This window comes from Pseudomonas sp. JV414 (assembly GCF_032424305.1).
Taxonomy (GTDB): domain Bacteria; phylum Pseudomonadota; class Gammaproteobacteria; order Pseudomonadales; family Pseudomonadaceae; genus Aquipseudomonas; species Aquipseudomonas lini.
The window spans coordinates 286,000-343,670 of the sequence record NZ_VYKC01000002.1 but is presented as its reverse complement, the minus strand read 5'-3'; the positions used below and the strand labels follow the sequence as shown (position 1 = coordinate 343,670).

Genomic DNA, 57,671 nt, shown 5'->3' with positions numbered 1-57,671 from the left:
TCAGGTGCAGGGCGTCCTGGTGATAGTCCGGCCGATGCCACAGGCGTGCGGCTTCGAGCAGGGCATAGGCGATCCACAGGTCGGCGTCGGCGGCCGAATTGGCGTCTTGCAGGCGCCACTGACCGTCCGTGCCTTGCCCCCATAACCAGCCCGGCAGGCGTGTGGCGGTGGCGGAGCCTGCGAGGTTGGCTGAGGTCCAGCGCCAGAGTTTGTCAAAGCGTGGCTGATCGTTGCCGATCAGTGCGAAGAGCATGCCGTAGGACTGCCCTTCAGAAGTGCTGTGATTGTTCTCCAGGCTCGATTCCAGAACCCGGCCGTCGGCCTGGACGAAGCGCGTTGCATAGGTTTGCCACAGTGGCCAGGCTGGAAGCTCACAGGGGGTTGCGGCCGCTATCCCAGGCGCCAGCAGCGCCAGCGCAAGCACAGCGCTCAACCTGCGCGTGTTACCGCGCAGGCAATGGCGAAGTGAAACACCCCGGCTGCTCATGGACGACACAGGCATGCGCGGCTCATTGACCAAGACGACGTTTGGCCCGTAAGCGCAGGGCCAGGTAGGCCATCGAAGCAAGCAGCAGGATCCCGAGGAGAGTGAACAGCATGAGCGCCATTACGTTTTGCGAGAGGTACCACTGCAGATAGCGCAATGGGCCCAAGCTCCCGACGTAGTAATCCTGCTCGGCGACCAGCGACTCGACATGCTTGCCCCTGACCACCACCAGACTGCCTTGCAACTCGCGGGCGTTTTCTTCGCTGCTGAGCAGGGCGTTGGTTACGTCGGCCAAGCCGTTTGGCCTTGCGCTGGCGATAAACACCACACTACGCCCACTCTTGAGCGGCGATTCGAATCCAGTCAGATAAGCACTGCCGTCGTCAGCGGTAAACCTGAAGCTGTTGCGCGCTTCACGCAGATTGGTTTTCGTATCCGGGCTGATCCAGTTGCGCAGACGCAAGGGCAGGTCAGACAGTTCAAAGTACTGCGCAGCATCTTCGCCCTTGGCCGGCAGCAGGCTTTGCCATTTCTCCAGCAGCGGCTGATTGTTGCCCGAGGCGAGCACCAGCAAATCCCGGTCGCTTTGCTCGGCTATCTGGTCGGCGTGGACTACCTTCATGCCGGTGGCCGGATAACCGGTGGAGTCGCCGAAGCGGCCCAGCAGGGTCAGGTAGGCGCTCAGATCGGCCGGGCCTGGCTCGTTGGGCAGGATCACCGATGTTTCAGAAAGGTCGGCCATGCGGGTGAACGGGAAGCCACTGTCCTTGAACACCCCAAGGTTGGGCATGGCCATGAAATGTTCGTATTGGCTGAGGTCCAGGGTCGAGTCCGGGTCGATCACACCGCGCATGTTGTCGATGATGATGTCGCGGCATTCACCCTGTTTGATGTAGTCATACATGAAGCGAAATTGCAGGCGCGATTGTAGGGCTACGGAATTGAGCGGCAACAGCATGCGCGATGTGCGGGCCAGGCTGTCGTCGGTTTTGAGCATTGCCAGCAGGCTGTCGCTGTTGCCGAGTTTCTCGATCGAGGGCAGATCGATCGACTTGATGAAGGTATCGTTGAAGTTGACCAGCAACGAGGAATTGGTGGAGACCGGTTGCGGCGTATAGCGGTATTTCAGGTCAAGTTGCGCACCAGGCTCACGCCAGTTGAACAGGTCGGGTGGCAAGCGCAGCGCAACCGTCATTTGCCCCGGGTTATAACCCGACACATTGAGTTCGGCGGGCTTCGCCAGTTCACCCAGGCGAACCGGGCGATCGGAGGGCAGCCAGTTAGGCGCGTCGTACGGTCGGCGTGGCTTGAGCGAGTCGATCCGGTCGATCACTACGCTCTGCCCGGAGAAGGCCGAGCCACCGAGAGCCAGCGCTGTCGCGGCGACCTTGAGATCGGCGCCATCGCGCCCGGAGACGATCAACAGTTTGCCCTGAGCATCATTCGGGTTGCTCACGAGTGTCAATGTCGGCCCCGTGGTCTCTTTGATCGGTAAGCCACTCAAGGCCGTTGATTCGCTGCCGCTGACAAACACCACGGCGTTGCCTTTGGCCGGCAGGCTGGAGAGGCTGGCGGGGAAGGTTGCGCCGCGGTAGCTGGCCAGGGCGCCAAACCAGGACGACAGGATACCGGCGGCCTCAAGCTCAGGGCCGCCCGGGCGCCCGGTGAACACGAAGGGCAGCTTCAAGAGCGAGGCGTCTCGACGATCGAACAGGGGCAGCGGCAGAGCGGACAGGTCGTTGGGCTGTTTAATCGAGGACACCTGGAGGCTCAGCTGACTCTCGTTGCCGATCCGGGCCCACAGGCTGGAGTGCAAAGGGTCTTCACACTGCATTGTGTAGTGACCGATGAACTGCAGGCTGAGCCGGTTGAATTCGGTGATGGTCTGCGGCGGAATCTGCACGGTCCGGGTCTGCAATTTACCGGCCTCTTCCTTCGGGAGGGGCAGGCTGGCGGCCACTTGATCGTTGACCAGCACATTGATCTGCGAAAGGTCAGCCAGCAGCGCCGGTGAGTAGCTGTACTGCAGCGTGACCTGCGCAGCCGTGACGACTTCATCGGCGCGCACATCGAAGTTCACACTGTCGGTAGCCTCCACGCCTTTAAGGGTCATCGAATAGCTTTTGCCCAGGTCCTTGAGGGTGCGGGTATAGCTGTTGCCCGGGGCATCGGTCCCGGGTAACGCGGCGACCGGCATCACCGCCGGCTCTGTGGCGCTGATTTGGGCGGCAGCACTCAATGCCCAGCCGCTCCAGCCCACTAGCGAGCAGGTGATCAGCATGAGTGAGCGACGAGGAAGAAAGGTCCGGCGAGTGGAAGGCTTCAAGATCGTTGCGTATCCGCGGTGGAGTCGATAGGTGATGGAGCGTCCGGGCGTTTGCGCAGCAGCGCCTGGCTGTCCTTTAGGGTTGCAATGAACAAGCGCAGGATGGCGCGCAAGCCAATGCTGCTGACCTCGCGCAACGCCGACATTGGCGCGTCGAGGCGGCCGTTACCCCACGTGTTGGCCCAGGTGTCGGCCCGTGAAAAGGTCAGTCGCACCAGCTCACTTTGCTGGCGCAGGGTCAAAGCCTCGAATTGCACGCCCGCCACGTTGTCGTTGCTGAAGACCGTTTTTGCGGGAAAGAGGCTTGAGGGCGGTGTGCGCAGAATGCACAGCCGCAGCTTCTCATTGACGTTGAGCAGAACCTGCGGTGGCAGTGCCAGACCCACGCCGTTTTGTGAGAAGTCCCGGGTTATGCAATCGAACCAGGTGCCGTCTTCGCGATAGACGCGCACGGGCAGATCCGCGGGCACCCTGGGTTCGTTGCGCACCTGAGAGGATTCAGTGGCCACCGCCACGGCGGTGCTGACGATGACGATGTTGTACACGGTCCAGGCCAGGTTGATCAGCAGGGTAGTGGCCTCGGCCGAATCACTCCCGATCAGTTTCACCACGCCGATCGCCAGACCGATCATATTCAAGGTCAGCAGGACGATATAAGGCCGCGCGAGCTTCCAGTTGAAATAGTCCTTTTCGATGGTGCCGCCCTTGTCGGTCACGTTGAATCTGCCCAGCGAAGGGCTGATCAGGGCCAACAGCACCGGTCGCATGATGTACCAGGCCAATACCGACTCATACACTTCGTTCCAGAAGGAATGGCGGAAGCGCCCCTGGATGCTGGAGTTGGTCAGGCTGGAATGGAAAATATGCGGCAGTACATAGACCGTGACCATCAACGCCGAGGCATGGAAAATCTGCGCGTCGAAAAACAGGTAGGCCAAGGGGGCGGTCAAGAACACCAGGCGGGGCAGGCTGTAGAAAAAGTGCATCATGGCGTTGAGGTAGCAGATGCGCTGCCCCAGGTTCAGTCCTTTGCCAAACAACGGATTGTCGGTCCGAAAAATCTGCGCCATGCCCCGCGCCCAGCGTATGCGCTGGCTGATGTGTCGGGAAAGGCTTTCGGTGGCCAGTCCCGCCGCTTGTGGCACGGCGAGGTAAGCGGTATTGAAACCACGGCGATTGAGCTTGAGTGCGGTGTGCGCATCCTCCGTCACGGTTTCGGTGGCGATGCCGCCGACTTCCAGCAAATGAGTCCGCCGGATGACCGCGCAGGAGCCACAGAAGAAGGCCGCATTCCACAGGTCGTTGCCGTCCTGCACCAGGCCGTAGAACAGCTCACCTTCGTTGGGTACCGAGCGAAAGGTATCGAGGTTTTTTTCGAACGGATCGGGTGAATAGAAAAAGTGCGGCGTTTGCAGCAACGCCAGGTTCGGGTCCTTTAAAAACCAGCCCATGGTGATCTGCAGGAAGGAGCGGGTGGGCACGTGGTCGGCGTCGAATATGGCAATGAACTCGCCATCGGTGACTTTGAGTGCCTCGTTGAGGTTGCCGGCCTTGGCATGTTGATTGTTGTCGCGGGTGATGTAGTTGATACCAATCTGCTGACAGAAAACCTTGAATTCCTCCCGGCGTCCGTCATCGAGCATGTGCACCCGCAGTTTGCCCTCAGGCCAGTCAATGGCCTGAGCAGCGAGCACCACCAGTTTGACGATACCCAATGCTTCGTTATAGGTAGGAATGAAGACGTCTACCGTCGGCCATTCTGCGGGCGGCTGTTGCAGAAACTGCGGTTTGCGATGCAACGGCCAGGCGGTCTGTACATAGCCGAAGACCAGGACGAGCAAGGCATACAGTTCGGCCAGCACCAGCCCGTAGCCAAATACGGCATCCTGCCAGTTGTCGAAATTCAGGGTGTCAGACAGGCGCCAGTACATGTAACGCAACGAAGCGATCAGCGAGAGGGTGATCAGGGTCAGGATCGCCAGACGCCCGGCTTGCTTGCGGATGATCAGGCTGGCGGCAAAACAGACGGCGGCAAACGCGGCCTGGGAATACAGATTCAGCGGCGCAGTGAGGATACCCAGCACCAACGATGCTGCGACCAGCCCGGCTGAGACCTTCAGGCCTTGGCGCCAACGCAGGGGCCATCGACTGACGCGAGCCTGGAAAGTATCCAGTAGCCCCTGCAACCACCACGTCTTTGCGGGTAGCTGATTCAGCTGCGCGGTCATGGCGTGCCCTGCTGGCTGGAAGTATCCGCGAAAAGCAGGGCATGGACCGCGCCGGACAGCGAAAGAATGTCCTGGCAGCCAATGCTCTCAGGTGCGTACTGGAGGGGGTCCCGACCATAGGCCAGCGACTCGTTGAACTGGTGATCGAGGCGAATCGTCCCGATCAGGTCAGCGCCGAGCCGCCGCAGAAACAGCACGCCCATGTCCCTGCTGAACGAGCGCGAGTCATCCCGTTGGTTGAGCACATACCGGTGCCGCTGCGCGCGTCGTCGGGTGGTTTCCAGCCACTGGGTCATGGTGTCCAGTGCCAGGTAGGAGGCCGCGTCGGCCACCGTCATCACCAGCACCAGATCGGCGGCGTCGAGCGCCTGTTGCGAATAGACGGTCGCACCCGAAGGCGTGTCCAGGATCACGGTATCGTTTTCGCTGAGGTCCATTGACGCAAGGTGCTGATTCAACCAGTCAGCATCTTCAAGCATCAACTGCCTGAGCAAGCGGCGATCGTTCATCTCGCCAGTGCCGAAGGGCAGGCACTCACTGTCGCTAAAGCCCGGCAGACGATGAGCGCCCCAGTCTGCGTCTTGCTCTTTGAGCTGGATCAGCCCGGGAACCTGTCTGGTGATACCCAAGTGGCTGGACAGCGCGTTCTGAGGGTCCAGATCAATCGCGATGGTTCGCCCGCCAGGGCGCCGAAATGTTTTCGCGAGGCCAGCGGCGACGGTGCTTTTACCCACCCCACCATTCGCTGAAACGATAGCAATGACCTTCGCCTTGGTCCGCCTGCGAGTCGTTTCTGGCAGACCGTCTCGACGAACCTGGTTGAGTTCACGCAACAGGTCGCTCAATCGCTGACGGTCACCGGTAGCAGAACTCGCAGGTGGCTCGGTCAGGGGAGGGGATTTGGGCGAAGGTAGCGAGAGGACAACATTCTTCACGGGCTCGACCGGCGCGCCAACCAATAAAGAAGGCTGTGGCTCGTTCAGTAGAAACACAGAGGGCGTTGGTGTTGGGGGAGACAAGGCCACCGACGGTCCTGGCTCAGCCAGCGCAGATGTAACCGGATCGTCTTTGAAATCTTTATAGTTCGGTTGTATTTCCTGGTAACTCTGCGCATTGGCGCCAAAACGTGTAAAGAGTTTCGTAATATCGTCTACATATTTCATGCGTTGTACCAGGAATGAAATAACTCAGAAACTCAGCATTCCATTAACTTGACAAAGTTGATGTGTCGTTTTGGCGTTGGCAGAGTGCCATTAATCTAGGGTGGCTGCGTCTGAGTGTCAATGAATGTTATAAAAAGTCAGGGAGGCTTGTTAATGTTAATAGAGTGTTATTAAAGTGTTATGTTATTTGTGGGAAGTGTTAGTGTCGGTGCGTCAAGATAATGACTTTCACAGTCAGGTGCAGTGTGATGATTGGTGATGGGTTTATTTGTTGGGGGGAATAACTTTCGCCGCGATGGAGTGTGAGTATGGATTGCCTTCGATGATTTGATGCTGGGTTATGTATTAAAGAAGTTGACTGATGGGTTTGAAAAAAATGGTGGTGCTTTAAATGATACTTTTTCGTATAAGGCAAGCTATTTCAGAGATGGCAGGCATTACATGCAGACTGGCTCTGGCCGTTGAAAACCTGGTCGCAATATCTGATTGCCGGACCGGATAGGGTGTAAATCAGGTTGTAGCCAACTTCAGACGCTCGAAACGCCTGACCGATCTGGATTTGTCCGTTTTTGCCAGATGTCGAGCTATGGACGCTAGTTTGCGAGAGCAGTAAGGGCAGCTCCGGGTATGCCTGTTTTCAATCAGCGCCGACAGTTGTGAGTTGACCGGCGAGCTCGACTCCATCGCGGCCAGTCCAACGCCATTAATACAGTCAGCCTGATGACTGCTGTTTCGATGGGTTGTAGATAGAACTCGGTAGCGTGGCTTGGAATCACCGAGACTCGTTTCCCGCTAAAAATATGGTGCCTCAGAGTACTATTGAGTTTTGTAAGTGATTGAAATTATGACCTTTTGGTTTTTTTCGTTCCGGTAAATTCCGCCAAAATCATCAAGCAAAAAAAAAGCCGCCTAAAGTGGCAGCAGAAAAAACAGCAGGCGTTGAGCAGCCTGAGTATCGCCTTCGGAAGGTTACAAAACGATGACGAATTTTTATGCATCGAAGACGGCATTTCGTCATCGTGAAGACCAGGCAGCATCCAATGGCGCGGCGCCCCGCTATGCATCATTCTGAGCAGAACTGACTGACGGCCGTTTAAGGTGCCGGTGACGCTGGCTCCTGGATCCAATTAAGGACGGCTCAGCGAACTGCGCTCTCTGCTCTTTCGATATGTGGCAAGTGAAGGCACAATGCGCATCCTTTTTTTGGCTGGCCTTGCCGGAGGCCTCGAAATGATCAAGACGCCGTACTACCTCATCGACAAACAAAAGCTGCTGGCGAACATGCAGAAGATCGCTTACGTGCGCGAACAGTCCGGGGCGAAGGCCCTGCTGGCACTCAAGTGCTTCGCCACCTGGTCGGTATTCGATCTGATGCAGCAATACATGGACGGCACTACGTCGTCGTCGCTCTATGAGCTCAAGCTCGGTCGACAGAAGTTCGCTGGCGAGACCCATGCCTACAGCGTGGCCTGGGCTGACGACGAGATCGAGGAGATGCTCGACAACTGCGACAAGATCATCTTCAACTCCATTGGCCAGTTGCAGCGCTACACTGAAGCTTCAGCAGGCAAGGTGCGTGGTCTGCGGGTCAACCCGCAGGTGAGCAGCTCCGATTACCTGCTAGCCGATCCGGCGCGGCCATTCAGCCGTCTGGGCGAGTGGGATCCGGTGAAGATCGAGCAGGTCATCGAGCAGATCTCGGGCTTCATGTTCCACAACAACTGCGAGAACGCCGACTTCGGCCTGTTCGACCAGATGCTGTGCACCATCGAAGAGCGCTTCGGCCATCTGCTGCACAAGGTCGAGTGGGTCAGCCTGGGCGGCGGTATTCACTTCACCGGTGAAGGCTATGCGATCGACGACTTCTGCGCGCGGCTCAAGGCCTTCTCGCAGAAATACGGCGTGCAGGTCTACCTGGAGCCGGGCGAAGCTGCCATCACTCAGAGTGCGTCGCTGGAAGTCACCGTGCTCGACACCCTCTACAACGGCAAGCACCTGGCCGTAGTGGACAGCTCCATCGAGGCGCACATGCTCGATCTGCTGATCTATCGCCTGAATGCCAAGCTGGCGCCCAGCGAAGGCGAACATACCTACATGGTGTGCGGCAAATCCTGCCTGGCCGGCGACATTTTCGGTGAGTACCAATTTGATCGTCCTCTGGCCATCGGCGATCGGCTGTCGTTCATCGACGCAGCGGGTTACACCATGGTCAAGAAGAACTGGTTCAACGGCCTGAAAATGCCGTCCATCGTAGTGAAACAACTTGACGGTAGTGTCGAGGTGGTTCGTGAGTTTGGTTACAACGACTACATGTCCAGCCTTTCGTAAGCTGGCTGAGAAGGAGAGAGAGAAAAATTGAAGAAGAACGTGCTTATCATTGGTGCAGGAGGTGTCGCCAAGGTGGTGGCCCACAAGTGCGCGCAGCACAACGATGAACTCGGTCGTATTGCTATCGCGTCGCGCAACATCTCCAAATGCCAGGCCATCATCGACAGCGTCAAGGCCAAGGGCAGCCTCAAAGAGCCCGCTGACATCAAAGCCTTCTCGCTGAACGCTATGGATGTCGAGGCGACCAAGGTGCTGATCCGCGAAACCGGATCGCAGATCGTCATCAACGTCGGTTCTGCCTTTCTCAACATGTCGGTGCTGCGTGCCTGCATCGATACCGGCGTGGCCTACCTGGACACCGCCATTCACGAAGAACCGGGCAAAATCTGCGAGACGCCGCCCTGGTACGGCAACTACGAGTGGAAGCACCTCGAGGAATGCAAAGAGAAGAACATCACCGCGATCCTCGGTGTGGGCTTCGACCCGGGTGTGGTCAACGCCTATGCAGCGTTGGCACAACAACAGTATTTCGACCGTATTGATTCGATCGACATTCTCGACGTCAATGCCGGTTCCCATGGCAAGTATTTCGCCACCAATTTCGATCCGGAAATCAACTTCCGCGAATTCACCGGACAAGTGTGGAGCTGGCAGAACAGCCAGTGGACCAGCAACACGATGTTCGAAGTCAAACGCACCGACGACCTGCCGGTTGTAGGGGCGCAGAATCTGTACCTGACCGGCCACGATGAAGTGCACTCCCTGTCGAAGAACCTCGGCGTGCCCAACGTGCGTTTCTGGATGAGCTTTGGCGAGCACTACATCAATGTGTTCACCGTACTCAAGAACCTCGGCCTGCTCTCCGAGCAACCGGTCAAAACCGCTGAAGGCCTGGAAGTCGTGCCGCTGAAAGTGGTCAAGGCCGTGCTTCCTGATCCGAGCTCGCTGGCGCCTGGCTACACCGGCAAGACCTGCATAGGCGACCTGGTAAAAGGCACCAAGGATGGTCAGCCGCGCGAAGTGTTCATCTACAACGTCGCCGACCACGAAGAAGCCTTTGCGGAAACCGACAGCCAGGGCATTTCCTATACCGCTGGCGTGCCACCTGTGGCAGCAGCCCTGCTGGTCGCACGCGGGGAGTGGGATGTGCAGCGCATGGCCAACGTCGAGGAGCTGCCGGCCGAGCCGTTCCTCAAGGCGCTGGATGTGATGGGCCTGCCGACCCGCATCAAGGACGAGAATGGAGACCGTCCCTGGAACTGAGGCGCGCAAGATACAGGTGAATCTTGTATTGCGCGCTAATCGCAAAAACGCCGCTCTTTGAGCGGCGTTTTTGTTTGTGCGTCATTTGCTGGGCTCGCCCTAATGCCAGTCAGTTAAGCGAGTAAGCCGCTTTTTTGTAGGAGCCAGGCTTGCCGGCGAAGGCGTTCTTAAGGACGCCTTCGCCGGCAAGCCTGGCTCCTACAGGTCCGATTTTCCCTTAACTGACTGGCATTAGGGCTTGCCCCGGGTTAATCGCAATCACCCCGTTGCTCAGCCACCAACAGCAACGACTGCGGCACAGGACTTTGCGGGTGCTGCGGCTCCTGCAGGCCGGCCAGCTGAAAACCGGCCATGTCCAGAGCATTGAGCCAACTGGACAACGTGCGGAAGTACCACGGCATGGGTTGCCACTGCCCCTTGAACCCAGTGAAGGTCTCTTCCCGCCAACCATCCTGATAGTCACCCGCCGCCGCGGTCCACGGATGCAGTGTCTGGATCACCAGCGCGCCGCCAGGGGCGAGCAGGGCGTTCATGGCGGCGAGCAGAGGGATGATGTCCTGGTGCAACAGGGCGAAGTTGGCGCAGATCAGGTCGTAGTTGCTGCCGATGTCCACCTTCGCCTCCACCAACTCTTCATAGCTCGCCAAATGCACCGGCGAAGAGCCCGACGACCGCGCCGCGTCGACCAGCGTCGCATCGCCATCCACACCGACCGCCGTGATGGCCCGTTCAGCCAGCGCACGCAACAGCCAGCCCTCGCCGCAGCCCAGGTCGAGCACACGCTCGGGTTGACGGCCTAGCACCGCCAGCAGGATTGCCTGGTCGGTGACCTTGAGGCGGCTTTCGATGGTGCCGGCACGGATGGCCTCGATCCAGGAGTGGGCGTTGTGGTGCCAGCTCTGGAGGAGGGTGGATTCGGGGGCGGGCATTTCGATGTCCAGAGTTGTTGGGTGGATGAAGGATAGGACAAATGCTGGTGTAAAAAATGCAACCTGCCGATACCAGGTGTATCGGCAGATCGGGTTTGCCGCTCAAAAGCCTCAGTAAGGATTACAGTGTTGCGCTATGGCCTTGGCTTGGTCGACGTATGGCCGCTTCGGTTCGAGGTTCCACTCGGGCTTGTTCCTGACAGGCTTGCCGTCGAAGGTTGCCGCCAGATGACAAACCATTTGCCGGCGGATTGACCCACCATTGACGCTGTATTGCCTCCATTGCTCATCGTTTTTGTGCTTGTTGTACAACTCAGCAAACATTCTGTCGGTCTGATCGTCCTTGATAGCGCGGCCGCAAGCGGTGGGCACTACCTCAAGTGACCACGTGTCGGGCCCGAGTTTCGGATCGTCGCGTCGTAACCAGGTGCTTGACTCGATGTACTTGTCACAAAATTGTTGCGTGGGTGGAGGCGTGGTTCTGGCGCAGGAGAAGGTGGCCTTGCTAACCGGCGTTCTTGGAAAATCAATCTTGATGACGTTGCGATCCTTTCCTGTCTTGTTTTTATAGTCCCGCTGATTGGCCAAGGCATCGTTCAAACCACGTTGATCGCTGTAGAAAAAGGCCAGAATCGGTAGTTCGTCATCTTTCGGGTTACCCAGGCGGAATTCTGTCTGGGTTTGAAACTCACGGGTGTTGATGACTTGCCGAGCCCCCATAAAGTTTCGAAAAGCGTCTACCCGATCCTTGCTGCTCATGGGGTTGCGCATATTGAAGCCACATTGCAACTGGTCCTGCTTCCTGTCGTTGTTGAACCTGGTGAAATGCGCGACCCAGGTGTTAGCGCTAGTGATAGGCGGCGCCATGGCCTGGCATACTGCCTCTGTCTGGCTGGTGTTCTTATTGTTGCCACAGCCTCGGTCATCTCGAAAATCGGTCCAGGCGTCGTTAGGAAACGCACAGTAGACATGCACCGGAGTCTCTGGATCGCGTACTTGATCTATCGGGGTAATGAGGTAGCCGTTCTGAGTACTCATGCCAGGATCTTCATAGCTGATGCCATCGGCACGCATCCAGGAAGCGGCAAAAGTACCCAACTCCTTGGCTTTCGGGCTTGGATTCCATACATCCCATTTCTCCCCCTTCGCCGGGTTGGCTCGGTGAGTGCCCCTGACCAACAACCCCGAACAGTCCGACGCCGGATCCTGCCTGCAACTATCGACTGTGTTGTTGTACAACGTTTCAACCCGTTTCAGCGTCTCCTCGCATGATTCGGCGTTGGCCAATGTCGTTTGCAAGAGCAACGGAAATATGAGTAATGGAGTGATCCTGTTCAGACGTTTTTTCATGGCGCTACTTCCTTGTGGTTGGAGCCGATAGCCGGCGCGGGCGTCCATGCCGGTGATACAAAAAACACAATGGTTCGCTGCACGCGCCGGCCTCTTTCGCCGACGACTTGCGCGACCTTGCGCAGACAACGGCAGCGCCCTCGGGCGAGGGCGCCACAGCACTCCGGCCATTCAACGCAGGATTGGGTTGCAACCTGCGGCCCGGGTCTCGCTGTCAGATAACGCAGGCCTGAAAGGCTCGAGATTCCACGGCGTCTTGCTGCGGTAGTTGACCAGCACGCAGTTCAATTGCTGGCGCATGCTGCCGACGGAATTTTCATTGTCGCGCCAGTTGCTATCCGCGCCCTTGAGGGCGAACAGCTGGTTGTACAAAGCCCCGGCCTGCTCGTTGGGCAAGGCGCGGCCAGCCGCTGTGGGCACCACGCTCAAGGTCCATTCGTCCTTGCGGGTGCCCGGGTCGTAACGCTTGACCCAAGTGGCTGCAGCGATGTAGCTGGGCGCAGGCGCAGCCGGCATTGGCTGTGCACCACCGGCAACCGTCAGGTCTATCGCCTGGTCGGCGGCGACATAGCTGAAACGCTGCTCCGCAGGCTTGGTGAAGTCCAGCCGCAGGATCGGCACGCTGTAGCCCTGGGCCTGGAGTTTCTTCTGGAAGTTGCGCGCGCTGTTCAGGCCGTCTTCCGGTTTCGGTGGTGCCTGATCACCGCGGGTGGCGAAGTTCTGCGTGCTGTTGACGTTGTAGATGAAGGCATCGATGTACTTCATGTTTTCGCTGCCATCGTTGGTCGCCGAGGCATTCTTCAACATGAACTCGTTGACCTGGGCACTGAAGGCGAAGGGATCCTTGTGAGTGGTGTTCGGCCGGGACTCGTGGACCCGGATCATGGCGTTCCAGTCGCTGGGTTTTTCCGCGTTCCAGGAGCACTGGCTGTATTGGATCGGTCCCTTCATCAGCCCGGTGTATTTCTGGGTCCATTGCTCGGCGGTGCTCACCGAGGCTTCCGCGCAGGTGCCGTAGGCGAGGGCGGAGTTGCGATTGTTCATCGCGCTCTGGGCCGCACGCGGTGGCTCGCGGCTGTCGAAGAAGCCGCAACCGTACCACTTGCGCTCCGGCCCGGTACCGCCATCGAAGGCGTAGATGCAGGTCCAGCCCTGCTCCTTGACCGGCAGGCTCAAGGCCGCTGCATCGGTTGGGGTGCGCAGGATGAAACCGGCCGGGTGGATGAGAATTCGGGTGCTCAGGTCCTTGCGGATCCAGGAGTAGGAGGTCGCACCGATCTTGATCGCGTAGGGGCTGTAGTCCCAAGGGTTGAAGGGGCCGTCGTTGACCATACGCAAGGTCACGCCGCTGCAGTAGTAGTGACCGCGTGCGGCACCGGTATCGGGTTCCTGGCAAGCGTCCTTGAGGGTGTTGTAGTTGTGGTTGATGCGGTTCAGGGTCTGCAGCGGATCGAGCGGCGGCTGGGCGGCAACCGCACAGAACGCCAGGGGCAGAGTCCAGGCCAAGGTAAAAGACGAACGAACGGACGGGTACATTGTCGACACTCCTTGTCGCACGAGATGATTTCCTTTAACTCACCAAAGTAGTCAACTCAGCCATTGCGGTCAAACCAGTACCTTCTTCACAGGCTTCAGCATCGATGTGATTTACAGGTGTTGAGTCTTGGAGGCGGTGAGCTAGATTGACGTCGTGGGGGAGCTCACAACGGCGAGATGTGTCGAACCTGTTTAATTCTCTCTGACAAAGGGCGCAAGCCGGTGAGACTCTGCGCCGAAGCTATTCACCGGCTTGTCGTAGCGACGCCTTGCAAGGCGCCGATCTGTTTAACCGCTTAGAACCAATAATGCAGGCCGAGCATTAATGACTGGGCGCTATAGTCAGTGCTCACATCGCCTTGGGGCAGGCCCTGAATGTCACCGAAGTGCGCATCGCGAGTCTTGAGGTATCGATAATCCATGGACAAGGACCATTGATCGGTGAGCTCGAAACCTACCCCGGCTCCGAGTTGAAAGGCCGATACGGTGTCGCGATGGGTGCCGCCGAACTGGACGCCGCCGGCTTCCAGGCCACTGACCGTCAGGGTGGTGTAGCCCAGACCGCCGCCAATATAGGGGGTGAACCGGCTGAAGGGTGCTGGCAGGTTCAAGACGTCATACCAGAGGTTGGCCATCAGGCTGGTGGCTTCTTCTTCGCCTTTACCGTCGATGCTCCCGCCGCCTTCGTAGACCCGGTTATTGAACTGGGTCAGGGTGTTTTTACGGTAGCTGATTTCCACTTCAGGTCTGAGCCCGATGGGAAATCGCCAGCCCAATGCCAGTCCGGTGGCGAAGCCGGAGTGTAACGGCTGGTTGAACTCCATCTCGACAAAATCGAGGTTGTTCTGGTTAAGGTCCTGCGGAGCAACCCAGTTCAGGCCGCCCATGACACTGATGTAGGGGCCGAGCGTGTCGGCGGAACTGGACTCCGGGGCGATAAAACCCATGCCAATGACGCCCATCACGAGATACTGAGGTTTTTTTAGTAGGTTCATGCTCGGTCCGAAGTGTGCCGTTATCGATAAGTAAGCGAAGCGTGTTCGGGAGCGAGCGTTCAACACTCTCCTCCCGGGATATTTCATACTCGGTGCAAATGCGCTCCAGGTTTTTCGAGCCCTGGGGTACTGATGGCATTCGCTCGTTGTTCAGCCAAAGTGCACAGGTTGCCCAGTGCGGTGGTCATTGCCGCGGTCAGCATTTTGCGTAGCAGCCCACGGTATAAAAAACTCAAGGGGCCAGAGATCTTCGCGCTATGGATGACCTGGGTTTCATTCGGGGAAAGCCTGCGCATCTGGTGATCGAATTCAAGGTCGATCCAAAGCAGTCTTGCCGTGTTCCGATAGCTTTCATGCATGCTCACCGCCTCTAGTTTCAACGGCATGTTCAGGCCATTTTTGAGGATGCATTTGCCTCGTGTCCCAGGTTGAAACGGGCCATTGAGTTCACAATGGCTGACGTCGGTATCCCATAACGGCGCTTCTGAAAAATTGCTCCAGATCTTCCATATTTCAGCGGGCGGCGATTTGACTATGACTTGCACTTTGACATCGTTCACGGCGACACCTTGATTGTTGGGGGCACGGTCATGCTGGAGAGTGGGATCAATTCAATGTCTCAGGCTGCGGGTACGGATTGACTCAGCACTTGAGCTGTAATACTGGCTTGACCGATTTTTTCGCCCCGGTTGAACAGGTCGATATAGATGCGGTTGGTTTTGAACGGCTGATGTTGCGCGTCAAAACCGGCTTGCGGTGCCAACGATAGCGGACTGCTCCTGGGGATTGGCCGATCCAGGGTGAAACTCAAGGCCAGCAGGTTCATCGGGGTCTTGAGTGGAATCCGCAGATAGCTGTGGGCAATCTGCATGTAGCACTGGCGGGCAACTTCGAGGAAATACACCATCGAATAGTGCTCGGGGTCGCCTTCCTGGAAGAAGTGCTCATCCGGCAGCTTGAGCGTGTCCACGCTCAAGCCCTGAGCGATGCCGCTCATGTCACTGACGATGACGTTTTCTTCTCTGGCCTTGTGCAGCAAGGCCTTGTCGCGGCAGCGAGTGGCCGTGAACTCGCCGGCGGGCAATGTCTCGAACGCCGAGCTGTAGGCCATTCCAAGGATGCAGGTGCACATCAGCTTTCCGGCCTGCATGACCTTCGCATTGAATACCTGGGGGGCTTCGCCGTGTTCCAGATGCAGATCAATCACACCCTGCTTTTGTACGTATTGCTGGAACTTGATAGTCAGGGTTTTGACATAGGCGACTCGTCCACTTAATGGTGGCATGGCGAGTTCAATCAGTTGCAACACGCCCTCAAGCAATAAAATGCCGGGGATGTGATCAAGCGGGTGATCGAAGAAGTAAGGGTGCGCTTCATTCACCACGAGCTGGGCCTGCAGTGATTGAGGGCCTCGCTGGACGTTGGCGATCACGATGTTTTCCGGGCAACGTTGCCAGTGCGCCGGGCGCTGGACTTCAGCGCCACGGTGCAGGGTGAAAAGGCTCTCCATGGCGCGCACTCTGACACGCAGCCCTGCGAGGAGGGTGTTGGTCAGCATGTCGCTGAGTTGCAGCACGTCGACGCCGTCGTGTTGAGCCTCGCGGACAAGGCTGACAGGGCGAGCAGGCGCGATGACCTGCTGCAGTTCGTGGGGTGCCGAGTGAGCAAAGCGCAATGTGAAGGGATGCTTGATGGCAGGCGTGGTTTCGGCTGCTGCCGGGCTCCATTCCTGAAGCTTTTCAGTAAATAACCACATCACTGCCTTGCCGGCTTCGCGAACCTCGATCACCGTGTGAGCCGATGCACTCAACATCACCGCCAGCAGGGTTTCGATGCCGCTGGCTTCAGCCAGGAAGCCGGTAATCTCTTGCAGTGATCCGCTTGCATGAGTCGCATCAGGTTGCAGCTCGCAGACTTCAATGTTCTGGTAATGACCGCGCTCTTTGCCCAGCAGTTGGCAAGCCTCATCCAGCGAGTTCGCGGCATGGGCGAGGACCGCTGCGCGGATCACCAGCAAAGGTTTGTCGCTGGAATCCGGTTGATAAGGACGCAGCGCAATCAGCCCCAGTCCTTCACCTTGCACGGTCGCCGAGTGTCGGGCGCGTTCGATCTCGATTTCAGCACTGATAAAGCGTCCTGCACCGAGCAAGAGAGTGGTTATGCCCTCCTTGAACCATTGCCGGGATGCCAGCAAGGTTTGCCAGAACAAACCCGGGGTGCCAACCAGTGTTTGATGGAAACCCTTGAAGTCAAAAATCTGCGCCGGGTAGCCGGACAACATATTCGGCAACATGGTTGCCACGTCCGTCACCTCCACGCCCGGTGGCATGCCTTGAGCCTGGCCGTAGAAGTTGTGAGCGCTGCTATACGCATTGCTGAAGCGTTCGCCACCCATGTTGCAGCACATGACCATCGCAGTGCCGGATGAGCCGGCCACACCCGACGGCAAGCGTCGCAGTAAATGGTTGACGCGATCGGTGATCAACAGCTTGAACGGATCGACATGGGCCAGAGGCTTGGGGCCCATGCCGAAACCGTCGATGTCGATGACGCGATCCTGCGCCAGGAATTTTCCCAGTAAAGGCTGGGCTGGCGCAGCGGCGTAATCAACGAAGCGCCCATAAGGGAAAATGACGGAGGGTGCTGCTGGCTGATCGAGCTGTTGCTTGAATGACTGCAATGAGCAATGACTGCCAATCGCCGCTTCAGCCTCGACAATGGCCAGGTCCAGCATCAACACGCCGGGGGCGGCTAAAGGGACGGCCAGGGGGGCGGCAGGGTGGTTGTCGGGAATGTATTCATCCACCACCAGATGCGCATTGGCGCCGCCAAAACCAAAGCTGGAGATGCCTACCCGGATTGCCGACTGACGATCAGCAAGGGGTTGTACCTGCTCTGTGGCCAGTTGCAGGCAGGTCTCGTCGACTTTTGCGCTGGGACGGTAGTCGGGCTGAGGCGGAATACCTTTGTGACGCAAGATCATCAACGCCTTGGCGAGCGAAGCGCCTCCGGCGGCGGCCAGCGGGTGACCGATGACGGACTTGATCGAACCGATGGTGATTTTTTTGTCGTCTGTGCGGTGGGGGGCAAAGAAGCTGTTCAATGAGCCCAGCTCTGTCGCATCACCCAGCGGTGTACCGGTGCCATGGGTCTCGATGTAATCCACATCATTGGGATCAAGACCGACATAGGCACGCTGGTAAGCCGTGTACTGGGCCTGTTTGCCAGGCGCAAACACTGAGCCTTCGGCGCCGTCGGCGGAAAGTCCCAATGCCCGCAAAACGCCCAGTGGGCGGCGCTGCGCAATCAGCGCCTGGGATAGGGGTTCGACCAGAAAGGCGACTGCACATTCGCCCGGCACTATGCCGTCAGCGTCCTGGCCAAACGCCTGCATTTGGGCCCGGGAGGAAAAGGCGGTCAACTGCGAGAACCCCAGAAACAGCGCCGGTGGCAGCACGGTGTTCAGTGCCATGACAATCGCGTTATCCGCCTGTCCGCTATTGACCAGGGCCTTAGCCATATCGATTGCATAGGGGAACGAACTGCAGGCGGTGTCTACCGATAACGCCGGGCCACCGAAGGCAAAAGCTGCTGCCAGTTCAGCAACTTGTTCACCCGGCGTATAGCCTTGGAATGAATGGCCCCTTGGTGCATCGGCTTTTTCGGACATTCCTGTGACGAAATAACTCTCGTCACTCCAGGACGTCGCGACCACCAATGCGGTGCGTTCCTTGATCAGTGCCGAGCCTTGTCCGGCAAGCTGGGCGAGGAGAGTCTGGAGAACTTTCTTACCGATGGCGACCTGCCGTCCTTCATGCCTTGAAGGGATTGATAGGTCATCGGTCAGGCAAAAAGCACTGTCCAGGTAAACGCGATCCTTTTCTCCTGCCTTTGCTGAATAGATTGACGCCTTATTCAGTTCCCAGCGTGTCAGCATCGAATTGACAGGAGCGATCTGTCCTTCGCAGAGCAAGTGCCAAAGCGCATCCGTTGACGGTGCCCCGGGAAACTCGCCAGCCATTGCGCTGAAGCAAAAATCGCCCTCTGTCGTTACCGCGCCACTCATACCCTATCTCCTGATTGCCAAATGCCGGGTGATCTGTTCGATCACCCGGATTCCATGCCATTTTTTTACCGCGGCTCAGTGCTCAGCTCAGTCTTGTCAGAAGCGACAAGGCGTCCTGCGGCGTACGACGCGACATCAGCGCTTCACCGGCAAACTCGCTGGCGGAACACTGTTGCGCCATTGATTGGCAGAGTGTTTCTCGGGCGAAACCGTTGAGCCCCAACTGTGCAAAGGGCGTCTCAATGTCGATCGACTGTGGCGCGTCCGGGATCAGGGGTGACAGGGAGTTGAAAAGCAGATCGCTTATCTGCCCTTGGGAGTCCGTTGTGGCAGGTGATTGCACTTCGGTGGAGAGTGTTGATGTCGACTCAGGGGTGGCCAGGGCGGCTTTAATAAGGGTGATTGTTTCCTGCGGGAACTTGGCGTTGGCCAGCTCAGTGCTGTTGGCCTTGAGTTGCGGCCACAATGCGACAACCGACTCAAGGAAGTCCAGCTGCACCAGGGAGTCCAGGCCCAGGCTTTCGTAGCTTTGCTTTTGGTCGATCTGGTCAACCGTAAAACCGGTGATATTCGCCAGTTGCTCAAGTACCCATGCTTCGATATCCATGCCAGGCGCCTGCGGATTGGCTTCAAGCCGCGCCAGCAAGGCGGTAGGGGTGGGGGCATCAAAGAGCAGTGAGGTGAGCTCTTTCTTTTCCGGGAAGTGCTGGGCCAGGGATTCGAAAATATCGACCAACCCCAGAGAGTCGATGCCCAGACTCTCGAAACTTTGATCAAAGTCGATTTGTTCTTTTTTGAATCCAGTGACGGAGCTTATTTCGGCGCGCAACCATTGCCCGTAACTGAGTGCAGGTGTTTGTTCGGCAACGGGCGCCGATGCCTGTATTACCGGGTTCGAGTGCACGGGTTCCAGCACCGGAAGGTTTTTATTGACGGGGGCTTCAATCCCGTGGGCATAAACGCCCTCGAGAACTTGTTGATGAGCATTGAAGTAATGTGCCGTGACAGATTCGGCCTGCTCCAGCAGACGCATCAATATTGATTCTTTTGCTACATTGGATTCGCAAAGTGAATCAATGATCTTTTCTGAAAGAGAGAAATAGCTATGAGCTATTTTTCCATTGGACACGATGAATTCCTGCACAACATCGTTGAGTTGGAAGCGCATGAGGTTCTCCTAACCAAAGTCGGTATAAGTTTTCTATAAGGAAGAAATCAAAAGTCATGGCCCACGGGTGGGCCTTGTGTGAATCAATGAACCAAACTGGCAGTAGCCATATAGAGACTTAAAGTTGGAGTTGCACTGCGTCGATCTCGGAAGATGTTGTTTTTCTGGCGCCCTTGAGCAGCCCGGATCTCACGTTCAGATAAGTGAAGAGCGTCATTGCATCAGCCCCCTGGAAAGCGATGTAGCCATCAGGACGAATCAGCATCAACGTGCCCTCTTTGGCATGGTAACGCTTGTGCAACCGCCAATCGGGGTCCAGCAATGTCGAGTGCCAGGAAGGCAACTCGGTGCTATTCAGTGCATCAATAACGCAATAAGCCTTGATGCCCGGGTAGTCCTTCTCCACCGACTCGGCCAGCGAGTAATAGCCCGGTAATAAAGGTGAAAACTGATCGGCGGCGCTAAAAATCAACAACGTGAACGTTCCGTGGAACAAGTCGATCAAGCGTTTTGGTGGCATGCCTTGCAGTTGCCACAACTCGACATCGGGAGCCAGTTGACCTGCGCGAGGCACAGATGCCTGAAATTCGGGTTTCTTGCCTTTTTTGTTCCAATTCTTGCGCTGCTTTTTCGTCAGCGATTCTTGAATGTAATCACTTTTGCCGTAGTGGTACTGATGACCGGAAATCATCGAGGGCAATTTGCGCTGAACCTTGCGCCTGTTGCTCAGCAATGGCAGAACATTGTCGCGCAGCCAAACGAGGGCGCGATGCTTTACGGTAATCAGTCCGGTCAGTCGGTGTGCCGTGTTCTCGACTTCCAGGGCAACCGGGTAGCGCTCTTCGTTGTAGCTCTCCAGCAATGATGGGTCCGCCAGGCCCTGATCGACATAGGCCATTTTCCACGCCAGGTTATAGGCTTCGGAAACCCCCAGGTTCATCCATTGCCCACCGATCGGGCTGCCGATATGCGCCGAGTCGCCTACCAGAAACACGGAGCCTTGCTGCATTGACTGCACGCGGCGATGTTGAAAAGAGGCGATGGTGGTCGATGAAATATTGGACAGCGTCATCTTTTGCCCGCGTCCTTCGCACAACCGCTGAAAGTTCTCCAGACTCAAGGAAGGGCGCTCACCTTCTGGTGGCAGGTTGTAGGGCATCTCGATGAAAAGTCGATAACGGGAATGGTCGCTGATTGGCGCGACCGCCACATAACCGTCCTGTGCACCGAGGAAGAAAGCACCTTCGTCCTTACTACCAGACCACTCGATATCGGCATCGGCGAGCATGAAGAATCGGTCGTAGGACGATCCTTCGAAGGTCATATCAAGACGTTTTCTAATGTTGCTGCGAGCTCCGTCGCACGCGACCACCCAACGACTGGAAAAGGATTCGTCGCTGCCGTCCGCATGATGAAGCGTCATCTGTACCGATCCCGGCTGGTTTTCTATATCGACCAGTTCGGTATTCCACTCAACATCTGCTCCCAACGTATTCAGTCGCTCGAGCAGAATCTTCTCTGTCTGCGGTTGTGGCAGGCTGAGGAGTAGGGGATAGGTAGCATCCAGGTTGGAGAAGTTGTAGTTCAGTACCCGTTTGGCGTTCGACTGCACCGAAAACTGGTTGATAGTGAACCCGTCGCTGATGGCCTGATCGGCAACGCCCAGATCTCGAAAAATTTCCAGGGTTCTGGAGTGGATGGCCATCGCTTTGGTAGCGGTCGAGGGGCCGGCATTCTTTTCAATAATGCGAAAAGAGACGCCCCACTTTTTCAGCATGATTGCCAGGGACAGGCCAATAGGGCCGGCGCCTACGATCATAACTGTCGGGGTGTTACCGGGTTGCCTGAAGTGCTTGGGGGCCAAAGTGCTCAGCGTGTTCATCTGTCAGTACCAGTTTCTGTAGAAGGGAGAGTTGGCAATGCCGAGAAGAGCATCGTCACCTGATGAATCTCCGTAGGCATAAATGTAAAAGTCATCAAGATTGCTCAGACAGCCTTTGAGCCGTGTGACTTTTTCTCTCTCAACACAGTTGGTACCTGAGATCCCTCCGGTCAGTTTGTTCTTCGAAGTCGCCAGGCGGGTGCCGCAGATATAGTCAAAACCCGCTGCCTGACCCCAGGGAATCAGGTAGTTTTCCGGCGAATTGCTGACCAGCGCAGTGACATGTCCCATGGACTGATGCCATTGCAGCCGGCGCAGGGCCTCGGGCCTGAGCCAGAGCGGTAGCTGCTCGCTAATGAAATACTTGGCATGCTCGCGTTCTTGCTCGACTGACAGTCCGCCCAGATAACAGGCGATGAACGCCAGTCGGGCTTGCATCAACGGCGTGATGCCAAGGATCACACTGAGCATTTTGGGCAGCAGGGGAATGATCCTGAGCCAGAACGATTTGGTGCCCACGATAAAGCGCATGTAGCGCCAGAACGTATGTCTGTCGGTCAATGTGCCGTCAAAGTCAAAAACGGCCAGTACCGGTTGTGTGCCATTAGCTTGCATGAATCTCTTCCTTGAGAGAGATGATCTCGATAGTTTTGGGCAACTTGAAGCCCGAGAGGTAGCGCGAGAGCAGGGTAGAGATAGCGCTCTGGGTCAGGCCGCCGCTCCCTTCAACGCACAGGTGCAGTACGTTGACCTCCTTGTTGTCCGGGACGATGTAAGCTTTCGCGCGCACCACGTCTGGATGCTTCAGGGCAATGGATTCGATTTCCGTCAGGTCGACCATTTGCGCTTTGATCTTCGAGATTCGCAGGCGTTGGCAATAGAAGAACACATGTCCATCGTCGTCCCGCCAGACCAGATCCCCCGTGTGTAGCCAGCCATCACGGAAGAACCGGGCATTGGCGTCCTCTGCGTCGTTATAGCCGTCAATCACCATCGAGCCGCGAATCAGCAGTTCGCCAATACGTCCAGGTGCGACATCCCGCCCCTCGGCATCGATAACCCGCAGTTCTACGCCACTAATCGGTTGGCCCATGGCGCCGCGATGGACCTTGCCAATCGAGCTCTGGACGATCACCGGCATGCTCTCGGTCAAACCATAGCCTTGCAGCACCGGATTGCAGCCCAGCAGCCTGCCCAGTTTCTCGGCTTCGTCCGCCGGTAAATGGCTGCCACCCGAATAAATCATCAGCTGTGGGTGCATCGGCAAAAGCGCGCCTTTGCGTTTGGCCAGTCGCGTATTGAAGTAGCGAATGACGTCGGGCACCAGGCAGGCAAAGGTGACCTTATGCTCAGACAAGACTTCTGCCAGATCCCTATTGAGCAGGGTGTTGGTCATTAGCAGGGTGGCACCCACGCTCAATGGAAAAACCATCATCACGGACAGTCCGAAGATGGCATACAGCGGCAGCGTCACCAGATGAACGGACCCGACGCCTTGAAGATGAAACTGCTCATGCAACCCATCGCTCGATTGCGTCAGGTCAAGGTAGCGGTGAGAAACGGCCAGAGGTTTACCGATGCCCCGATAGGTGAACTGTACCGAGACAATCGGATTACCTTCGGGCAATAACAAGGGCTCGGTCTGTCGTGGAAGCCGAGAATCCGCCGTTGCGTTGTCGGGCAGGGGCGATGACGGCTCGCTTCCGGCGTTCAACACCAAGGAGTGACGAACGCCGTAGGCAGGCTGAAATGTCTCGCTATGCTGTTCGAACAGCGTTTCGGTCGTCACGACCAGCGTCGGCCTGGCAAGGCTGATGACGCTGGTCATTTCGAATGACGTCAGTTTGTAGTTGAGAATGACCGGAACCGCACCGCGCCCGATGATCGCCAGATAGTAAGCGATGAACTCCACCCCATTAGGTAGAACAAGCGCTACTTTGTCGCCCGGCAATACATCCAATGCTGTGAGGGTGCCATTGCACTCTTCAGCCTTTATTCGCAACTCGCGGTAAGTGACGGTATCTTCTTCCGCATCCAGATTTCGGATAGCAATGTGGTCGGGGAAAGACTTTGAAAAACCGACGAACCGATGCAGAAAACCTTCTTTATATGAAAGGCTTTTCATTTACCAACCTCTCTCAATCCTTGAATTTATGGTTAGACAAAAAAGTACTACAGAGGCAGGCTATATATGAATTGTTTCAATTAGGCATCTATGTAGTTATTTTTCCGATACCAGTCCAGGGTATCGGTCAATGTTTCAGCGACGGGGCGGAACTTGCACTTCAGCTCATTTAAGCTTTTGTTATGGCTAAAATGGGTGCGCCCTTGTTCTTGCTCGATGAGTTTGACAGTGGAGGTACTGATGAGTACCGGTTTTTTTGTGATCCGGTAATAACCTTCATAGATCAACGCAATGACACGCAGCATGAATAGTGGCACTTTGCGCTCGGGCGCTTTTACGCCGCTGACACTGGCGAGCGCCTGGAAAATGCTTTTCATGTCCATGTGATTGCCGGCTGCCAGGTAGCGTTCTCCGGATCTGCCGTGTGTGATTGCCGCAAGTTGATGCTCCGCCACATCTCTGGCATCGACAACGGAAAAACTTCCAGGCAGTACGCCGGGCAATTTTTTTCCGACAAAGTCGAGCAGGAACTGTCCTGATGAGGTGGGGCCGATATCACCGGGGCCAAACATCCAGCCTGGCAATACCATGGCGACAAACATGTCCGGGTGTTGTGACAGAAATTCCTGAACTTTTTGTTCAGACAATATTTTACTCAAGTAGTAATCGTCAGCCTCCAATTCACTGCGAGACATTGTTTCATCGATCACTTGATCTCTATCGCCCTTCAACACCGCAATCGAGGAGGTATGGACTGCACGACGAATACCGGCGGCATAAGCGGCTTGCAATAATTGCTCGGTCCCCGTCACATTAGTGTCATACAGTTTCTGCCAGTGCTTTCCGCCTTTGTAACTATCGCGGAAATAGGCAGCTGTATGAAACAAGGCATCACAGCCTTGCAAGGCATGACTGAAGGCATCGACATTGAGCATGTCGCCTTCGACAAGTTCAACAGGCAGGTTGCCAAACTGCTTCTTGGCTTTTTCGATGGAGCGAACCAGCGCTTTTACTTTGATATTTCGCTTTAAAAGCGCATGAACCACATTATTACCGAGCAGGCCTGTAGCGCCTGTAACAAAGGCATATTCCATTAAAATCCAGCTCCTGTGGGGTAACCTTCTGCTGCATTGAGATTGATGTCACCGGGCTCGATCTTTGATCAGGCGTTGGTTGCATCAACGGCGGCAAGTAAAAACCATTCGGTATCTGAAAATCAAGCGGTATTTAATGGCGCCGGAAGGTTGACGTCCTTGAACCCCGACCAAAAATACGAAGATCCAGCGGTTTAGAGCGTTGTCGACAGCAGGCATTCACCCGGATCGAGCGGATCAAGGTCATCGCAAGACATGTCAGTCACCCCTCGATTGCCTCCTGGGGGAGTCACAAGGCACGAAAAATCATCGATGCAGCCCATCTGGAGTTCCCCCTCCCGTCGGCGCGATGCATGGCATTTACATGGCACTCCTTAAAAGTTTATACACAAAGTTATTAATAAGGTCTGGTATAAGATATGATAGTTAATACAGGTTTTGTGCAGTGAGTGTGTCAGATATGTTCCATTCAGTTACAAATAGATTTTTTGTTTGGCCAAAGGAGCCGAGGCGTGATTAAAAAGAGATTAGGTCGAGAAGAAAGTCAGCAAGTAACAAGAGACAAATTATTCGATACTGCCACTGAGCTTATGGTGAGAAAAGGCTTTCACGCCGCCAGCGTCAACGCTATTTCCGAGGAGGCCGGTTTTTCGAAGGGCGCCTTCTTTTCAAACTTTACAAGTAAGGCGGACTTGCTTCTGCAGTTGACTCAGAGGTTTAAGGGAGTTGAAATAGATCGGTTGAGTGTTACTTTGACTTCGGGGTATTCATCGGAAGAGTTAACCCATGGATTGAATGCCTATATTGACACGCTTAAAAATAACACCAGCTGTGCGATTCTTGATGCTGAGCTGCAACTAATCGCCTTGCGCGATGAAGAGTTCTCAAAGCATTACTACGATCTGCATCAGGAAAACAGTGAAGCCTTGGGCAAGCTGATTACCATCATATTTAATCATGCAGGCAAGAAGCCTCCTTTGGCGTATGCCGATCTTGCAAGGACTTTCACCGCTTTGTCGGAAGGTTTGATACTGCAAGGACATAAAGATCCGGCCTCTGAGATAAAGCTGGTGTTGAACTCGCTTATCCAGACAGCCGAGCCTTTATAGAAGGCTGCCATACCTTGGGATATATACGTTATTCGCATGTCCGAGGCTCAGACCTCGGGCAGGATGCGAATAGGCCCCTCTGTGTTTCAGGGAATGACTAGTCTGTCGTAATAGTACACATGCAACTCGCACGTCCCATGACAAATTCTCCTGTATTTCTTGTTCTAGAAGCCGAGTGCCCGGTGCCGTCAAGCACAGGAGGCAAAGATGAGTTTCTTCCCTAAAGATCATCGATCTAGTCCTTTACGCACGACGCGAAGATCGTCCATTTTCACGGAACTCTGAATGGCGAGGGCGATGTTCGTCACTTCCTTTCGGATCACTATCCTTATCTGGTTCCGGGCGTCGGGCGCTTATCGTCTCATGTGTGCGTTTGGGCGCCAGCAACCGCTCGATGGCGCCACTGACCATGTTTTCCATCAGGTTATCGCGCTCTTGTTCATCCAGCGAATAGTGCGTCAGCCAACTGGGCGCGCTGTTGAGCAAGGCGGCAATGGCATGACTTGCGGCCATCCGGCCCTGCTCACTGAGTCGGAGTCGGATGCCGAGCATCAGCAGCAACTTGCGTTCGTACTGCTCGCGCAGTTGCCGGACCCGTTCCTGTTGCTCTTCATTCAGGCAGCCGCCGTCGCGCTCCACCAGACGAAAATGCCAGGGCATTTCCTGATGCAGATTCAGGTGCGCGCGGATCAATTGGTTGAGTCTGTCGCGTTTTTCCGGGGCCGTTTGTTCGATGCGTCCCAGAGTGGCGAGCAGCTCTTCGTAAAACTCCTCGATCAGGTCAAGCAGCATGTGCTGTTTGCTGGGGTAATGGTGATACAGCGAGCCCGGGGCGAGCCCCAGGCAGGTCGCGAGCTCACGCATGCCGACCTGACCGAAACCCTTGCTGGCAAAGAGCTCCAGCACCTTATCCCGGTATTCGGCGAAGCGCGAGCAACGCTCAGGCGTAGGCATGGAAACCGCGCCCCGTTTTGCGTCCCAGGTAACCGGCGGCGACCATTTCCTTGAGCAGCGGAGCGGGGCGGTATTTGCTGTCGTTGAAGCCGTCGTAGAAGGCTTCAAGGATGGCCAGCACGGTGTCCAGGCCGATCAGGTCCGCCAACGCCAGCGGGCCGATCGGCTGGTTGCAGCCCAGGCGCATGCCGGCGTCGATGTCTTCGGCGCTGGCCAGGCCTTCCTGAAACACCAGGATCGCTTCATTGATCATCGGCACCAGAATCCGGTTGACCACGAAACCCGGACGGTTGCCCGCGGTGATTGCGGTTTTGCCGAGTGTGGTCGCCATGTCCAGCGCCAGGGCGTGGGTGGCATCGCTGGTTTGCAGGCCACGAATCACTTCAATCAGGCCCATTACCGGCACCGGGTTGAAAAAGTGCAGGCCGATGAAACGCTCAGGCTGGCTGACGCTGGCGGCGAGTTGAGTAATGGACAGCGACGACGTGTTCGAGGCGATCACACAGTCGGCGCTGACCTGCGCGGCGATTTGTTGCAGCACGCGCAGTTTCAGGTCGAGGTTTTCGGTGGCGGCTTCGATCACCATCTGCACGTTTTGCAGGCCGTTGTAATCGGTACTGGTGCGAATCTTGTCGAGGGCGGCGAGCTTTTGCTCGTGCGTCAGCGTGTTTTTGGCGACCTGCCGATCGAGGTTTTTATCGACGGTCGCGATTGCCTTTTTCAAGGCACTCTCGGAAATGTCGATCAAGGTCACGTTGAAGCCGGCCACGGCGCAGACTTGCGCGATGCCATTGCCCATGGTGCCGGCGCCGATGACGCCAATGTTCTGAAGATTCATGCGCATGTCCTTATCAAACCCGCTCGAACAACACGGCGATGCCTTGGCCGCCGCCGATGCACATGGTCGCCAGGGCATAACGGCCTTGGCAGCGATGCAGTTCGTGAATCGCTTTGGTGGCGATGATCGCGCCAGTGGCGCCCACTGGATGGCCCAGCGAGATGCCCGAACCGTTGGGGTTGACCTTCTGCGGATCGAAGCCCAGTTCTTGCGCTACGGCACAGGCTTGGGCAGCGAAGGCTTCGTTGGACTCGATCACATCAAGGTCGGCAACGGTCAGGCCGGCGCGCTTGAGCACCAGGCGGGTGGCGGGAATCGGTCCCAGCCCCATCATCGAAGGTTCAACGCCTGCGTGGGCATAACCCACCAGTCGAGCCATTGGCTTGAGGCCTTGTTCCTGAACAGTTTGGCCCGTGGCCATGATCAGTGCGCCGGCACCATCATTGAGGCCGGATGCGTTGCCGGCGGTGACGCTACCGTCCTTTTTGAAGGCAGGTTTCATGCGGCTCAACTGCTCGGCGTTGACCTCAGCCCGTACATGCTCATCCGTCGCAAACGAAACCGTCCCTTTGCGAGTCGCTACTTCGATCGGCACGATCTGCCCGGCAAAACGCCCTTCGGCAATCGCCCGGGCAGCACGCTGCTGGCTGAGAAGCGCCAATTCATCCTGGGTCTGACGCGTGATGCCATAGTGCTCGGCGATATTTTCAGCGGTGATACCCATATGGAAACCGGCAAACGGGTCTTGCAGGGCCCCAAGCATGTAGTCGACGGCCTGCATGTCGCCCATTCGTGCGCCCCAGCGCGCCTGCGGCAACAAGTACGCGCCTCGGCTCATGGACTCGACGCCACCTGCCAGCGCAGCGCCCGCATCCCCCAGCATCAAACTTTGCGCGGCACTGACAATCGCCTGCAAACCCGAACCACAAAGACGGTTGACGTTGAAGGCGGGAGTCTCTTTCGTCAGGCCAGCATTCATCGCTACGACCCGGGAGATATAGGCATCGCGTGCCTCGGTCGGGATGACATGTCCCATCACCGCATGGCCGATGTGCTCGGGCGCCAGGCCTGATCGTTCGATAGCGGCGCGGCAAACGTCGGTTGCCAACTGAATCGGCGGCACATCCTTGAGTGAACCGCCAAAGCTGCCGATGGCAGAACGGACGGCGCTCACTACAAAAATATCGGAATGGTTCATGTTGGCTCTCTGAATAGGTCTTTTTTGTTGGGCACGAGTCTAGAATCAGCAGCGCCACAGGCCTATGCCAAAACTGTTCAAGGGTGATGGCGTTTTTTGCCATATTCAGATTTGACGAGAGAGGCATTCAAATGCGGGAAACGGATTCGGTGGCGGTTTACTTCATGTACCCCATGATCCATGCGTTACGTGAGGAACCGCAGCGTCTGCGGGCAGTACTTGAACAGGTGGGAATTGATCCGGCACTGTTGGATCAACCGACGGCACGGGTGCCGGCCACGGCTTTCGCCGCGTTATGGCTGGTGCAGATTCGTGAGTTGAACGACGAATTTTTCCAGTTGGACTCCCATGGTATGCCGCCGGGCAGTTTTGCCTTGATCTGTCGGGCATTGATTCAGGAGCCGACGCTGGAAAAGGCCATGCGTCAGTGCCTGGCCAATTTCGCCCTGTTCCTGCGTGATTTTCGCGGCACGTTGAGTGTGCGCGGCAAGCGTGCGGTCATCAGCTTGCAGACCCGTTCGCAGGACAGCGAGGTCAGCCGGTTGGGCGAAGAAACGTTTCTGGTGTTGATGATCAGTCTGCTGTGCTGGCTGGGCGGGCGGCGCATTCCGATTGATCGTGCGGACTTTCGTCATCAGCGTTTGTCGCTGCGTGATGATGCGATGCTCTGGGGCCCCAACCTGACCTTTGGCACCGAACGCACCGAAATCGAGTTCGCCAGTCACTACCTGCGGCTGCCGGTGGTTCAAGACCTTGCCTCGCTGAAAGTGTTTTTGCGCACCGCACCGCAATGGCTGGTGATCCGCTTCCGCAACCAGCATGGGCTGGCGTCGCAGGTGCATCAACGCCTGCGCCACAGCCATTACAGCGAATGGCCGACCTTGCAGGCCTTCGCCCTGGAGCAGCACCTGAGCCCCAGCACCTTTCGCCGGAAGCTGGGAAGTGAAGGCTGTTCGTATCAGGAAATCAAGGATGAAGTGCGGCGCGCGGTGGCGTTTGAACGGTTGCGCCAGAGCAAGGCGAGCATCAGCGATATTGCCGAACAGTTGGGATTTCAGGAGCCGAGTGCGTTTCATCGGGCGTTCAAGAAATGGACGGGGGAGAGCCCGGGGCGGTATCGGGTGCGGTTTCAGGAGTGAGCCCTGCTCGTTGGGTCACGGCAAGCCTTTAATGGTCTGGTTTTGAGTGCCGAACTGCGCAAGAGAAAGAGCGCTTATGCGAGCCCATACGACTGGCTTTGCATCTCTCGTTCAAGAAAATCGATGAACGCGCGCACCTTCGCATTCAAAGCCGATCGCTCGGTGACGCAGGCATAGATGTGCATCGGTTCAGGCTCTGCGCAAGCTGCATTGCGATTGCCCGACTCGAACAATGGCAGTAGTCGGCCGCTGTCGATCAATGGCTGAGCGACGAAGCTGGCGAGGCGTGCGATCCCGCCGCCGTTTACAGCAATCTGCGCGATCGTATCAATATCATCGCAGACGAAGCCCGGATTGACTTTGGCTTCGAAACGGCTGCCATTGAGTACAAAGGTCCAGGGCAGAAAACGACCATCAGTTGGATAGCGAAAGACAAGGCAAGTGTGTTGCTTCAGCTCCTCTGGTGTTGTCGGCATGCCCGCGCGGTCGAGATACGCGGGTGACGCGCAGAACACGAAAGGACGCGAGGCGATACGCCGGGCGATGAGCTGATCGTTCAGCTGCGCTTCAATACGGATGCTGACGTCGACGCCCTCGAGCCGATGATCGACGCTGCGATCCGTACTGATCAGTTCGATGTTGATGCGCGGGTAGGCGTCCTTGAATGCGGGCATTAATGGCGCGAGTACATGCCGACCAAATGCCGCCGTGGTGGCGATGCAAAGCGACCCATGTGGCTTGGTTTCGACCGTGGCAGCTTGCGAGGCGAGATCAATATCGCCCGGAATGTGGCGCACCTTCTCGAAATAGCGGGTGCCGCTTTCGGTGAGCGCCATGCTCCGGGTCGTACGAGAGAGCAGGCGCACGCCCAAGTGGGCTTCGAGCCGCGTGATGCTCTGGCTGACCGCCGCAGCGCTCATGCCTTGGGCACGGGCCGCCGCCGCGATGCTGCCGTTTTCTACCACACGGATATAGGTATTGATCAAACCAAGAATATCCATCGGGTGCCCTTGCTCGATTCGTTGATTTTTCTTAAGAATGATTCAAGCGTCACGCGTCTACCGGCGCGTTCGGCAGCTTGCTAGGTTAGCCGCTCTCGCCACTCAAGATCGACAAGGCTCAAATCGATGACCGATAGAACAGCTAGAAATACTGCACGTTTTCGCTTGCCTAAACACGCGACGCCTTACGTCTTTGCGCTTTACATGGCCACTATCATGGCGTTTCTCATGTGTCTCGTCATCACAATCGCTGAATTCGGAATAGGCGAACATTACATGGAAAATGTGATGAATGCGTACCAGGTGGCAATGCCTTCGGCGTTCGTCTGCGTGCTCGTCGTGCGCCCAATCGTTGCCCGACTTGTGGCGTGGACCGTGCAGACTCATTGAGAGATCTGGTCAACGAAGTACGGCCTGTCGGTGCCGACCATCGGATTTGCCATAAGTGAAGGAGGGCGCACGACGAAGTGCTATTTGGCCAGTAACCGGCACCACAAACCTCTCATCAGCCCCGCGATAAGGGCGACAGCACGTCATAGCGCATCCTGGCGTCGTCGCCGATCGCTTGCGCTCCTCACCGTCGAGTCGTTGCCGCGGGTTGAAGCGATCCGGCCAATGGCTACGCACAGTCGTTTCGCATGATCTAAGCTCCACGAGGTATGGCTTTTCGAGCAGGGGTTGCAATGCGAAGCACACCTGAAAACAGCCTGAAAAATGCGTTGAAAGCCTGTAGAGACAGCTTCATTTCTGTCGGTTTTTTCAGCTTTTTCATCAACGCGCTAATGCTCGTGCCTACCTTCTATATGCTTCAGGTGTATGGGCGGGTGATGGCCAGCGGAAGCCTGACAACCCTGGCAATGCTGACGCTGATCATGACCGGGCTGATCATCACGCTCGGCTCCCTGGAATGGATCCGTTCGCGCATCATGGTTCGGGTCAGTACCCGGCTGGATGTGTTGCTGAGTCGCCAGGTCTATAAGGCCAGTTTCAAACGGGCTCTGGACAGTGGCGGGATGGATGCCTCGGCCCAGTCGCTCAACGACTTGACGGGCCTGAGACAATTTCTCTCCGGTAACGGTTTGTTCGCCTTCTTCGATGCGCCCTGGTTGCCTATCTATATCGCCGTGATGTTCATGTTTCATCCCTGGTTTGGCTGGGTAGCGACGGGCAGTGCGCTGCTGTTGTTATTGCTCGCGTTTATCAATGAGAGGCTGACGGGGCCGGCGCTGGCCCAGGCGAACAAGGAACATATCGGCGCGACGCTCTACACCACGAAAAATCTGCGCAACGCTGAAGTCATCGAATCCATGGGCATGCTTGAAACCCTTATGGACCGTTGGGGACTGCGCCAAAGAAACGTCCTGTTGCTGCAGGCCGAGGCAAGCGATAGAGGTGCCATCGTCAGCACGCTTTCCAGGACGTTCCGGATCCTGGTGCAATCACTGATCCTTGGCCTGGGGGCGTACCTGGCCGTGGACAATCAGGTAGGGGCAGGCCTGGTGTTTGCCGGGGCCGTACTGCTAGGGCGAGCATTGGCCCCCATCGATCTGATCATCGGCAGTTGGAGGGGCTTTATTGCGGCTCGCTCGCAATACGGCCGTCTCAACGACATCCTCGACAAACAACAGGCTCAGCCCGAACGCATGTCATTGCCTGCGCCTCAGGGGCACGTGCAGGTGGAGAATCTGGTCGTCGCGGCACCTGGCTCGAAAACCCCGATCATCAACAACATAAGTTTCAGCGTACCTGCCGGCTGCGTTGTCGGCATCATCGGTCCAAGTGCCGCGGGCAAGTCGACTTTGGCCAGGGCACTGATAGGGGTATGGGCGCCGCTGTATGGCGTGGTCCGGCTCGATGGCGCTGACATCAGCGCGTGGGACAAACATGAACTTGGGCCGTATATAGGTTACTTGCCCCAGGACATTGAACTATTCGAAGGCAGTGTCAGCGAGAACATTGCCCGCTTCACCGAGGTCGACTCGGCAAAAGTCATTCAGGCTGCCAGGACCGCTGGCGTTCACGAAATGATTTTGCTGTTGCCCGATGGCTACGACACCGTCATTGGCAGCGAGGGCCTCATGCTGTCGGGAGGGCAGCGCCAGCGCATCGGACTGGCCCGTGCCCTGTATGGCAGCCCGCGGCTGATTATTCTCGACGAGCCCAACTCCAATCTTGACGAAGTCGGTGATCGCGCCCTGGTGGCAGCCATCCAGCAGCTCAAGCAGAGCGGCGCGACCCTGTTTGTCATTACCCACCGAACCAACATCGTGTCGCAACTTGACCGACTCATGGTGATTAACGCAGGGGTTATCAGTCTCTACGGGCCACGCGAGCAGGTACTCGCCGAACTCAACGCACAGAGACAGCAGGCACAAAAGCACGCCATGTCGGCAGGCGCCAGCATGGCTTCGGTCAAAACCAGCAAGGGTGATGCCGATGAACCCTACGATGCCCAGTCGTCAAATTGAAAGCTTCGCCGGCCTGCCGATATCCGACCGTAAAGTACGCCGCTTGGGCATTGGTATTGTTGGGGTGACCTTCGGCCTGTTCGGCACCTGGGCGGCGCTTGCGCCCCTCGACGGTGCCGCGTACGCGCCGGGGGTGGTCACCGTGCAGACTTACCGCAAAACGGTCCAGCATCCTGAAGGCGGCATCGTCAAAGCGGTACTGGTCCATGACGGTGACATCGTCAAGGGTGGTGATCCGCTGATCATTCTTGATGATGCCCAGTTGCGCTTCGAATACGAGATATCCCGAGGTCAGCTGGTTGCGACCAGAGCCATGGAGGCAAGGCTCAGGGCCGAGCGCGACACACTGTCGGCGATCAGCTTTGGGGAGATAGCCGATTCCGAGAGTCTGCGAGGAGTGGAAGCGCGTCAGGGCGAGACGCAGGTATTCAACGCCCGGCAGGGCTCGCGGCTGGGCCAGATTGCGGTGTTACGCGAGCGCATTGGCCAGTTGAATCAACAGATCAAGGGACTGGAATCGATGATTGCTGCCAAGGTTCATCTGGAAAAATCCTACAGCGGTGAAATCGTTGAATTGACCGACCTGCTCAAGCAAGGGTTCGTTGACAAACAACGTCTGCTCGATCAGGAGCGCAAGCTGGGGATGCTCAGGTCGGAGGTGGCTGATCACCGGTCCGCTATTAACAAGACTCGTCTGCAGATCAACGAAACACAGCTGCAGATTCTGCAAATCGACAAGGATTTCAGTACCGAGGTGGTCAAGGAGCTGGCCGAGGTTCAGACCCGGATGTACGACCTGCAAGAGAAAACCTCGTCCCTGGAAGACCGGCTCAGTCGTATCGTCATCCGCGCACCCGACGCGGGCATGGTGATTGGCATGACAGTGCACACCATTGGTGGTGTGGTGAGCCCGGCGACGCCGTTGCTGGATATCGTTCCATCGGTTTCCGAGTTGGTCATCGAGGCCCAGGTGGCGCCAGTGGATATTGATCGTGTCGCCATCGGCAAGCGTGCCGATATCCGTTTCGGCGCGTTCAATAGCTCGACCACTCCCGTGATCGAAGGCGAGGTCAGCAGCGTATCGGCTGACCGGCTGGTCAACGAAAAGGCCGGGACGGCCTATTACCTGGCGCGGGTGCGGGTAACCGAGGAGGGTGCGCGTACCTTGGGTGAACGCAAGTTGTTGCCGGGGATGCCGGCGGACGTATTAATCATCACCGGGCAACGCACGTTGTTGCAGTACTTGATGCAGCCGGCTCGCGATGCCATGGCTCAATCGATGATCGAGGAATAACCATGAGCGCGTCGGCAGTTCTGCTGGGCGGTGTGTTTATGCTTGCAGCGGGTGCCGCCCTGGCGCAAACCATTGCGGCAACGCCGACCGGGGTCAGCGCCTCGACGTTTTCCACCGACCTCATGCAGTTGTATCGTGAGTCACGGCTGGAGGACCCGCGGGTATTGGCCTCCTATGCGCAAGCGCAGGCGGGTAAGGAGCATCAGCGCGAGGCTATGGGTGCGCTGTTCCCGCAGGTATCGCTCAATGCCGGGACGAATCGGATTCATCAGGAGAGCGACCTGGTGGAGCAAAGTTACGATAGCGAAAACTACAGCCTGGTGCTGCGTCAGTACCTCTACAACAAGACCGCGTGGGAGAACTACCAAAAATTCAAAAGCCTGGCCAGGCAGTCCGAATCGCAAGCGCTGGATGCCCAGGCCGAAGCCACGGTGGACTTGGCGGAGCGTTACTTCACCGCGTTGGCGGCCGAAGATGAACTGGAGTTGGTGAGGGCGGAGCGTCGAACCACGCAAAAGAGTCTGGACCGAGTCAATGCGTTGTACGAAAAGCAGCTGGCAATGATTACTGATCAGCTCGACCTCAAGGCCCGGGTAGATTTGCTGGCGGCGCAGGAGCTGGATGCCCAGAACCAGGCCAGTATCAGTCGCGAGGCACTGGCGGAGATCGTCGGCCGTCCGGTCAAGGAGAAGCTCAACCGGATTCGCGATGACGTGCAACTACGAGTTTCGGCGCAGAGTCTGGAAACCTGGGTGCGCGAGGGTATAGCGCTAAACCCGGCGCTGAAGGCCAACGAAAGCGGTGTCGAAGCAGCGGGCGCTGCGTTGCGCAGCGGCAAGGGCGGGCACTATCCGACCCTGAGCCTTACGCTGAGCGCGCAGCAGACCAACGAGGGCTACAACAATGCCCTGGCGCCGCGCACCGACAGTTATGTCGCCGGTATTGGCGTGCAAGTGCCGCTGTACAGCGGCGGCTCGACCTCGGCGCGGGTCCGTGGGCTCTACCAGGATCAGATTACCGCCGAGCAGGAACTGGAAGCGATCCGGCGCCGGGTGGTCAAGGAGATCACCAGCGCTTACCTGACTGCCAATTCGAGCGGAGAAAAGATCAGTGCAAGCCGAAATGCCCTGGCCTCGGCCCAGCTGTCGAGAGTGGCGGCAGAGAAAGCGCTTGATTACGGAATGGTCAATGCCGTCGATGTACTGACCAGCGTACGCAACGAATTCCGGGCTCGTCGTGACCTGCTCAAGACGCAATACGAGTTCGTCACCAATGTCCTCACGCTCAACCGCTGGGCGGGAAAGCTGCCTGCCGAAAGTGTCGAAAGCGTTAATGGCTGGTTGAGCCCCGGCAGCTCCAGCCAAAAGCTCACATCCCCCTGATCCCCGCAATACCGACCGTGTATCCCCATCCCGACTGGCCGCCAATTTGAGCCATAACCTCCAGCAGTTCAGGTGGTGGTTGCTGTGGCGTTGTCGCAAAAAACTCGAGCACCGCAGTCGCTGTTGCCCGAGCGCACCGGAAGGCAAAAACCACGAGTGGGAGAGCTTTCCCATGGCTCTGCGAGGTGAGCTTCGCCGAAAAATTGACGTCAGAGTTTATTGCGTGCTTGCTTTCACACCATTCGTCGGTTAATTGACGATTTTGATCGGAATCAGGATTGCTCGCAGTTCGCCTGGCGCAAGCCTAACACCTTGATTTCTTAGGGGGAGGGCACCCTTGGGAAGATCGACCGGGCTACTCGCATGAAGCTTGAGTCGACGACTGGCGGATGGGCGTGCTGGCAGTGTGCTGGTCTGGCCTAGACTCAGTTGAACAGATCGAGGGAGCACATCAATCATGCGCAAGCTATTGATGATTATTCCTATTTATGTTGCCTCGATGGCTTTGCCCGGCTTTTGGAAACGTCCGCAACGCCTGCCGGTGAAGCCAGTGGAAGTGTCCCCCAGGGATGAATAGCCGGGTGGGCACCATTAGGCCTGTCGGCGCTCGCATCTGTCCTTCGATCACGGTGGTCAGGTGAGGGAGCTGCTGATCCATGAAGGCCAAGGGAGGGAGGTCAGAGTTAATCTTCAAGGGAGTCAGGAACGTATGACGACCCACAAAAAACCAATACGCGTGATGCTGATCGATTGTCGTCCCCTCGTTCTCATGGGCCTTCAAGATTTGATCAATGCCAGAAAGCCTCAGATGGAAGTGAGCGGCCAGGCCACCACCTATACCAATGCGCTGGATCTTGCCGATCAGTTGCGTCCCAATGTGATTTTTTTCAGTTTCTTTCCAGATGCGCTGAACCCATTGGAGGTCGTTGCGGGGCTCACCCGCAGCGCCGAAATGAAAGTGCTGGTGCTCAAGGGCCTGTACGAAGCCGTCCCTGTTGCCCAGGCAATAGAGGCGGGCGCACGCGGTATCGTGCTGGCGGAAGACCCGACGGAATCGATCATCCAGGCCATCATCACGGTCCACCACCGCGACACCGGAAAAGATAGAGCCTGGGCCGGTGGGCTTTCAGGCTATTCCGCGACCGGAAATATTCACTTGAAATGCAATCTGGAGCAGGCAAAACAGGCGCGGCTGACGCTGCGCGAGAGGGAACTGATTCGCGCCATTGTGGGGGATCCGTCCGCCAAATACATGAGCATCGCAGGGCGCCTGGGCATCAGTGAACACACCGTGCACAACCACCTCAGCAACATTTATCAAAAGCTTAATCTGATCAATCGCATCGACTTGCTGATGTATGCGCTGAAGCACGGGCTCATCAACAACGAAAAACCACCCGAATCCACGTGGGTGGAACTGGATTTGGTTGCACGTCAAGACAAGAGGTTCTGAGTCGCCGTCCTTGTCGGTGGCTGCCGTAAGGTGCCCAGAGTGATGCGATCGTGCGGATCTCTTATTGGAACTGAAAAAGATGCGAGAGTGGCTTGCGCCACCCTCGCATCTTTTTATTCGCGTTTCTCAGACGCTGCCAAAGACAATGTCGCTACTCAGAAGATCGACCCCGACCAAGGTGATGGTCGTGACTTGTCCGCCCGTTTCGGCAACCGTGACGATGCTGTCTGCACCGCTGATGTCGATCGATTGGACAACCGCGCTCTGGTCGCCGTTGAGCACCAGGGCGTCTCGCAGGTTTGCGTTCGCATCGAAGCCGGTGACCTGATACAGGTTCTCATCGACTGACAAATCGATGTTGAAGGCATCACGCTCACCGCCCGTACCCACCAGCGAGAAGTCGAAGAGGGCGTCGGCCGCGTCGTTGGCGAACAGGTTGGCGTCAAACGTACTTGTCGCCGAGTCACCATCCTTGTCCGTCAGCGTCGCGTTGAACGTCAGCTGGACATCGCTGGCCAGGCTCTCGCTCTCCTGAATGAACTGGATCGTTGGGATCTTGATCTCGCCTCGGGCCATCGTGAGCTGAACAGCGTCGATCAGATTCGTGCCATCGCTCTCAATGAGGAAGGATACCTGTCCGCCTGCCTCCGGAGTCAGGGTGTTCACTTCGATGAGGTTCGAGAACGTGCCATCCTCGTAGTAGGCCCTGTAGTACAGGTCCTCGGTCGCCGTGTTGTAACCTCCCACGGAGTTGTCGATGAAGACCCTCATGCCCGTCAGCAGGCTCTCCGGATTGACGACGAAACTTTCGTCGTCAACGCCGATTGCCGCCAGGTTGTCTCCCTGGAACAGGTTGTTGGCGACGCCGATGCCGGCCGTGCTCACGTTCATGGCCGACGGGTCGATGTACGAGGGCAGGGGGTTGGTCTGTATCTGGGCTTCGGTGGGGTCGGGTTCCCCAAGGCCGATACCGGTCAGGATGTCCGAAGTGGACGCAAGTGCCTTCGCGGAAAAGAACACAACCTCCTCAGATGGCGAAGGAATAGTCGGTGGATCCTGCTCTGGAATTAACAAGGTGCGCACTGGATCCGGGCCGCCGGCACCGAGCGCGCCATCGGCAGTGCTGAGCACGATCTCCGAACTGAAGCCTTGCACCAGATCCAGTGCATAGCGGCCGTCGGCATAGGCGGTCAGCGTGTAGTCGACGCTGGTATCCGCTGTGGCGGCGTTGTTGTCGAAATCGCCGGTCAACGTCCCTGCGAATTGGTACGCGCCATTGGCGTCCGGTGAGGGCACCAGCTCGGTGAGCGTGGCGGTTCCGGTGGTGGTCGTGTTGTCTGGTCTGACGAGGGTGAACTGGCTATTCACCGAAATATCCAGACCAGCCGCACTCAGCCCGTCGGCACCGGCCGACTTGCTCCAGAACCCGGTTTGCGGCAGGACGCTACCGGTACCGATCAGGTTACCGAACGCGAGTGCCGGGCCGTCATCCTTGAACACCAGGTTTTGCCCAATGTTGAGCGTCGCCTGGGCGCTGTCGCCGTCGCCATCGGTTTTGGTGGCCGTCAGCGTCACCAGGTTGTCCGCCGACAGACTCGTCGAATCATCGGGGTTGGTGGCATCGGGATGCACCACCGCGCGGCTCTGGTCGAGGGTGACGTCACCATTGGCGGCGACGCTGACCGTGAACACCAGCAGGTTGGTGGTGGCCGTGCGGCCTTGCACCACACCGCCGTTGAGCGACAGGTTGACCGCCTCACCGGTGGCCGTGTCGGTCAGCCCGGAGGCTCCCGCTACCACGCCCAGCGCATAGGTCAGCGTACCCGCGCCATCAGCGCCAAATGTCGAGCTGAAGTTGGCGGCGAAGTTCTGAGTGGCGTTGGTCGCCAGTACCGTTTCGTCGACCGTCAGCGTTGGTTCCTCACCGGTGGTGCTGATGCTCGGTCCGTCGTCCTTGAACACCAGGTTCGAACCAATGTTGAGGGTCGCCTGGACGCTGTCGCCGTCGCCATCGGTAGTGGTTGCCGTCAGTGTCACCAGGTTGTCCGCCGACAGACTCGTCGAATCATCGGGGTTGGTGGCATCGGGATGCACTACCGCGCGGCTCTGGTCGAGCGTGACGTCACCATTGGCGGCCACGCTAACGGTGAACACCAGCAGGTTGGTGGTGGCCGTGCGGCCTTCGACCACGGTGCCGTTGAGCGACAAGTTGACCGCCTCACCGGTGGCGGTGTCGGTCAGCCCGGAGGCTCCCGCTACCACGCCCAGTGCATAGGTCAGCGTGCCCGCACCGTCAGCGCCAAACGCCGAGGTGAAGTTGGCGGCGAAGTTCTGCGTGGCGTCGGTCGTCAGCACCGTTTCGTCCACCGTCAGCGTTGGCTCCTCGCCGGTGGTGGTGATGCTTGGCCCGTCGTCCTTGAACACCAGGTTCGAACCAATGTTGAGGGTCGCCTGGACGCTGTCGCCGTCCCCGTCGGTGGTAGTTGCTGTCAGCGTGACCAGATCGTCCGAGGTCAGACTCGTCGAATCATCGGGATTGGTGGCATCGGGATGCACCACCGCCCGCTGTTGATCGAGGGTGACGTCACCATTGGCGGCGACGCTGACCGTGAACACCAGCAGGTTGGTGGTGGCCGTGCGGCCTTCGACCACGGTGCCGTTGAGTGACAGGTTCACTGCCTCACCGGTGGCCGTGTCGGTCAGCCCGGAAGCCCCCGCCACCACGCCCAGCGCATAGGTCAGCGTACCTGGTCCATCAGCGCCAAACGCCGAGCTGAAGTTAGCGGCAAAGTTCTGGGTGGCGTCGGTCGCCAGCACCGTTTCGTCCACCGTCAGCGTTGGCTCCTCGCCGGTGGCGGTGATGCTCGGCCCGTCGTCCTTGAACACCAGGTTCGAACCGATGTTGAGGGTTGCCTGGACGCTGTCGCCGTCGCCATCGGTGGCGGTTGCCGTCAGCGTGACCAGATCGTCCGAGGTCAGACTCGTCGAATCATCCGGGTTGGTGGCATCGGGATGCACTACCGCGCGGCTCTGGTCGAGCGTGACGTCACCATTGGCGGCGACGCTGACCGTGAACACCAGCAGGCCGGTGGTGGCCGTGCGGCCTTCGACCACGGTGCCGTTGAGCGACAGGTTGACTGCCTCGCCCGTGGCCGTGTCGGTCAGCCCGGAGGCTCCCGCCACCACGCCCAGCGCATAGGTCAGTGTACCCGCGCCATCAGCGCCAAACGCCGAGCTGAAGTTGGCGGCAAAGTTCTGGGTGGCATCGGTTGTCAGGACCGTTTCGTCCACCGTCAGCGTCGGCTCCTCGCCGGTGGCGGTGATGCTCGGACCGTCATCCTTGAACACCAGGTTTGAACCGATGTTGAGGGTTGCCTGAACGCTGTCACCGTCGCCATCGGTGGTGGTCGCCGTCAGCGTCACCAGATCGTCCGAGGTCAGACTCGTCGAATCATCCGGGTTGGTGGCATCGGGATGCACCACCGCCCGCTGTTGATCGAGGGTGACGTCACCATTGGCGGCGACGCTGACCGTGAACACCAGCAGGTTGGTCGTGGCCGTGCGGCCTTCGACCACGGTGCCGTTGAGCGACAGGTTGACTGCCTCACCGGTGGCCGTGTCGGTCAGCCCGGAGGCACCCGCCACCACACCCAGCGCATAGGTCAGCGTACCCGGCCCATCAGCGCCAAACGCCGAGGTGAAGTTGGCGGCAAAGTTCTGCGTGGCGTCGGTGGTCAGCACCGTTTCGTCTACCGTCAGCGTTGGCTCCTCGCCGGTGGTGGTGATACTCGGGCCGTCGTCCTTGAACACCAGGTTCGAGCCGATGTTGAGGGTTGCCTGGACGCTATCGCCGTCCTTGTCGGTTGCGGTCGCTATCAGCGTCACCAGGTTGTCCGCCGACAGCGTCGTCGAATCATCCGGGTTGGTGGCATCGGGATGCACCACCGCCCGCTGTTGATCGAGCGTGATGTCACCATTGGCGGCCACGCTAACGGTGAACACCAGCAGGTTGGTGGTGGCCGTGCGGCCTTCGACCACAGTGCCGTTGAGCGACAAGTTGACCGCCTCACCGGTGGCCGTGTCGGTCAGCCCGGAGGCTCCCGCTACCACGCCCAGCGCATAGGTCAGCGTGCCCGCACCGTCAGCGCCAAACGCCGAGCTGAAGTTGGCGGCAAAGTTCTGGGTGGCATCGGTTGTCAGGACCGTTTCGTCCACCGTCAGCGTCGGCTCCTCGCCGGTGGCGGTGATGCTCGGACCGTCATCCTTGAACACCAGGTTTGAACCGATGTTGAGCGTCGCCTGGACGCTGTCGCCGTCCCCGTCGGTGGTGGTCGCCGTCAGCGTGACCAGATCGTCCAAGGTCAAACTCGTCGAATCATCCGGGTTGGTGGCATCGGGATGCACCACCGCCCGCTGTTGATCGAGGGTGACGTCACCGTTGGCGGCCACGCTAACGGTGAACACCAGCAGGTTGGTGGTGGCCGTGCGGCCTTCGACCACGGTGCCGTTGAGCGACAAGTTGACCGCCTCACCGGTGGCCGTGTCGGTCAGCCCGGAGGCTCCCGCTACCACGCCCAGCGCATAGGTCAGCGTACCTGGGCCATCAGCGCCAAACGCCGAGGTGAAGTTGGCGGCAAAGTTCTGCGTGGCGTCGGTCGCCAGCACCGTTTCGTCCACCGTTAGCGTTGGCTCCGTGCCGGTGGCGCTGATGCTCGGCCCATCGTCCTCGAAGATCATCTTGGAGCCGATTTCGGCGATCGTAGTAGAGGCTTCGCGCAGCGTGAAGCCGCCGATATCAAAATCGGCGTGGTCATTGCCCCTGGCGTCGAGCGCCGCCCCGTTTTCGATGAGTACGCGGTTGTGATCCGCCGTGGTGGTGTATTCAATCTGGTAGCCGGCCAAAACGCCGGTGATGGTTGCAACCCCACCAGAAAAGCTGATGCCAATGGCCGGATCATTCACCGATCCGTCCGAATTCTCGATCACCAGCCCGGTGCTGATGTTGATGACGCTGACATTGGTGATGGCAACCGGCGCATCGCCCGTATAGCCGTTGATGAAATTCACGCCAGGTTCAGCAGCGGTGCTGAATGCGCTGATTTTTACCACGGCACTCTTGCCGCTTTGCAGCTGCACGACGTCGAAACTGGCCGATGTCGCATCGTAGACGCTGGTAAAGTCGATGTTGGACTCAACATCGGCTTCGGTCTGACTGAGGTTGGGAACGGTCACATTCTGCCTGGCACCCGTGACGAACGAAAAGCGGATGCCTTCCTGTTCCGTAATCATCTGGCTGTTGGTGCCGATGGTGGTCGGGCCCCCCCCCTGGCTGGTATTGATCGTGTCGCCAGTGTTTATATTGGCGCCGCTTGACTGGTCAGCGGGGTTCTTACCGGTGGCGATGATGGTTGGATCCGTGATCCGCACGACACCATCGACCGTTTCAGTTGTCGGGTTCAGTTTCGTGAACATCAGGAACAGGTTCTGGCCGGAGGGCGCACCGGCCAGGCTGAATCCCAGGTCCTGACTGACTCCGATGAAAACCTTATCCAGCAGATTGAGCGAATCATCGGGGTTCGTAGCATCTGGGTGCTTGAGTGGTTGGTACTCCACGGTCCAGATCTTGCCGCCCGTGACCGGCGATCCGGTTTCTTCAATGTAGGCAGCGAACACGATCGCGCCATCTGCGGCCCCGGCTCGGCCTAGAAGGATGTTGTTGTCCGTATCGGTATAGAGAAGGATGCTGGTGCCATCGAGGGTAAACAGTCCGCTGTCCACGCCATCGAGCGGTGCGCCAGCGCTGTCGACGAAGCTGATATCGGTAATGCCGGACGCGTCGGTGAGGGTGAACGCATTGCTGCCTGTGTCGCCCGCGGCACCGGTATAGCCACTCAAAGCTGCACCCGTTGCGGTACCTGCTCCAAGTGCGGTCAAACGGGTAGAAAAGGAAGAGGGCAGGGATGCCACCAGAATGTCGTTGTCGTCAGCGTCGCCTGCAGGGGTTGGAGTGGCGGTGGCGTTCTGTAACCCGGCCGTTTCGTCCAGCACAACGTCCTCGCCGGTGATTGCAATAGCCATGATTGTTCTCCCGAGCAATTGCGGTCATTGAGGTGTGACCATTGACCTCTACAACTATGCCCAAGCGCCGGGAATTGCACATTGGCCGATACTCCCAAGCGCAATGGGAGTTTCGGCCTAGTCGTCCTCGTTGGTGGTCTGCTGCAGGGTGCCCAGGGTGATTCGAGAGTGCGGATCGCCTATTGGAACTGCAAAAAACAATGCGAGAGTGGCTTGCGCCACCCTCGCATTTTTCACGCGCGCGACGCCTCAGGCGCTGCCAAGAACGATGTCGCTAGACAGAAGATCAACCCCGACCAAGGTGATGGTCGTGACGTCTCCGCCCGTTTCGGTAACCGTCACGATGCTGTCTGCGCCGCTGGTGTCGATCTGAACAACGGCGCTCTGGTCGCCGTTGAGCACCAGGGTGTCTCGCAGGTTTGCGTCCGTATCGAAGCCGGTAATCTGGTACAGGTTTTCATCGAATGACAAGTCGACGTTGAAGGCATCAAGCTCATCGTCCGTACCCACCAGCGTGTAGTCGAAGGCGCCGGCCAAGTCGTTGGCGAACAGGTTGGCGTCAAACGTACTTGATGCCGAGTCCCCATCCCTGTCTGTCACAGTCGCGTTGAACGTCAGTTGGATATCACTGGCCAGGCTCTCGGTCTCCTGAATGAACTGGATCACCGGGATCTTGATGTCGCCTCGGCCCATCGTGAGCTGAACAGCGTCGATCAGCAGCGAGCCCTCCTGTTCAATGAGGAAGGACACCTGTCCACGGGGCTCTGGAGTCAGTGTATTCACCTCGATGAGGTCCGAAGTCGTGCCGTCTTCGTAGTAGATCCTGTAGTACAGGTCCTCGGTCGCGGTGTTGTAACCCGCTACAGAGTTGTCGATGAAGACCTTCATGGCCGTCACCAGGCTCTCCGGATTGACGACGAAACTTTCATCGGTAGCGCCGATTGCCACCAGGTTGTCTCCCTGGAGGACGTTATTGGCGACGCCGATGCCGGACGTGCTGACGTTCATGGACCTCGGGTCGATGTACGAGGGCAGGGGGGTGGTCTGTAGTTCTGCTTCGGTAGGGTCGGGTGCTCCAAGCCCGATACCGGCCAGGATGTCCGTAGTCGACGCAAGCGCCTTCGCGGAAAAGAACACAACCTCCTCAGATGCCGAAGGAATAGTCGGGTCATTCGTATCTGGAATTAACAATGTGCGCACTGGGTCCGGACCGCCGGCAGCGAGCGAACCATCGGCAGTGCTGAGCACGACCGTCGAACTGAAGCCTTGCACTAGATCCAGTGCATAGCTGCCATCGTCAAAGGCGGTCAGCGTGTAGTCGACGGTGGTATCCGCCGTGTCGGCGTTGTTGTCGAAATCGCCGGTCAACGTCCCAGCGAATTGGTACGCGCCATTGCCGTCCGGTGAGGGCACCACTTCGGTGAGCGTGGCGGTCCCGGTCGTGGTCGTGTTGTTTGGCCTGACGAGGGTGAACTGGCTATTCACCGAGATATCCAGACCGGCCGCATCCAGCCCATCGGCGCCGGCCGAATTACTCCAGAAGCCAGTTTGCGGCAGGACGCTACCGGTCCCGATCAGGTTGCCGAAGGCGAGTGCTGGGCCGTCATCTTCGAAGACGATCTGGGAGCCGATTTCAGCGGTCGTAACAGCAGTTTGGAGCAGCTTGAAACCACCGATATCAAAATCGGCGTGGGTATTGCCCCTGGCGTCGAGGGCTGCCCCGTTCTCGATGAGCACGCGGTTGTGTTCATCTGTTGTGGTGTATTCAATCCGATAACCGGCTTTAACGCCGGTGATGGTGGCAACCCCGTCAGCATCAAAGGTGATCGCAATGGCTGGATCATCCTCCGGTCCGTCTGAACTCTCGATCACCAGCCCGGTGCTGATGTTGATGACGCTGACACTGGTGATTTCAACCGGCGAATCATTTGCATAGCCGTCGATGAAGGTCGTACCAGACTCAACAGCGGTGCTGAATGCGCTGATTTTTACGACAGCAGTCTTGCCGCTTTGCAATTGCACGACGTCAAAACTGGCCTTATTCGCATTCACGACGTCGGTAAAGTCGATATTGGCTTCAACATCGGCTTCGTTCTGATCCAGGTTAGGAATGGTCAGATCCTGCCTGGCACCGGTGACGAACGAATAACGTATGCCCTCCTGTTCCGTAATCATCTGGCTGTTGGTGCCAAAGGTGGTCGGGCCAGCAGCCTGGCTGGTATTGATGGTGTCGCCTGTCGTGATATTGACGCCAGTTGACTGATTCGCCGGGTCCTTGCCGGTGGCGATGATGGTGGGATCCGTGATCCGCAAAACACCACCGACGTCGACAACTGTCGGGTCCGCGGTCGTGAACATCAGGAACAGGTTCTGACCAGAGGGGGCATTGGCCAGACTGAACTCCAGGTCCTGACTGGTTCCGACGAATACCTTATCCAGCAGATTGAGCGAATCATCGGGGTTCGTACCATCTGGGTGCTTGAGTGGTTGGTACTCCACGGTCCAGATCTTGCCGCCGGTGACCGGTGATCCGGTTTCTTCAATGTAAGCCGCAAACACGATCGCGCCGGTTGCGCTCCCGGCTCGGCCCAGAAGGATGTTGTTGTTCGTATCGGTATAGAGAAGGATGCTGGTGCCATCGAGGGTGTCCAGCCCGCTGTCCACACCATTGAGTGGTGCGCCAGCGCTGTCGACGAAGCTGATATCGGTAATGGTTGCTCCGTCGGTGACGGTGAACGCATCGCTGCCCGTGTCGCCCACGGCACCGGTATAACCACTCAAGGCTGCACCCGTTGCGGTACCTGCCGCAAGTGCGGTCAAACGGGTAGAGAAGTCTGAGGGCAGGGACGCCACCAGAATGTCGTTGTCGTCAGCATCTCCCGCAGGGGGTGGCGTGGCGGTGGCGTTCTGCAAGCCGGGTGTTTCGTCCAGCACAACGTCCTCGCCGGTGATTTCAATAGCCATGATTTTCTCCCGAACGATTGCGGTCATCGAGGCCTGACCGTTGACCATAGTTCGCAACTATGAGCATGCGCAGGGGGTTGCGCATTGGCCGATACTCCCAAGCGGGGTGGGAGTTTCAGACTACTTGGGAGGGGGAACAGCACGAGGGCGTTAAGAAACGGAGCCGCCTATTCCGTTTGCGAATGAGGACATGCCGCAAGGCTCGTCTGGCCTTGGCTCAGGGACCGCAATGGCCCAGTAAAAAAACGGCCTGGCCCCTTGTGGGAGCCAGGCCGTCCTGTCTCGCGCGTGCACCTCTTCTTAGCGGATCAAAGCACCAAATCTGTCGGTGCCAGGTTAGTTACTCCCACCAGTTCGATCACAGGATTTTCGATATCAATCGTCTGGACAGCGGTGAAATCGCTATCTCTATCGACGACCTGGAAATCCAGCTCTAGATCAAGGGTAGCGGGTGTAGTCGTGGTGGTGGAGAAACCAGCATCGATGATCTTCAGCGGATTCGTACTCGTATCCTCCGCAATCGTGTTTCCAGGCCCCATCAGACCAACGATCGGCTGTGCGGAAGTGCTGCTTGCGCCATCGGCACCGACATTGCGATTCAGATTTATCGCGCTGCCCGTAAGGCCAGCATCATTCGAAAGAATCTGAATACCCTTGATGAGCCAGTTATCACCGGTCTGAATGTTGAAGTCATTACTTTCAACAATCAATAGAGCATCATTATTGTCCAAAAACGGGTCGTTCGGATCGGCAGGGTCGTTGGCGATAAGGGCCTCGTACTTGGTTCCAACAAGATCGGAGTTGTTTGTATCGTTCTCGTACACATCGCCTTGGTCGACGTAGATGGCACGTGTTGTAGTGATGGAGGAATCATTTGCATCAGCAAGACTGACGATAAGCAAAAGATCATCGCTTTCAGTCTCGTATCCATCGAACTTGATAAAGAAATCGGTCGCGTAACTAAAATCGTCGGCGCCCAGATCTCCTTTCGGATCAGTCTCGAAGAAATTGATGTTGGCCGCTTCACCTGCCTGGATCGTGTTTCCGGAGACGCCCAGAGCAGTGCTGGACAAGGTTACAGCGGCAACCGAGCCGCTCACAAGCTCACCCGCCACCACAGCAGTATTGCCGCCGGCACTCAATGGTGCCTCGAAGCCCGTGATCTGGATGAAGAAACCTTCCCCAAGCTTCCCGGTGGCCACAGGTGATGGGCCACTGGAAGGGATCGTGCCATCCATGTCATACGTTTCGTACCCAGTGCCTTCGCCCAGCGTGACGTCTTGCGTCGTTTGCAGCGCATCCATCTCGAAGGTATAGGTGTCATTGACTTTGTCAAACACCAGCGTGCCTTCCACCAGTTCAGGCGTGGTAGCAGCACTCCGATCGTGATCGTATTTGAACGACACGTTAAACGTGGCAGTGTCGAGATTCTCTGAAGCCCAGGTGACCGTTGGATCAACGATCGCAACATCGTTCGCCGAACCAGAGAGGGCGAGGTTGGCAAAATCACTGTCCGCTGCCGAAGAGTAGGTCGGCCCGCGCTTGTCCGCACCTATCGAGTAGGCGAAGTCACCCGAAAAGGTCCATGACGTCGCACCCAAATCGGGATCGGCATCCTGCACAGGGGCTGTCCCTATAACGGGCGTATCGTCGTCGACATTGATCCCCAGCGTGCCATCGGCCGTATCGCCATCACCATCGGTCACCCGGTAGTTGATGGTGAACGCCTGGTTGTTCTCGGTCATGCCTGCCGCATGGAGGATCGGGTTGTTTTGCGCCACCGTGTAGGCGCCCGTTGCCGCGACCATCGTCAGTGTCAGCACCGTGGTCGTGCCCTGTTTGACCAACAGACTGGTGCCATCGGCCACATAGGTGAAGCCTGTGGGCGCTCCGCTGGTCAGATAGGCCACCGTGCCGGCCCCGTCCTGACCGAAGTCGTGGCCCAGAGTGCCGCTTGTGTTAGCCGCGTCTGCGTCGTCGTCCGTGCCGTCAGCATTGCCACCCGTGAGCGCATCGTCGTCGAGCAGCACCGTGCTGTTGGCTGACACCGCTGGTCCGTCGTCATCGAAGTTGATGTCGTTGCCGATGCCAACGCTGTCGGTGCTGGTGTCACCGTCGCCGTCGGTCACCGTCACCACGGCGTTGATCAGACCGGCCAGATCGACTTGGTCGTCATGGGCCGCCGCCGAGCTGCCGGCGGTGGGGTGCGTGAGCGAAACATACTGCGCCACCGCCACGTTGCCGTCCTGCAGCAGCGCAATCGCGAACGCCGCCGGATCATCGACCGTGACCGCGCCATTGGCCACGTCATAGCGGCCGACAATCAGATTGCCTTCCTTGAACAGCTTGATGTCCTTGCCATCGGTGGTATTGAGCAGCGAGTCAGTGCCGTCGCCGCCGACTATCGCCAGCGACAGCACTTTCGTACCACTCTCCTGGTCCTGGCCAAAGCTGCTGAGCGCCGTGGAGGCCAAAGGCGTGGTACTGATCGCGAACTCCGTTGGATTCAAGTCCGTGCCCTTGTTCACCACTTCCGTGTCGAACAGCGCCAGCACCGCCGCCGCGTCGCTGTCGTTATCCTGGTTGCCGGCCGTCTCGTCGATCGTCACCGCGCCGCCGCCATCGGCCACATCCGCGCTCGGCCCGTCGTCGTCGAAGTTGATGTCATCGCCGATGCCGACGCTGTCGGTGCTGGTGTCGCCGTCGCCGTCGGTCACCGTCACCACCGCGTTGATCAGGCCCGCCAGATCGATCCGGTCGTCATGGTCCGCCGCCGAGCTGCCGGCGGTGGGGTGCGTGAGCGAGACATACTGCGCGACCGCCACGTTGCCGTCCTGCTGCAGCGCAATCGCGAACGCCGCCGGATCGTCGACCGTGACCGTGCCATTGGCCACGTCATAGCGGCCGACAATCAGATTGCCTTCCTTGAACAGCTTGATGTCCTTGCCATCGGTGGTGTTGAGCAGCGAGTCGGTGCCGTCGCCGCCCACAATCGCCAGCGACAGCACTTTCGTCCCTCCCGCCGCGTCCTGGCCAAAGCTGCTGAGCGTGGTGGTGACCAAAGGCGTGGTGCTGATTGCGAACTCCGTTGGATTCAAGTCCGTGCCCTTGTTTGCCACTTCCGTGTCGAACAGCGCCAGAACCGCCGCCAAGTCGCTGTCGTTATCCTGGTTGCCGGCCGTTTCGTCGATCGTCACCGCGCCGCCGCCATCGACCACGTCCGCGCTTGGCCCGTCGTCGTCGAAGATCATCTTGGAGCCGATTTCGATTGTCGAAACAGAGGCTTGGACCAGCGTGAAGCCACCGATATCAAAGTCGGCGTGGGTATTGCCCCTGGCGTCGAGGGCTGCCCCGTTCTCGATGAGTACGCGGTTGTGAGTCGCCGTTGTGGTGTATTCAATCTGGTAGCCGGCCAAAACGCCGGTGATGGTCGCAACCCCACCAGAGAAGGTGATGCCAATGGCCGGATCATTCACTGATCCGTCTGAATTCTCGATCACTAGCCCGGTGCTAATGTTGATGACGCGAACATTGGTGATGGCAACCACCGTATCGCCCGCATAGCCGTCGATGAAGTTCACGCCAGGTTCAGCCGCGGTACTGAATGCGCTGATTTTTACCACCGCACTCTTGCCGCTTTGCAACTGCACGACGTCGAAATTGGCCATCTTCGCATTGAAGACAGCGGTAAAGTCGATGTTGGATTCAAGATCTGCTTCGGTCTGACTAAGGTTGGGAATGGTCACATCCTGCCTGGCACCTGTGACGAACGAAAAACGGATGCCTTCCTGTTCCGTAATCATCTGGCTGTTGGTGCCGAAGGTGGTTGGGCCACCGGCCTGGCTGGTATTGATCGTATCGCCAGTCGATATATTGATGTCGTCGGCCGTGGTGTTGGGGTTAGGCCCAGACTGGTTCGCCGGATCCTTGCCGGTGGCGATGATGGTGGGATCCGTGATCCGCATGACACCACCGACGTCGACAACTGTCGGGTTCGCTTTCGTGAACATCAGGAACAGGTTCTGACCGGAAGGCGCATTGGCCAGGCTGAATTCCAGGTCCTGACTGGCTCCGATGAACACCTTATTCAGCAGATTGACCGAATCATCGGCGTCCGTCGTAACTGGATGCTTGAGCGGTTGGTACTCCACGGTCCAGATCTTGCCGCCCGAGACCGGCGATCCGGTTTCTTCGATAAAGGCAGCGAACACGATCGCGCCGGTCGCGCTCCCGGCTCGGCCCACAACGATGTTGTTGTTCGTATCGGTATAGAGAAGGATGCTGGTGCCATCGAGGGTATCCAGGCCGCTGTCCAGGCCATTGAGCGGTGCGCCAGTGCTGTCGACGAAGCTGATGTCGGTAATGCTGGCTCCGGGGTCAGCGGTGACGGTAAACGCATTGCTGCCCGTGTTGCCCGCGACACCGGTATAGCCACTCAAGGCCGCACCCGTTGCGGTACCTGCACCAAGTGCGGTCAAACGGGCAGCGAAGGTTGAGGGCAGGGCGGTCACCAGAATGTCGTTGTCGTCAGCGTCTCCCGCAGGGGTTGGGGTGGCGGTGAGGTTCTGCAATCCGGTCGTTTCGTCCAGCGAAACGTCCTCGCCGGTGGCCACGACGCTCAGAGCGTTGGCGGTAATCGACGTTGTCAGCAATGAGTTTTGTTCGTCAAGAGTCATGACTTTTTTCCCGGGCAGATGCGGTCATCGAGGCCTGACCGTTGACCTTTGGTCGTCACTATGGCTAAGCGCCACGGATTGCGCATTGCCCGATACTCCCAAGCGGGGTGGGAGTTTCGGACTACTTGGGAGGGGAGACGGGATGGCGCGAAGGGGCCGCGCCTCTTTTAATGGGAAAGGCTGACTTTAAGCGGACGGCAGATGTGGCCAACAAATGCCGGCCGGTTCCTGATGCCAGTCAGTTAAGCCACGGAACCTGTGGGAGCGGGCTTGCTCGCGAAGACGGCGGCACAGTCAATATTGATGTCGTCTGACACACCGCTTTCGCGAGCAAGCCCGCTCCCACAGGGATTTCGCTTAACTGACCGGCATTGGGCCGCTTTCTCGATTTTGATAGCGCTCACGCGTTTAACGATGCGTGTTTAAAGACACTCCGTGTTACTTCCCGAAGGGCTACAAGACCTTGCGCCGTTACCTACGGTTAAGACAGAATCCGCCGGCTTGTGCGCCGATGGCCCGGGCTCTATCGTTTCCCTGTCGCTGAATAACAGCGATCGGGTTTGGTAGCCCGGTTTCGTATCACGGCGCATCGCGTCACCTATTATGGTGGTCATGCGCGGGGTCCTTTCGAGGGCGCCGGGAACTGATACGACCGGTCTACCAACCCGCGTATGGCCACCACCCTTCGTTGGTAGCGAGTGTGATGGCTCTTTTTAATAAACTCGTATCAGGAGTTTGATTTATGTTCAAAGTTACGCCCAACCCACCGGATACCGATCCGGCATCCCCGTACGAATCCCTCGATCCAAAAAAACTCAACGAAGCCGCCGAGCGCGCCCTCAATTTCTACCTCAACCCGGCAGCGATCATGAACAACACCCCACGCAAACCCAGCACCATGTACATGGTTGCGCCGGATGTCGACCATGAAGCCTTGCTGGTTCAAACGTGCGAGAACCTGGCGTCGGCCAGTGTCATGGCCAGCAACATCGCTGCATTGGTGGAGGGCACCCACCGCAATACCCTGCTGGCGCTTCAGCAAGTCGTCATGCTGGCTGAACTGGCGGTGAATCGAATGCTGGATAACTTCGTTCCACCCAAGTAATCACTCAGCCCTTTACCGAGAGGCTTGCCCCTCGGTAAAGGGTTTTGATGGCTCACAACGACGTCCTGACCACCAATGGACAATCAACCGGCTGGGCGCCCGAGACCTCCAGGGCCTCGATCAGGTGCCGGGCGGCATTGCGACCGATCTCGTAGTACGGCAGTTGCACCGTGGTCAGCGGCGGGAGGAACAGTTCGGCGATGCCGATCATGTTGTCGTAACCAAGCACGGCGACATCGGCGGGAATTTTCAGGCCACGGCCCAACAACAGCTGATAGGCACAAAAGGCAATCCGGTCGTTGCCACAGATCAGAATATCGAACTGGGGGCGACCCTCGATGATGTGTCGGTCGAGGATGGCTGCGGTTTCACCATAGGCGTCATGATCGGAAAGGTCGTATTGCAGGAGCGCGTCAGGCGCCAGGCCGAATGCCTGACAGGCACGCTGCAAGCCTTTTTGTCGCAAGCCCCAGGCCAGACTCTGTTTTGGCAGATTGATGCACAGAGGGCGCCGATAGCCCTGGCTCAACGCGTGATGTACGGCTCGATACTGCCCCGTTTCGTCGTCTGGCACATAACTGACCAGGTCACTGTCATCGGCCAGGCAATTGGCGAGTACCAGGGGTTTGCTCTTCAAGCGCTCGGGAATGCTCACCTGGCGAAACCCCATGGCGCTGAAGATCAACCCGTCGGGACGGTGCGACAACATCAGGTCGATGTTCTGGTCGGTGGGCGGGTTGCTCAACAGGTTAAGGATGAACACATTCCAGCCCGCCTGCTGCGCGGTCTGTTCGATGGACAGCAGCAGCTCGACCGCGAACGGTGTAGTCGCGGTGTCCAGTGCGAACACACCGATGGTGCGCGACTGGAGGTTGTCGCCGCGCATCTTGCGCGCCGACAGGCTCGGTACGAATTGCAGTTCGTCAATGGCGCGACGCACCCGCTGAAGGGTTTCGGGGCTCAGTTTTTCCGGATTATTGAGCGCTCGAGAAACCGTCATCAGGGATACGCCGGCCAGCTGTGCAACGTCTTTCACTGAAGTCATGCGAGGCGAGGCCGGTCAGGTTGACGCAGGATCATGACACAGGGCTCGGGCTTCTCGCGACTCGAATGACGCCGCTCATAGCCATCCCGAGGCCAGAGGCCATGCCTTGGGAATCGAGACACGTCCGCCACTCCCGCTGGCAAACAGCTTCACTCCCAGACTGTCGGGCCGCGGATAGAGGCGACTGCTGAAGCTGAAGCGGCCGTGTTCGTCGAACACCTCGATGGAGGAGCGATCGAGAAACACGCGCAATTCCAGTCGCTCTTGTGTCGGGTCTATCGACACACTGCGCTGACCGGTGACTTGCGCACCCGAGCGGCTGCGGTCCAGCACCAGACGCCGCAGCAATGCATCGTAGTAAAGCAAGGTTTCTTCATGGTCATCGTCGCTGCAACGCAAGGCGATTCCGAGGTGGCCGTCGCTGCAACCGCGCAAATCCAGATGCACATGGATTTCGAGCATGTCGCCATTCACTTGCGGCACGCACCGGGTTCCCGACTCATCCCACCAAGGCGTGCCCGGCAATGGCGCCTTGCGCAGAGCGGTGAGCTCCCGTGCCGGATACACGCAAAGGCGATCGCCGTGCAGTTCAAGTTCGCGCGGTAAACCGAGCATGCCGCACCAGTGATGGGCCTGGCTCGGCATCGGGCTTTCCCACATGTCGAGCCACGCCCACAGCAGGCGCCGACCATCGGCAGCCACCAGCGTTTGCGCGGCATAGAAATCGTGGCCGTTATCCAGCTCGATAAAAGGCCCGCCGGTGAAGTGCCATTCGCTGTCGAGTTGGCCCACTCGATAACCGGTCTGGTACTTGTTCAGCCGTTCGTAACCCTCGGGTTGCATGCCTTGGGGGGAGTAGAGCAGCACATCGCGTCCGTTCAGTCGGAACAGATCCGGGCACTCCCACATATAGCCATCGCCCTCGCTGCCGCTGGACACATAGTCGAGGAATTCCCAGGTGTGCAGATCCGTGGAACGGTACAGCGGGAGCAACGGCACATCGCCCAGACGCGCGCCGGCAATCAGGTACCAGCAGTCATCCTCCTGCCACACCTTGGGGTCACGAAAGTGCATGATCGTGTCTTGCGGCGCGGTCTCGATGACGGCGCCATGCTTGACGAACCGGATGCCGTCGGTGCTGGTGGCCAGGCACTGGACTTGGCGTATCGAGCGCTCGTCACCCACTTCCCCCAGCCAGGTGTGCCCGGTGTAGATCAGCGCCAGGGTGTCTCCACACACCACCGCGCTACCGGAAAAACAACCGTCGCGGTCGAAATCGTCGCCGGGCGCCAGTGCAATGGGCAGATGCTGCCAATGGACCAGATCGGCACTCTTGGCATGCCCCCAATACATCGGGCCCCATTTCGCGTCGAAGGGATGGTGCTGATAGAACACGTGGTATTCGCCACGAAAGTACACCACCCCGTTGGGGTCGTTCATCCAGCCCACGAGAGGGGCAATATGATAACCGGGTCGATAATCATCGACGACGCGAGACAGACCCTCACGCAGCGCATGCTGCGCAATATCAAGGGCAGCGGACATTGGAACACTCATGGAATTCAAAGACACAGTCATAGGGCGCGTGCTCGTACCGGGCGTTGTGAAACGCCATCCGGCAGGGTTTCAATGGCGTGTGGGTGACGGCTCAAGGCCGCGCCGTCGGCGTCGAACAGGTGCAGGTTGTCGATGTCCAGCTGCAGCTCAACCCGATCGCCTGCCTGCCATCCGGCGCTGACTTCGCAACGACAGATCAGTGGTTCCTCCTGGCCTGTCTCGAGGTGCACATAGGTTTCGCTGCCCAGGTATTCGACGGCGGTCACGACCACGCCGGCGGTTCCATTTGCCGCCTTGAGCGACAGGTGCTCTGGGCGAATCCCCAGGGTCAGCTGCGTACCTGCCACCAGCTTCGAGCTGTCGAAGGGCAGGGACGTGATACCCCATACGAAGGTGTCGACCAGGCTGGTTTCGCCTGGCGTTTGCAGGCGTGCCGGCAGAAAATTCATCCGGGGCGAACCGAGAAAACCGGCGACAAAGCGGCTGGCCGGGCGCTCATAGAGTTCGCGCGGTGAGCCGACCTGTTCTACGCGACCACCATTGAGCACGACAATTTTGTCGGCCAGGGTCATCGCTTCAACTTGATCGTGGGTGACGTAGATCATGGTCGAGCCGAGTCGAGCATGCAGCCGGGCGATTTCGTTGCGCATCTGCACCCGCAAGGACGCATCCAGGTTGGAAAGCGGCTCATCGAACAACAAAATGTCCGGCTCCCGCGCCATGGCCCTGCCCATGGCCACACGCTGGCGTTGCCCGCCGGACAGTTCCTTTGGCTTACGTTGCAGCAGTTTGTCCAATTGCAGGATTTGCGCCGTTTTCAGCACGCGCTCGCGCAGGCTGGTCTTTTCTGTCTTGGCCAGTTTCAGACCAAAACTGATGTTGTCGTAGACGCTCATGTGCGGGTACAGCGCATAGGACTGAAACACCATGCCGACGCCACGCTCGCGCGGCTCCAGGTCGTTGACACGACGCCCGTCGATCAGCAGGTCGCCGCCGCAGATCGAATCCAGCCCGGCGATCAGTCTTAGCAGGGTCGACTTTCCGCAGCCCGAAGGGCCGACGAACACGACGAATTCACCCGCTGCGATTTCCAGGTTGACGTCGCGAAGAATCCGCGCGCCGCCCAATTGTTTGTTCACGTTGTCCAGTTTCAATTTGATCACGATGCTGTTCCTTGTCTTTGTTGGGCATCAACCCTTTAACGCGCCGGCAGTGAGACCGGAAACGATTCGGCGCTGGAAGATCAGCACCAGAATCACCAATGGGACGGTGACCACCACCGAGGCGGCCATCAACAACCCCCAAGGCAACTCATGGGGGCTGCCGCCGGAAATCAAGGCGATGGCGACCGGCACCGTGCGTTGGGTATCGGTGAGGGTGAAGGTCAGGGCAAACAGGAACTCGTTCCACGCTGCGATGAAGGCCAATAAGCCAGTGGTGACCAGTGCGGGCCAGAGCAACGGCAACAGCACGCGGGTCAGCGTGACCCAGGGCGAGGCGCCATCCATGATTGCCGCTTCTTCCAGTTCATGAGGCAGTTGCCCCATGAACGTGGTCAGCACCCAAACGGTGAAGGGCAGGGTGAAAATCGTGTAGCTCAGAATCAATGCCCAGGAGGTGTTGTAAAGACCCAGTGCGCGGATCACTTCGAACAGCCCCGACAGCACCGCGACTTGGGGAAACATCGACACGCCAAGGACCATCATCAAGACGGTGCCACGGCCACGGAACTTCACCCGGCCCAAGGCATAGGCGGCGGTCAGGCTGAGGAACAGCGCCAATGTCACCACGCTAAGCGCGACCACCAGTGAATTACCGATAGCTCGCAGGAAGGAGGCTTGACTGAGCACCGCTGCGTAATTGGAGAAGTCGGGGTTTTTGATCCAGTAGCTCACCTCGAACAAGGCGCTGGACGGTTTCAGCGACGTCACGATGGCGTAGTAGAAAGGGAAAACCGCATACAGCAGCAACACCCCGATCAGGCACCAGAACCCGAGGCGCAACAGCGCTTTTTTCAGTAGGCGCAGGCTCATGACCGGACCTCCAGTTGACGACGTCCGAGGTAGAGATAAAGCAGGGCGATGACCGCTACCACCAGAAACAACAGCGTCGAGGCCGCGCTGCCGTAACCGACGTCCTGGAACTCCACCAGGTGCTGGCGGGCATACACCGACATGCTCATGGTGCTCGATGAGTTCGAGGTCAGCACATAGATCACGTCGAATACCCGCAGCGAGTCGAGGATGCGGAAGATTGCCGCCACCAACAATGCAGGCATTAATAGGGGAAGGGTGACACGCCAGAACACTTTCAGCGGATGAATGCCATCGACCCTCGCGGCTTCGTAGCAATCGCTCGGCAACATCTGCAAGGCCGCCAGCATCAGCAGCGTGACAAACGGGACGGTCTTCCAGACGTCGACGAGGATCACCGCCCACATCGACAGGTCCGCATCGGCCGTCCAGGCCAG

Annotated in this window: 37 protein-coding genes (2 of these 37 only partly in view); 10 read left to right on the top strand and 27 right to left on the bottom strand. The window is 57.9% G+C overall.

Annotated elements, in window-relative coordinates:
* The 4 genes in view from bcsZ to bcsQ are tightly spaced (at most 41 nt apart) and all read right to left on the bottom strand, a layout consistent with a single transcriptional unit that may run on beyond the window.
* Window positions 1–502, bottom strand: partial view of a cellulose synthase complex periplasmic endoglucanase BcsZ gene (gene bcsZ, locus F6R97_RS02540; RefSeq protein WP_315865982.1) — the beginning only. It extends 740 nt beyond the left edge of the window; the window shows 502 of its 1,242 coding nt (coding positions 1–502); its start codon is at window positions 500–502; the stop codon falls past the left edge of the window.
* Window positions 503–509: 7 nt separating this feature from the next.
* A complete protein-coding gene (gene bcsB, locus F6R97_RS02535; protein WP_315865981.1) occupies window positions 510–2,768 on the bottom strand; it encodes a cellulose biosynthesis cyclic di-GMP-binding regulatory protein BcsB in 2,259 nt (752 codons plus the stop codon).
* A gap of 41 nt (window positions 2,769–2,809) precedes the next feature.
* Entirely contained in the window at window positions 2,810–5,041 is a 2,232-nt protein-coding gene (bcsA, locus tag F6R97_RS02530; protein WP_315865980.1) for a UDP-forming cellulose synthase catalytic subunit, read from the bottom strand.
* Window positions 5,038–6,204 carry a cellulose biosynthesis protein BcsQ gene (gene bcsQ, locus F6R97_RS02525; protein WP_315865979.1) on the bottom strand — a complete coding sequence of 389 codons (1,167 nt, stop codon included), beginning with the start codon at window positions 6,202–6,204 and terminating at the stop codon, window positions 5,038–5,040. The genes bcsA and bcsQ overlap by 4 nt, the downstream gene beginning before the upstream one ends.
* A 1,230-nt stretch (window positions 6,205–7,434) precedes the next feature.
* Here bcsQ and nspC point away from each other — a divergent pair.
* Both nspC and F6R97_RS02515 read left to right on the top strand, forming a co-directional pair.
* Window positions 7,435–8,532 carry a carboxynorspermidine decarboxylase gene (gene nspC / locus F6R97_RS02520; RefSeq protein WP_315865978.1) on the top strand — a complete coding sequence of 366 codons (1,098 nt, stop codon included), beginning with the start codon at window positions 7,435–7,437 and terminating at the stop codon, window positions 8,530–8,532.
* Between the two features lie 27 nt (window positions 8,533–8,559).
* Complete coding sequence (locus F6R97_RS02515) at window positions 8,560–9,795, top strand: saccharopine dehydrogenase family protein (RefSeq protein WP_315865977.1); 1,236 nt, start codon at window positions 8,560–8,562, stop codon at window positions 9,793–9,795.
* 248 nt (window positions 9,796–10,043) lie between these two features.
* Here the strand turns inward: F6R97_RS02515 and F6R97_RS02510 are convergent, their stop codons facing one another.
* From F6R97_RS02510 to F6R97_RS02460, 11 genes are all read right to left on the bottom strand, one after another.
* Window positions 10,044–10,724, bottom strand: coding sequence for a class I SAM-dependent methyltransferase (locus tag F6R97_RS02510; RefSeq protein WP_315865976.1), 681 nt, complete (start codon window positions 10,722–10,724; stop codon window positions 10,044–10,046).
* A 111-nt stretch (window positions 10,725–10,835) separates the two neighbouring features.
* On the bottom strand, window positions 10,836–12,074 hold the full coding sequence (locus F6R97_RS02505; RefSeq protein WP_048393070.1) for a DUF2599 domain-containing protein: 1,239 nt from the start codon (window positions 12,072–12,074) through the stop codon (window positions 10,836–10,838).
* Between the two features lie 171 nt (window positions 12,075–12,245).
* Window positions 12,246–13,610 (bottom strand): DUF2599 domain-containing protein, encoded by a 1,365-nt coding sequence (locus tag F6R97_RS02500; RefSeq protein WP_038983027.1) that lies wholly within the window; start codon window positions 13,608–13,610, stop codon window positions 12,246–12,248.
* 296 nt (window positions 13,611–13,906) lie between these two features.
* The gene (locus F6R97_RS02495; RefSeq protein ID WP_038983028.1) at window positions 13,907–14,605 is read right to left on the bottom strand and encodes an outer membrane protein; all 699 of its coding nucleotides are present in this window, start codon (window positions 14,603–14,605) and stop codon (window positions 13,907–13,909) included.
* 83 nt (window positions 14,606–14,688) lie between these two features.
* Window positions 14,689–15,165, bottom strand: coding sequence for an SRPBCC family protein (locus tag F6R97_RS02490; protein ID WP_315865975.1), 477 nt, complete (start codon window positions 15,163–15,165; stop codon window positions 14,689–14,691).
* Between the two features lie 59 nt (window positions 15,166–15,224).
* Window positions 15,225–18,671, bottom strand: a complete 3,447-nt coding sequence (locus F6R97_RS02485) for a beta-ketoacyl synthase N-terminal-like domain-containing protein (RefSeq protein WP_315865974.1) — start codon at window positions 18,669–18,671, stop codon at window positions 15,225–15,227.
* 82 nt (window positions 18,672–18,753) lie between these two features.
* Window positions 18,754–19,839 (bottom strand): acyl carrier protein, encoded by a 1,086-nt coding sequence (locus tag F6R97_RS02480; RefSeq protein ID WP_315865973.1) that lies wholly within the window; start codon window positions 19,837–19,839, stop codon window positions 18,754–18,756.
* Between the two features lie 118 nt (window positions 19,840–19,957).
* Window positions 19,958–21,721, bottom strand: a complete 1,764-nt coding sequence (locus tag F6R97_RS02475; RefSeq protein ID WP_315865972.1) for an FAD-dependent monooxygenase — start codon at window positions 21,719–21,721, stop codon at window positions 19,958–19,960.
* A gap of 3 nt (window positions 21,722–21,724) precedes the next feature.
* Window positions 21,725–22,336 (bottom strand): HAD-IB family hydrolase, encoded by a 612-nt coding sequence (locus F6R97_RS02470; RefSeq protein WP_038983033.1) that lies wholly within the window; start codon window positions 22,334–22,336, stop codon window positions 21,725–21,727.
* Window positions 22,326–23,846, bottom strand: a complete 1,521-nt coding sequence (locus F6R97_RS02465) for a class I adenylate-forming enzyme family protein (RefSeq protein WP_048393084.1) — start codon at window positions 23,844–23,846, stop codon at window positions 22,326–22,328. Before F6R97_RS02465 ends, F6R97_RS02470 begins: the two co-directional genes overlap by 11 nt.
* 80 nt (window positions 23,847–23,926) lie before the next feature.
* Window positions 23,927–24,940 (bottom strand): SDR family oxidoreductase, encoded by a 1,014-nt coding sequence (locus F6R97_RS02460; protein WP_048393087.1) that lies wholly within the window; start codon window positions 24,938–24,940, stop codon window positions 23,927–23,929.
* Between the two features lie 512 nt (window positions 24,941–25,452).
* On the opposite strand from F6R97_RS02460, the gene F6R97_RS02455 reads away from it, so the two are divergent.
* Complete coding sequence (locus tag F6R97_RS02455) at window positions 25,453–26,049, top strand: TetR/AcrR family transcriptional regulator (protein WP_050683127.1); 597 nt, start codon at window positions 25,453–25,455, stop codon at window positions 26,047–26,049.
* 243 nt (window positions 26,050–26,292) lie between these two features.
* On the opposite strand, the gene F6R97_RS02450 is transcribed toward F6R97_RS02455, so the two are convergent.
* Genes F6R97_RS02450 through F6R97_RS02440 form a run of 3 tightly spaced genes read right to left on the bottom strand, consistent with a single transcriptional unit; the run spans window position 26,293 to window position 29,039 of the window.
* Window positions 26,293–27,003, bottom strand: coding sequence for a TetR/AcrR family transcriptional regulator (locus F6R97_RS02450; protein WP_231669764.1), 711 nt, complete (start codon window positions 27,001–27,003; stop codon window positions 26,293–26,295).
* Complete coding sequence (locus F6R97_RS02445; RefSeq protein ID WP_038983037.1) at window positions 26,990–27,841, bottom strand: 3-hydroxybutyryl-CoA dehydrogenase; 852 nt, start codon at window positions 27,839–27,841, stop codon at window positions 26,990–26,992. Before F6R97_RS02445 ends, F6R97_RS02450 begins: the two co-directional genes overlap by 14 nt.
* A 13-nt stretch (window positions 27,842–27,854) precedes the next feature.
* On the bottom strand, window positions 27,855–29,039 hold the full coding sequence (locus tag F6R97_RS02440) for an acetyl-CoA C-acyltransferase family protein (RefSeq protein ID WP_038983038.1): 1,185 nt from the start codon (window positions 29,037–29,039) through the stop codon (window positions 27,855–27,857).
* A gap of 131 nt (window positions 29,040–29,170) precedes the next feature.
* Between F6R97_RS02440 and F6R97_RS02435 the strand changes: the two genes are divergently transcribed.
* Window positions 29,171–30,178, top strand: a complete 1,008-nt coding sequence (locus F6R97_RS02435; protein ID WP_038983039.1) for an AraC family transcriptional regulator — start codon at window positions 29,171–29,173, stop codon at window positions 30,176–30,178.
* Window positions 30,179–30,252: 74 nt separating this feature from the next.
* Here F6R97_RS02435 and F6R97_RS02430 read toward each other — a convergent pair whose 3' ends face one another.
* The gene (locus tag F6R97_RS02430) at window positions 30,253–31,179 is read right to left on the bottom strand and encodes a LysR family transcriptional regulator (protein ID WP_038983040.1); all 927 of its coding nucleotides are present in this window, start codon (window positions 31,177–31,179) and stop codon (window positions 30,253–30,255) included.
* 126 nt (window positions 31,180–31,305) lie between these two features.
* On the opposite strand from F6R97_RS02430, the gene F6R97_RS02425 reads away from it, so the two are divergent.
* The 5 genes from F6R97_RS02425 (at window position 31,306) to F6R97_RS02405 (ending at window position 37,776) form a co-directional block, all read left to right on the top strand.
* Window positions 31,306–31,569 carry a DUF2798 domain-containing protein gene (locus F6R97_RS02425; RefSeq protein ID WP_038983041.1) on the top strand — a complete coding sequence of 88 codons (264 nt, stop codon included), beginning with the start codon at window positions 31,306–31,308 and terminating at the stop codon, window positions 31,567–31,569.
* 293 nt (window positions 31,570–31,862) lie between these two features.
* On the top strand, window positions 31,863–33,647 hold the full coding sequence (locus F6R97_RS02420; RefSeq protein WP_050683128.1) for a type I secretion system permease/ATPase: 1,785 nt from the start codon (window positions 31,863–31,865) through the stop codon (window positions 33,645–33,647).
* Window positions 33,628–34,941, top strand: a complete 1,314-nt coding sequence (locus F6R97_RS02415) for an HlyD family type I secretion periplasmic adaptor subunit (RefSeq protein WP_050683129.1) — start codon at window positions 33,628–33,630, stop codon at window positions 34,939–34,941. The genes F6R97_RS02420 and F6R97_RS02415 overlap by 20 nt, the downstream gene beginning before the upstream one ends.
* Window positions 34,942–34,943: 2 nt before the next feature.
* Window positions 34,944–36,323 carry a TolC family outer membrane protein gene (locus F6R97_RS02410; RefSeq protein WP_038983044.1) on the top strand — a complete coding sequence of 460 codons (1,380 nt, stop codon included), beginning with the start codon at window positions 34,944–34,946 and terminating at the stop codon, window positions 36,321–36,323.
* A 709-nt stretch (window positions 36,324–37,032) separates the two neighbouring features.
* Window positions 37,033–37,776, top strand: coding sequence for a response regulator transcription factor (locus F6R97_RS02405; RefSeq protein WP_038983045.1), 744 nt, complete (start codon window positions 37,033–37,035; stop codon window positions 37,774–37,776).
* A 126-nt stretch (window positions 37,777–37,902) separates the two neighbouring features.
* On the opposite strand, the gene F6R97_RS02400 is transcribed toward F6R97_RS02405, so the two are convergent.
* The 3 genes from F6R97_RS02400 to F6R97_RS02390 form a co-directional block, all read right to left on the bottom strand.
* Window positions 37,903–43,854, bottom strand: coding sequence for a DUF5801 repeats-in-toxin domain-containing protein (locus F6R97_RS02400; protein ID WP_315865971.1), 5,952 nt, complete (start codon window positions 43,852–43,854; stop codon window positions 37,903–37,905).
* Window positions 43,855–44,103: 249 nt separating this feature from the next.
* Window positions 44,104–46,818 carry a DUF5801 repeats-in-toxin domain-containing protein gene (locus F6R97_RS02395; RefSeq protein ID WP_315865970.1) on the bottom strand — a complete coding sequence of 905 codons (2,715 nt, stop codon included), beginning with the start codon at window positions 46,816–46,818 and terminating at the stop codon, window positions 44,104–44,106.
* Window positions 46,819–47,126: 308 nt separating this feature from the next.
* Window positions 47,127–51,494 (bottom strand): beta strand repeat-containing protein, encoded by a 4,368-nt coding sequence (locus F6R97_RS02390; RefSeq protein ID WP_315865969.1) that lies wholly within the window; start codon window positions 51,492–51,494, stop codon window positions 47,127–47,129.
* A gap of 742 nt (window positions 51,495–52,236) precedes the next feature.
* On the opposite strand from F6R97_RS02390, the gene F6R97_RS02385 reads away from it, so the two are divergent.
* Window positions 52,237–52,599: a DUF6124 family protein gene (locus F6R97_RS02385; protein ID WP_038983708.1), complete on the top strand. Its 363-nt coding sequence runs from the start codon at window positions 52,237–52,239 to the stop codon at window positions 52,597–52,599.
* Window positions 52,600–52,651: 52 nt separating this feature from the next.
* On the opposite strand, the gene F6R97_RS02380 is transcribed toward F6R97_RS02385, so the two are convergent.
* The 5 genes from F6R97_RS02380 to F6R97_RS02360 all read right to left on the bottom strand — a co-directional run.
* Complete coding sequence (locus F6R97_RS02380) at window positions 52,652–53,644, bottom strand: LacI family DNA-binding transcriptional regulator (RefSeq protein WP_315865968.1); 993 nt, start codon at window positions 53,642–53,644, stop codon at window positions 52,652–52,654.
* A gap of 75 nt (window positions 53,645–53,719) precedes the next feature.
* Window positions 53,720–55,222, bottom strand: coding sequence for a glycoside hydrolase family 32 protein (locus F6R97_RS02375; RefSeq protein WP_080772127.1), 1,503 nt, complete (start codon window positions 55,220–55,222; stop codon window positions 53,720–53,722).
* Complete coding sequence (locus tag F6R97_RS02370) at window positions 55,219–56,364, bottom strand: ABC transporter ATP-binding protein (RefSeq protein ID WP_038983049.1); 1,146 nt, start codon at window positions 56,362–56,364, stop codon at window positions 55,219–55,221. The genes F6R97_RS02375 and F6R97_RS02370 overlap by 4 nt, the downstream gene beginning before the upstream one ends.
* Before the next feature lie 27 nt (window positions 56,365–56,391).
* Window positions 56,392–57,234: a carbohydrate ABC transporter permease gene (locus F6R97_RS02365; RefSeq protein ID WP_038983050.1), complete on the bottom strand. Its 843-nt coding sequence runs from the start codon at window positions 57,232–57,234 to the stop codon at window positions 56,392–56,394.
* A protein-coding gene (locus F6R97_RS02360) for a carbohydrate ABC transporter permease (protein WP_050683176.1) crosses the window boundary here: on the bottom strand, window positions 57,231–57,671 show its 3' portion. 522 nt of this gene lie beyond the right edge of the window; the window shows 441 of its 963 coding nt (coding positions 523–963); its start codon lies beyond the right edge, outside the window; it ends in the stop codon at window positions 57,231–57,233. The genes F6R97_RS02365 and F6R97_RS02360 overlap by 4 nt, the downstream gene beginning before the upstream one ends.

Coding starts and splice junctions, on each gene's coding strand:
- bcsB (WP_315865981.1), bottom strand. CDS start 2,768: ATGCTGATCACCTGCTCGCTAGTGGGCTGGAGCGGCTGGGCATTGAGT.
- bcsA (WP_315865980.1), bottom strand. CDS start 5,041: ATGACCGCGCAGCTGAATCAGCTACCCGCAAAGACGTGGTGGTTGCAG.
- bcsQ (WP_315865979.1), bottom strand. CDS start 6,204: ATGAAATATGTAGACGATATTACGAAACTCTTTACACGTTTTGGCGCC.
- nspC (WP_315865978.1), top strand. CDS start 7,435: ATGATCAAGACGCCGTACTACCTCATCGACAAACAAAAGCTGCTGGCG.
- F6R97_RS02510 (WP_315865976.1), bottom strand. CDS start 10,724: ATGCCCGCCCCCGAATCCACCCTCCTCCAGAGCTGGCACCACAACGCC.
- F6R97_RS02505 (WP_048393070.1), bottom strand. CDS start 12,074: ATGAAAAAACGTCTGAACAGGATCACTCCATTACTCATATTTCCGTTG.
- F6R97_RS02500 (WP_038983027.1), bottom strand. CDS start 13,610: ATGTACCCGTCCGTTCGTTCGTCTTTTACCTTGGCCTGGACTCTGCCC.
- F6R97_RS02495 (WP_038983028.1), bottom strand. CDS start 14,605: ATGAACCTACTAAAAAAACCTCAGTATCTCGTGATGGGCGTCATTGGC.
- F6R97_RS02485 (WP_315865974.1), bottom strand. CDS start 18,671: ATGAGTGGCGCGGTAACGACAGAGGGCGATTTTTGCTTCAGCGCAATG.
- F6R97_RS02480 (WP_315865973.1), bottom strand. CDS start 19,839: ATGCGCTTCCAACTCAACGATGTTGTGCAGGAATTCATCGTGTCCAAT.
- F6R97_RS02475 (WP_315865972.1), bottom strand. CDS start 21,721: ATGAACACGCTGAGCACTTTGGCCCCCAAGCACTTCAGGCAACCCGGT.
- F6R97_RS02470 (WP_038983033.1), bottom strand. CDS start 22,336: ATGCAAGCTAATGGCACACAACCGGTACTGGCCGTTTTTGACTTTGAC.
- F6R97_RS02465 (WP_048393084.1), bottom strand. CDS start 23,846: ATGAAAAGCCTTTCATATAAAGAAGGTTTTCTGCATCGGTTCGTCGGT.
- F6R97_RS02460 (WP_048393087.1), bottom strand. CDS start 24,940: ATGGAATATGCCTTTGTTACAGGCGCTACAGGCCTGCTCGGTAATAAT.
- F6R97_RS02450 (WP_231669764.1), bottom strand. CDS start 27,003: ATGCCTACGCCTGAGCGTTGCTCGCGCTTCGCCGAATACCGGGATAAG.
- F6R97_RS02445 (WP_038983037.1), bottom strand. CDS start 27,841: ATGAATCTTCAGAACATTGGCGTCATCGGCGCCGGCACCATGGGCAAT.
- F6R97_RS02440 (WP_038983038.1), bottom strand. CDS start 29,039: ATGAACCATTCCGATATTTTTGTAGTGAGCGCCGTCCGTTCTGCCATC.
- F6R97_RS02435 (WP_038983039.1), top strand. CDS start 29,171: ATGCGGGAAACGGATTCGGTGGCGGTTTACTTCATGTACCCCATGATC.
- F6R97_RS02430 (WP_038983040.1), bottom strand. CDS start 31,179: ATGGATATTCTTGGTTTGATCAATACCTATATCCGTGTGGTAGAAAAC.
- F6R97_RS02425 (WP_038983041.1), top strand. CDS start 31,306: ATGACCGATAGAACAGCTAGAAATACTGCACGTTTTCGCTTGCCTAAA.
- F6R97_RS02420 (WP_050683128.1), top strand. CDS start 31,863: ATGCGAAGCACACCTGAAAACAGCCTGAAAAATGCGTTGAAAGCCTGT.
- F6R97_RS02415 (WP_050683129.1), top strand. CDS start 33,628: ATGCCCAGTCGTCAAATTGAAAGCTTCGCCGGCCTGCCGATATCCGAC.
- F6R97_RS02410 (WP_038983044.1), top strand. CDS start 34,944: ATGAGCGCGTCGGCAGTTCTGCTGGGCGGTGTGTTTATGCTTGCAGCG.
- F6R97_RS02405 (WP_038983045.1), top strand. CDS start 37,033: ATGACGACCCACAAAAAACCAATACGCGTGATGCTGATCGATTGTCGT.
- F6R97_RS02400 (WP_315865971.1), bottom strand. CDS start 43,854: ATGGCTATTGCAATCACCGGCGAGGACGTTGTGCTGGACGAAACGGCC.
- F6R97_RS02395 (WP_315865970.1), bottom strand. CDS start 46,818: ATGGCTATTGAAATCACCGGCGAGGACGTTGTGCTGGACGAAACACCC.
- F6R97_RS02390 (WP_315865969.1), bottom strand. CDS start 51,494: ATGACTCTTGACGAACAAAACTCATTGCTGACAACGTCGATTACCGCC.
- F6R97_RS02385 (WP_038983708.1), top strand. CDS start 52,237: ATGTTCAAAGTTACGCCCAACCCACCGGATACCGATCCGGCATCCCCG.
- F6R97_RS02380 (WP_315865968.1), bottom strand. CDS start 53,644: ATGACTTCAGTGAAAGACGTTGCACAGCTGGCCGGCGTATCCCTGATG.
- F6R97_RS02375 (WP_080772127.1), bottom strand. CDS start 55,222: ATGACTGTGTCTTTGAATTCCATGAGTGTTCCAATGTCCGCTGCCCTT.
- F6R97_RS02365 (WP_038983050.1), bottom strand. CDS start 57,234: ATGAGCCTGCGCCTACTGAAAAAAGCGCTGTTGCGCCTCGGGTTCTGG.